A 57,671-nucleotide genomic window follows, 5' to 3' on the forward strand; every position below is an offset into this window, starting at 1 on the left:
TTTGAATTCGTGACTTTCAATAAAAAAGAATAAATAGGATAAAAAATAAGCGTATTTAGCATAAATCATTAAAAAATATAAGATCAAAATTGCTCAAATTTTCCATTCTAAGCATAAATAACTGTACCTATAGGTGCAGTTATTTGTCTATTTTTTAGACTTTTGTCGTGTGTCTCGTCAAATATCGCTGTGCTCAAATAATGCTCTTGTATTGGGCTGAGCTAAATCTGTAAAACAATAAAAGCTTCCCGATGTGATCACTACAACAATGATATGTAATCTCACAGGAGGTGAGCTATGGCAACGAATGCAATAAATGTGAATCAAGTGATTGATCAGGCTAAATTTACACCTTTTCATTTTAAGGTGGTGTTTTGGTGTCTATTGATTATTTTATTTGATGGCTATGACTTAGCCATTAATGGTGTGGCACTTCCTCTACTGATGCAACAATGGTCATTAACGGCTGTGCAGGCAGGGATGTTGGCCAGTACTGCGTTAGCGGGCATGATGTTTGGTGCCATGCTGTTTGGTACCTTGGCCGACAAAATAGGCCGTAAAAAAGTCATTATGATTTGTGTGGTACTGTTTAGTGGCTTTACCTTTGCTGGCGGTTTTGCATCAAATCCGACCGAATTTGGTCTACTACGTTTTTTAGCGGGCTTAGGAATTGGTGGTGTATTGCCTAATTTAGTAGCCTTAACTTCGGAATATGCGCCACAACGTTTACGTGCGACCTTAGTAACAACCATGTTTAGTGGTTATGCTGTGGGTGGTGTGATGGCTGCTTTATTTGGCGCATGGTTTACCCCAAGCTACGGCTGGCAAATCATGTTCTTTATTGCTGGTGTACCGCTGTTGTTTTTACCTTTTGTTTGGAAGTTCTTGCCTGAATCATTAACCTTTTTGGTGAAAGCACAAAAAGATCAGCAAGCATGCCAAATTTTACAGCGTTTAGATGCTGAGGTTGATTTACCAAAACAGGTGAAACTCGTTCTGAGCGAAGCAAAAGTGTCAGAGCCTGCTTTTGTTAGCAGCTTGTTTAAACAAGGGCGTTCAAGCAATACTTTGCTGTTCTGGTTAGCTTTTTTTATGTGTTTATTAACACTGTATGCTTTAGGCAGTTGGTTACCAAAGCTGATGATGGCTGCGGGCTATTCGATGAGCAGTAGCTTAATGTTCTTATTAGCCATGAATATAGGCGCAGTCATTGGTACTGTTGGCGGTGGTATTTTGGCTGATAAGTTTCATATGAAACCCGTGATTATTAGCTTATGTTTGGCAGGCGCAGTTGCATTATCTTTATTAGGATTTAAGTCTCCACAGCCCGTTATTTATTTATTGGTGGCTGTTGCTGGTGCATCTGCAATTGGTTCACAAATCTTGCTGTATAGCTATGTAGCACAGTTTTATCCAGTGACTGTACGCTCAACAGGTATTGGCTGGGCTTCTGCTGTGGGCCGTACAGGTGCGATTGTGGGCCCAATTTTAATTGGTATGCTGTTGGGTATGGAATTGCCTCACCAAATCAACTTTATGGCAGTAGGTTTACCCGTCATTATTGTTGCGATTGCTGTGGCATTCATTAGCACTAAAACGTCGAAGGAAGAAGTGGATGCAGAAGTCAAATTGCAGAAACGTTTGAGCAGTGTGAAAGCCTAGTTGAATTTTGGCTTAAAGTATCTCTAAAAAAGCCTTCATCTTTGATGAAGGCTTTTTCTTTGGCGATGTAAAAATAATCAAATTTGAATTAAAAGTATTTAAATAGTTTAAAAATCACTCAAGAAAATGAATTTAAGTCACTGAAAATGTGATTGATTAGACTAATGTTGAATTTTTATGGTGGTATAAATTATGTGAATATTAGGCAAAACTACTTTAGTAAATGGCTTCAGCTTTGTTCTAAAAAACAAAATTTTAAACTGAAGGGCGCTAGTTAAAGTGCAATGCAAATAAAGATTTACAGGAGGTGAGTAATGTCAAAAGCAGTGAATGTGAATGATATTATTGATCACGCAAAATTTTCCAAATTCCATTTTAAAGTTTTAGCTTGGTGTTTGCTTATTATCTTATTTGATGGCTATGATCTAGCGATTAATGGTGTTGTTTTACCCTTGCTTATGGAAGAGTGGGGCTTAAGTGCAATGCAGGCAGGTATGCTTGCGAGTACAGCACTTGCAGGGATGATGTTTGGTGCCATGCTATTTGGTTCCTTGGCCGATAAAATTGGCCGTAAAAAAGTCATTATGATCTGTATTGTTTTATTCAGTGGTTTAACCTTTGCTGGTGGCTTTGCTTCAAACCCGACAGAATTTGCTATTTTGCGTTTCTTGGCGGGTTTAGGCATTGGTGGTGTAATGCCTAACCTTGTGGCTTTAACCTCTGAATACGCCCCACAGAAGATGCGTAGCACCTTGGTTACAGGTATGTTTAGTGGCTATGCGGTCGGTGGTGTTATGGCTGCTTTATTGGGTGCATGGTTTACCCCAAGTTTTGGCTGGGAAATCATGTTCTTTATTGCTGGCATTCCGCTGTTTTTACTGCCTGTGATTTGGAAATTTTTACCAGAATCTTTAACGTTTATTGTGCAAAAGAACCGTCAAGACGAAGCTCGTACTATTGTGCGTCAATTGGCTCCACAAGTATCTGTGCAAGAAACAACAACTTTTGAATTGCATCAAGTTGATACGCCTGAATCTGCAAGCGTGATGAGTTTGTTCCGTCGTGGCCGTGCAACAAATACAATTTTGTTCTGGATCGCGTTTTTCACTTGCTTACTCACCATGTATGCATTGAGCAGTTGGTTACCAAAATTGATGATGGCGGCAGGCTATTCGATGGATAACAGCCTCATGTTTATGATGGTTATGAACGTTGGTGCAGTTGTTGGAATCGTGGGCGGTGGTATTTTGGCGGACCGTTTCCATTTGAAACCAGTATTGATGTGCTTGGGTCTAATGGGTGCGATTGTGATGAGCTTAATGGGCTTCCAATCGAATATGGTTCTGCTTTACATCTTGGTATTCTTGGCTGGTGCGGCGTCTATTGGTTCGCAAATGTTGCTATACAGCTATGTAGCGCAGTTCTATCCATTGGCAGTACGTTCGACGGGTATTGGCTGGGCATCTGCGATTGGCCGTATGGGTGCGATTATTGGTCCTATCCTCATTGGTGGCTTATTAGGGATGAGCCTTCCTGCACACTTTAACTTTATTGCAGTGGGTTTACCTGTATTGATCTGTGCGATTGCAGTTGCATTGATTATGCAAGATACAGATTCTGACAAGATTGAAGTGGCGCAGCCAGCAAAAGCTTAAGCTGTGATTCTTTAAAAAGAAAAGCCTCCGTAAGGGGGCTTTTCTTTAATTTTTAGTTATATTTGTGAATATAAAATAAAATTGAAAGTAGAACAATGCTTGCAAAATTAGGTCTTCAAAATGTTGAAATTATAGAATCAAATACTCAATTTGATATTTTACATGTAAAGGATTCTCATAATTTAATTAAAGCTGCAGGATATTTAAAGTTTACTCATTCATCGACTGATAAAAGTGAGGGTATTTATTTCAGAGGTGAAAGAAAAATTTATGAGAGCCTTTCACCGACGTTATTCCGATCTCTTAAAAATCAGAATGCTAAACAAAGGAAAACATCACTTTTAAATAATGCCTTAAAAGAATTTAGTAATAAATGTCCAATATTTGCAAAATTTGGGCAATATGCGCATGAGCCATTATTACAGCATTATGGCATTTCTACATCGTGGGTAGATGTAGTTGATAACATTTGGATAGCACTTTGGTTTGCTTGCCATCAAGCTAAATCTGCAGGTGAAAATAGTGAATATTTACATTTTGAAAAAAGAACACCAAAACCTAATGAATATGCATATATTTTGTTAATCGGAGCTGATATAGATAAGAGACACAGTGAAAAACCAGGTTGGTTCCACGGAGAGAATACAGAATTAATCGATCTCAGAATGGCAACTCCTTCTGTTTTTCTAAGGCCTCATGCACAACATGGATTACTTTTTAGATGTAGAGGAATTAATCATCAAAGACCTCATGATTATAGACAGCAGGTCAGAGGGATTATCAGGGTTGATTTAAATGATGCCTTGGATTGGCTAGGACAAGGTAAGATAGTAGGAACACATGCTTTATTTCCTCCAGCTTATTATGATATTGGTTATAGAATTCTTTTAGAGTGTGGAGCTAAATATGATAATGATCTGGGTAGTATTGCTTTAATTGGTTCTTAAAATTCTCAAATTTTCATGGTAATTAGTTATGAAACTTAACTCATTCTCCCCAATCCCTGAAGACGATGACGAACTTCACCTACCAGAATTAGTGTATTGGGCATCTTTAGGTGATGTAGCAGAAGTCGAAAAACGTTTAGCCAATGGTGTAGATGTAAACCAAGCAGATGAAGAAGGCTACAGCGCACTACAAGCAGCCGCAGAAAACGGCTATTTAGATGTGGTTCAGCTCTTGGTCAGCAAAGGTGCGGATGTACAGCATAAAGCGCCTTATACGGCTTTAGAGCTTGCAGAAATGGCAGAGCAGACTGAAATCGTAAACTACCTAAAAAGCCTATAAAAAATCACGATCGCGCAGATACGAAAAAGCCCCATCTTCCTGATAGGGCTTTTCGATATTTCGTAAGTTTAGATATGACTCCTGTCGTATCTCACGTCCTGGTGTACAAACCTTTTATTCTTGTTGTTAAGTTTGGAAACTTCCTGTTTCCTGATAACTATAGATTATGATGAATGAGCACTATTGCCTAGAGGCAGAATTCTGCAAGCGATGTAAGCTGTAGCGTACACGAACGGATGAAGAATCATCACTGAGGCCATGTCACTAAGCTGCATAATGATCATCTGCATTAAACACATTGGCCTGAATCTGAATGAGCTTACGGTTACCTTGTTCGCCATTCATACGCCAGTGTGCAATTTTCACATTATCAACCAGTGCAACATCACCTTTATGCCATTCTAATAACAAAGCATCCTTATACATGGCATTGAAAAACTGTTGCTTTTCTTCATCCGTCCATTCAATTTTGTCGCCTTGTTGGTTGTAAATTTCCCATGTGAGTTGCATGCCATCTGCTGTGGAATCAATTTCAATCTCTCCACGGTTATCAAAGCAGTTTTGTGCGGCTTGATGTGCAAAAGGATTGGTATTGTTGGCAAATGCCCACGGTTGTAAGGCCAGTTTTTTGGTATCTGGATGGTGAATCACTAAAGGTGAGCGCTGTAGGGTCAGTTTGGCTTTTTTGTCCTTACGCATTTCAATGCTAAACGGACTTTTTTGTAATAACAGCCGATCCAATACACTCAGTTTGCGAGCAGAGACATAAGAAAAATGATTCCAAGCACCAAGGTATTTTTCTTGTAAGGTTTTTGGGAGTTTATTCCAAATCAGTTCTAAATTATTAAAGCCAGTTTCGGCCAAATAAGTCGAAGGCTCCTGACAAAAAAGAGCGATATAACGTGAACGCTCTGAAAGTACACCACCTTCAACATGCGGGCCTTGTACTGAATTTTCGACAGGGCCAAGTTGTACCGTATTACGGTCGATATAGCGACGATAATCGCCAGCACCTAAAATGCTTTCACTGTATTTACGCATCCATGACGCTGCCCAACCTGGCATATTGGGATTAAATGCATTCCAAGGTTGAAGTTGAAAATATTGCTCAATCAGCATTTGAAACTGTTCAGGTTGCTCAATTTGATAGCCTCGAAAGACTAAAATGCCGTAATCATGCAGTTGTTGCATCAGTTCATTACGGTGTGAGCCAATATATTGTGCCAAGGCCATACTGGAGTTATTTTCAGTTGTTGCTGAAAATACTTTGGTGTATTCGTTTAAAAAGTGCTGCTGAGGCTGCATAGCTGATTCTCTCATTTCATTTTTTTTATAGTTGCTGCCTGATCCTTTGGCAGTTCTTATACGCGAGCAAATCATAGCGCAAGTTGCGTAAAGAATATGCAAATTATATGTAGAGTTTTACTGAAACGCTTTAACTTTTGTGAAGCAGTTTTATATTTACGACCAAATGCAAGGCGAGAGGATGGCGGTTAAAAATTTAGCTACCCGAAATGAAAAAAGCCTCAACATTGCTGTTGAGGCTTTTCTAATCTATTACTCGGGCTATTGCCTGATTCTTATTACTGTGTCTATTTTTTCTTTTATGTTATGCGCTTAAGCATATTTTTTTATGTTGAGCAGTCCTGCTGTATTGTTTTTGCTTTTATTTTTTCCAAACTTCCTGTTTGGTATGAACTTAATATAATTGTGTTTCCTTAGGTAAAGAAGACGCTAAATTCTGCATCTCGTGTAAGTCATAGCGTACAAAGCCACAAGCTCTTTAAACAAGTCAGCTAAATGGATACAGCATAAAATCAGAGCTAGGGCAAAATGCAAAATATGTATGCCTTGATGAGGAAGATAAAAAAAGCCCCAACATCCTGTCGGGGCTTTTTTTGATTCGTTGCAAAGGTATGTTTCCTTTCATACCATTCAGCATCCTGCTGTTGTGACATTTTTTTATTTTTCTTATCAGACATCCTGTCTGGCTATGAACTTAATATAGTTTGAAAGATGAAACTGAGATAGCTGTTAATTTCTGCAAATGGTGTAGGAAAATGCTTACAGCGATATCGCAAAGAAATGTTCATAATGTTTGGCTGATAACAAGAGCAAAGAATAAGTTTTATGCCGATCATTCAAATTGATATTCGTACCCAGTATAACGACGTGCAAGAACAAGCATTATTAAATACGGTTTTGGATGCCGTACAGCAAAGTTTTCAGCTTCCTCAAACAGATCGTAATATTCGCTTGTGTGTACATGCGCCACATCGTTTTCAAGTGTTTGATGGCTTAGCACAGCCCGCGCTGTTTACACAGATTAGTATTGATTGTTTTGCTGGACGCTCTTTAACGGCAAAGCGCCGTTTGTATCAAAGTTTAGTACAGAATTTAATCACATTCGGTATTCCTGCTGACCATATTTTAATTTTGCTTCGAGAAAGCCCATTACAGAATTGGGGGATTCGTGGTGGTCAAGCAGCATGTGATATTGATTTGGGTTTTCAATTGGATGTGTAAAGTCGTTGAACGTAAAGTTGAATGACACTGCATAGAACGAAAAAAGCCTCAACATCCTGTTGAGGCTTTTTCGGATTCATTCTAGCGGTATAACTCCTGTCGTACCGTACGCTTCCTGCGTCTGTCCTGCTTATCATTATTGTTTTAGGCTTTGGAGACTTCCTGTCTCTCTATGAATCCAATATTAGACTGGCTGCGAATAAGTGAAAAGTGGTCAATTTCCGCAGTTGTTGTAAGCAAAAGCTTACAAGGTGGTTTATGCGCTGACGTATTGCACCAATTTATCAAAAGCTGCTTTCAGTGCTTTGTCATCAAACTCATTGCCTTCAAATGTTTCTGCGCGGTTGCGAGCAAAAATATCACGGATTTCAACCACGGCATTGGTGTCTACCAGTCCAAGCTGCGTTGCTACCTGACGGATTTGATCAATTGAACGTGAACCGTTGCTCCCACCATAGCTGACGTAGGCAGCTGGCTTTGCATTCCATTCTTTGCCTAAATAATCTAGGGCATTTTTGAGAGCTGGGCTGTAGCCGTGGTTGTATTCGGGGCTAATGAAAATAAAGGCATCGCCTTTGGCAATTTGTGCGGACCATTCTTGTTGTTTGGGCTGATCATAAATACCCGTCATAGGCGGGTTGGCACCAGCAAAAAATGGCAGATCCCATGCTTTTAGATCAACAATTTCGGTTTGAACCGTGCTGAATTCATAACTGTTGATTTGTGATTGGATCCATGCTGCAACTTTAATTGCTGTACGGCCTTCACGTACGCTACCCACAATAATTTGAATATTTATAAGTTTCTCAAGTGCTATTTTCTGTTTAAATTAATCTATGGTGATTGGGCTGTATAGTATTGATCTGTAAATAATAAAAAAGCACCCGAAGGTGCTTTTTTATGACTTGCGTCACTTACATAATTTTAATGCCTTGCTGGCCAGCAGGCGTTACTTTAAAAATTTCCACTTCAAAAGTAATGTTTTTACCTGCCAATGGGTGGTTAAAGTCGACTTCTGTAATGTCTTCACCCACTGTTTTTACCACGCCGTATAGGCTTTGTTTGGCTTTGTCTTCAAACTCGATCATGTGACCTTCAGTTGGACGCTGTTCAAATTTTACAGTGTCAAACTTTTGTACATTTTCAGGGTTCCAAGGGCCAAACGCATCCTCTGGTGGCAAGCTTACAGTGCGGCGGTCGCCAGCACGTAAACCAAATAATGCTTTTTCAAAACCAGGTAACAAACTGCCATCGCCCATCACTAAACTTACAGGTTCAGCACGGCTACGGGTGTTATCAATTTCTACGCCATTTTCAATCGCGACAGAAAAGTGAAGATCGACTTTAGCGCCGTCTTCAATACGAATTTCTTCGTTAGGATGAATCAAATCAGTCATTTTTTTGCGCTTCCGCACGTTGAATACGCTGCTTCTCAAGGAAGAAGGTATCAATCAACAATAAGATGGTACCCAGCGTAATGGCACTATCTGCAAGATTAAATGCAGGGAAGTGGCTGTTGTTGTAATACACGTGAATAAAGTCGACCACATAACCCAAAGATACGCGGTCGATTAAATTACCAATTGCGCCACCTAAAATAAGGGCAATCGCAATGGGTAAAATTTTCACGGTTTTTGGCATACGCATCAGCCAAAATACAAAAATAACAGACACTAAACCTGCAAGTGAGGTAAAGAAGTAACGTTGCCATCCACCGGCATCGGACAAGAAACTAAAAGCAGCGCCATAGTTATGTAGTAATGTCCAATTTAAAAAGGGTAGGACTGGAACAGGGTCTGCATAATTCAGACTCGTGCTGGCAATCCATTTGGTCCATTGATCCAAAATAATGGCAACAATGGATAAGCCTACCCACACTAAATTGTGTGGATAGAATTGAAATAAACCCTTTTTTTGTTGTGGATTAGGCATATTTTCTCTCTTCGCCTTGACCTGTAGGAAGGTTAATAATACAACGAGAACAAAGACCTGGATGTTCGTGATGTGTATTCACATCTGGTAGAACATGCCAGCAGCGCGCACATTTTTCACCGTCAGCTGCTGACACGTTTACACGTAAACCTTCAAGGTCAGATTCGTTGCCTTGCGCTGCATCAAATGCATTTACAACCACTTGAGATGTGATGAGGACAAAACGTAGCTCATCGCCAAGACGGTCAAGTACGGTTTTGAGTTCTTCAGATGCCCAAAGCTCTACTTTGGCAGATAAGTTAGAACCTACTGCTTTTGCATTACGTGCTGCTTCAATGTGTTTATTTACTGCAGATTTTACAGCAATGAGTGTTTGCCATTCTGCTTCAGAAACAAGGTTAGCGGCTGATGCAGTTGGAATGTCATACCATTCAGCAGTGAAGACATATTTCTCAGATTGCTCTGGAATTAAAGGCCATGCTTCTTGCGCGGTAAAGCTTAAGATTGGTGACATCCAGCGAACAAATGCTTGTACCAAGTGATACAACGCAGTTTGTGCAGAATGACGTGCTGCAGAGTCTGCTTTAGTGGTGTATTGACGGTCTTTGATGATGTCTAAGTAGAAACCACCCAAGTCGTTAATACAGAAGTTGGTCAACGCATTCGTTACGATATGGAAGTTCATATCTTCGTATGCTTGTTGAATGGTTTTTTGAACATCGCTTGCACGTTGCAAGATGTATTGATCAAGCGCGATCAATTGATCTACAGGCAATGCATCCGTCGATGGTTTAAAACCATTCAAGTTGGCAAGCAAGAAACGTAAAGTGTTACGAATACGACGGTAACCATCAGATGCACGGCTAAAGATTTCTTTACCCGCAGTCATTTCATAACGGTAATCTGCAGATGCGATCCAGAAACGTAGACCATCAGCACCCATATCTTTAATGATGTCTTGTGGTGTGATCACGTTACCGATTGATTTTGACATCTTACGGCCTTTCTCATCGACCACGAAACCGTGCGTCAATAAGCCTTTGTAAGGTGCGCGTTCATTGATTGCAATCGATGTTAACAATGAAGATTGGAACCAACCGCGGTGTTGATCTGAGCCTTCAAGGTATAAGTCTGCTGGATCTTGCAGTTCTTCACGTTCACGAAGCACTGCAAAGTGTGTTGTTCCAGAGTCGAACCATACATCTAAAGTGTCACGTACAGCATTGTACTGCTCTGCATCTGCACCGATAAATTCTGCTGCGTCACGGTTATACCAACCATCAATCCCTTCTTGCTCGATCAGTTTTGCAACTTCTTCAATCAATTCAGGTGTGCGTGGGTGTAATTCGTTAGTATCTTTGTGTACGAAGAATGGAATTGGCACGCCCCATGTACGTTGACGTGAGATACACCAGTCTGGACGACCTTCGATCATCGCTTCAATACGGTTTTTACCCCAATCCGGTACAAAGCCAATGTCATTTTCAATCGCATTGAGTGCTTTGGCACGTAAACCTTGTGCATCCATGCTAATGAACCATTGTGGTGTCGCACGGAAGATAATTGGAGTTTTGTGGCGCCAGCAATGCGGGTAGCTATGCTTAATCACCACATGCGCCCAAAGCTTAGTCGCTTCAGTTAAAGCAGCAATAATTTTTGGATTGGCTTTATAGATGTGCTCACCAGCAAACAGTGGAGATGTTGGTAAATACACACCATTACCGCCAACTGGATTTTCAACTTTTAAGTTGTACTGTAAGCCAACTTTATAGTCGTCTACACCATGGCCGGGTGCTGTATGTACTGCACCTGTACCGCTACCGTCTGTGACGTGCTCGCCCAAGATGACTGGGACTTGGCGTTCAGCAATTAACGGATGTTGTAGTACTAAGTTTTCAAGTTTAGCGCCAACAAATTCAGCAATCACTTCAAATGCTGTAAAGCCATAACGCTGTGTTGCAGACTCAACCAATGATTTTGCAAGAATGAAGTTTTGTGGTGCTTTGTCTTCGCCAGTTGCTTTCACCAATTGGTATTCAAGCTCAGCATGCAGTGCAACCGCTTGGTTGGCAGGCATGGTCCAAGGCGTAGTGGTCCAAATCACGATGTCTGTACGATCCGCGATTTGTACGCCTAAACGTGCCGATAAATCTGCTAAATCAACAACAGTAAAGCCTACGTCAATTGCATCCGATTTTTTATCTTCGTATTCAACTTCAGCTTCAGCCAAAGATGAACCACAGTCCAAACACCAGTTGACAGGTTTAAGACCCGGCTCAATATGACCCGCTTTGGCAATGGCGCCAAGTGAACGCACAATGTCGGCTTCTTGTTTGAAGTTCATGGTGAGGTAAGGGTTGTCCCAATCACCAAACACGCCCATACGCACAAAGTCTTTCTTTTGCAGTTCAACTTGTGTGTATGCATATTCACGGCAGGCTTTACGGAAAGTAGAGGCGTCTACTTTCACGCCAACTTTACCCACTTTTTCTTCTACTTTGAGTTCAATTGGAAGGCCGTGGCAGTCCCAACCTGGTACGTATGGTGCATCAAAGCCATCCATCACACGGCTTTTGATGATGATGTCTTTTAAAACCTTGTTAACGGCATGACCCAAATGAATTTGACCATTTGCGTATGGAGGGCCGTCATGAAGCACATATTTTTTCTTGCCAATACGCGATGCACGAATCTGCTGATAAATGTCATCGGCATACCACTCTTCTAACCATTTCGCTTCACGTACTGCGAGATTTGCTTTCATTGCAAATTCAGTACCTGGGAGGTTTAGCGTGGCTTTGTAATCCACTGCATTTTCAGGAGTTTGCTTATCGCTCATGCAAGTTGTCATCCAATTTCATCCGTCTAGGACGGACACGTTTTATCAATAAAAATTAAGTCGAATTAGAATGGAAATGTTGGGGTATTTTGTCGAAACTCAAGGAGTTTTTCGACATCATCATCAATTCCAGCTTTTAGGGCTTCAAGCGACGGATAGTCCTTTTCACCATGTAAATAGTTGAGGAACGTTACCTGCATTAACAGGCCATACAGATTAGCAGAAACATTCGGAAAATGTACTTCTAAACGCCACTCTGGATGAACATGTTTAATGGCAGGACGTGTACCGACATGACCCGCACCGAATAGGGCAGTGGGTTCATAGCCCGCAATGCCAAGTTGCTCAGGGTTGTCCTGTTGCACTTTGGCACGTAGGGACTCAGTTTCACACAGAACTTCTACACCATAAATGCCATTTAGGCAGGGTTTATGACGGTTGAGCCTTACGTTAATGGTCGGAAAATTAATGGTACGACCAATTTGATCGCCGTATTGCACACGACCGGTGATGCTATAAGGACGACCGAGTAATTTTGCTGCATGGGCTAAGTCACCAGCTTGCAGAGTTTGCCGAACGAGGGTTGAACTAACACGTTCACCATTGACTTCAACATTTTGTAAATCGGTCACATGAAAACCGCGTTGGCGTAAAAATTCACTATTGCCTTGACGGTTTTTACCGAAGTGATGATCTTCACCTAAGACTAAACTTTGCGTATTGAGTTTGTATTTTAAAATGTCGCAAAAAGCGTCAGCGCTGAGGTTGCGGAAGTCATTATCAAATTTTGCCACCACAATATAGTCTACGCCGAGCGCTGTTAAATATTCGACTTTTTCACGTAGCGAAGAAATGCGGGGTGGTGCTTCATAAGATTTAAAGAATTCAAGCGGTTGTGGCTCAAAAATCATCACTGCAGTTTTTAAATTTTGTTGTTCTGCAATCTCTTTAAGTTGGCTGAGCATCGCCTGATGACCCAAATGTACCCCATCAAAATTGCCGATCGTTAAGGCCGTTTGAGGAAATTCTAAGTTGGGCGCTAAAGCATTCAGACGGAGCAGCTGCATGGGCGAATCAAATCGTTGAAAATGTTTGTGGGCTATATATTGCCATATTCTTCAGCATTCGTCTTGTTGTTGTGTTTTTACGCAAAAGAAATCCGCAGTTTAAGTTCGTATATAGAAAAAATTGATTCATTTAATAAATATTAATCAATTTTTCTTATTTGTTGGGTTGGTTAAGATAAGACCAGCTTCTAGATGAGGACAACAATATGCAAAACACGGTGCTTTTACAGACACGGCTTGAGACGATGATCCGTCAGTTCACTCCGAACTGGTTTACGGTGTGTATGGGGACGGGCGTGGTTGCACTGATTGTATCAGAGTTCCCTATCTTTCAAGCATTCACATGGTCATTCGGCGCGATGCTTTGGCATTTGAATATGCTGCTCTTTGTGTTGTTTAGTGCTTTATATGTGTTGCGTTGGCTGTATTACCCTGTCGAAGCCAAACAAATTTTTAAGCATCCCATGATGTGTTTGTTTTTGGGAGCTATCCCGATGGCGCTGGCGACCATTTTAAATGGCTTTTTAAAATATGGTCAGCCAATTTATGGCGAAAGCGCCTTGGTTTGGGCCGAGCTACTTTGGTATGTCGATGTGGTCTTGGCTGTAGCAATTGCTTGGCTGGTCCCTTTTGTGATGTACCAACGACAACAACACGAACTCAAAAGCATGACTGCAGTTTGGCTACTGCCGGTTGTGGCCTGTGAGGTTGCAGCCACAAGTGGAGGCTTATTACTGGGTCATCTTGTTGTGACGGAGCATGCTGTTGGTATCTTGCTAGCCAGTTATGTGCTGTTGGGAATGTCTGTACTGCCAGCTTTTGCGATTTTAACTATCCTCATGCTCCGTTTGGCGCTACATCAGTTACCTGCCAAAGAATTAGCCATTAGTAATTGGTTGGCTTTGGGGCCAATTGGTACAGGTGCTTTTGCTCTGTTGGTACTGGGTGCTCAGGCGCCTAGCGTATTGGCCAGTATTGGACTCGCACATGTAGGGCAGATCCTACATGGTGCAGGTATTGTGGGTAGTTTAATATTATTGGGCTTTGGCTTGTGGTGGTTAGGCTTAGCGATATTGACCACATTACATCACAGGCGTGTGTTGCCTTTTAATTTAGGTTGGTGGGCCTTAACCTTTCCGTTGGGGGTGTATAGCTTTGCGATCTTAAATCTAGCTGCGCAACTACAGATGGCATGGATTTATGGCTTTGCTTATGGTTTGAGTGCGGCTTTGCTTGTGCTGTGGTTATGGGTGGCTGGCAAAACTGCACACTGTTTTTATCACGGGCATTTATTTTTTTCACCGTGTTTAAAAAGCTATTTGGAGGCAAAGCAACAGTGCGCTGAAAAAGCCGTGTAATGGGGGAGGCTTGATTGAGTGCGTATGCAGACCCAAGGTGAGCATGTTCATGGATGACACATGCACTGAGGATTGCTCGATAAACAAAGTGACTCACCATATTGCATAACGGGATACATCACATTGCACAGTTTGCCACTTGACCATACTGATACGATTTATCTGTACGATGCTATTTTGCAAAAAAATTAAACTGTTAGAATATGCCCCTGAGATGGGCATATTCTGTGCACTCAATCAATTAAAACAACACGCAATAAAAATTAAATAGATAAAAATTCTATATGGAAATCAGGATTTTAAAATGTGCGAAAAAACTCAATTTTGGGATCAAGCCAAGGGTTTATTGGAAGAGTGGTACGTTGCTTGTACTGCGAAAGAATTAAAAAAAGATCAACCTTTACAAACCACCATTTACGGTAAAAATTTTGTGGTGTTCCGTCAAAAGAATGGGCAGGCAGCTGTTCTACTCGATCAATGTGTGCATCGCGGTGTTCCTCTTTCCGCAGGCAAAATGACCAATGGTTGTGTAACGTGTCCTTATCATGGCTGGTCCTATCAAGGCGATGGTCAGGTGGCGCATATTCCCAGTGTGAATGGCAAATTTTTTCCAGAGAAACCTCATGCGTTTAAACAGCGGAGTTATGAGGTCTGTGAGCAAGATGGATTGATCTGGGTCTATTTAGGCGATAAAGCGCCTGAAGCACGCCCTGAAGTATTTAAACTGCCTTTTTATGATGCACCAGGTTGGCAAAGTTATTATATGGTGGGCAAATATGATGGTGAGATGGGCACTGTCGCACAAAACATTATGGATGTTACCCACACGATATTTGTGCATGAAGGCTGGTTTCGCTCTGAGTCGGGCAAAGCGGTAGATGCCACGATTGAGGTGAGTCCACGTAAGGTGGTGGTGGAATATCATGACCATGAGGCGGATGTAGGCATGATGCCATGGTTGACCAATCCACATGGTGCACAGCAGGTTCATCGCGATAGCTTTATTGCACCCAATATTACCTTGGTGGAATATCACTGGGGGGAGCCTTCAGGCATGGTCTTTAACAGCCTGATTACGCCTGTTGGACCTTATGAATCACGGGTATATACCTGTGTAAGCTATAAATTTCCAATTCCACGTGTGTTGGCAAAAGCGATTCAACCTGCGGTGAACGTGTACACGTGGGTGGTGAATAACCAAGACATTAAAATTTTGGCGGCATGCCGTAAAGGTTTGGAAAGTATGCCGATGACGCATTCACATAGTGTACGTGGTGATATGGCGCATATCGCATTGGAAAAGATTTTAGAATCCTTACGTCATGATCAGTCTTTAACCCCATCTATTTTGGGCAAGCGTCCTATGCAGTTTCAAATTTAAGATAGCAAAGGGGGAAGTGCATTGCTGACCCCAAGCAAGGTGTTTCACACGAAGGTCTTTATGGTTTTGTGCCAATCTATGTTATATCGGTAGCCATGAATATGAGGAATGGCACATGAAACAAGATTTAGCCCTAATGATGGCCTTAGCCAATGAGTCTAAAGGTTTGTTTGAGTCTGCGGGAATTGATGTTCACTATAGTGGCATTGGTAAAGTCAACGCAGCATTTAAAGCCTATGAAGTAATTCAAAAAACAGGTTGCAAAACCTTGCTGAACTTAGGGACGGCTGGGAGCTCCCATTTTGATGCACATGCATTGGTTGAGGTTACACAGTTTGTGCAACGTGATATGGATGTGTCGCCATTGGGCTTTGCAGTAGGGGTTACGCCACTAGATGATGAGTATCCTGCGGGGATTGAGCTGGTACCTTATTTTGATCATCTTGCACAAGGAATTTGCGGTACTGGCGACAGCTTTGAAACTGGGCTGCCGAAAGTACCGTGTAATTTAGTGGACATGGAAGGCTACGCAATCGCAAAAGTATGTAAAAAACTGGGCGTTCGCTTAATCTCGGTAAAATATATTACCGATGGTGCAAATGACACAGCACATCTGGATTGGGAAGAAAACTTATTGTTAGGCGCGCAAAAATTATTATCGTTATATCAAAGTTTAAAAGTATAAAAAATAAGGTTGGCGGCCATATCGAGTTATGGCCGAATGCCAATCATTGCCACGAAAGACAATAGAGAGAATTAATTACGAGGTAATACACCATAGAGCATCATGTGCACCGTGTGTTGGATCACACGTTGGTTCATGCTACGGTTACGCAAGGTTTTGCCTGTCACCATTTCAATTTGCGTAGCAAAGTCAGCATAGTTCTGTGTAACAGCCCAGATATTCAAAATCAAAATTTCAGGATCAATATCCTTTGAAATTTTGCCTTGTTCTTGCCAGTTACTAATCACTTTAGCTTTACGTTTTACCAGCTTCTTTAAAGGTCCTTTGAGGATATCAAGAATATGTGGCGCACCTTGAATCACTTCAAGCGCAAATAAACGAGACGCTTTAGGTTGCGTACGCGATACTTCAATTTTTTGCATCAAATAATTGGTAATCGCTTCAGCAGGTTCTAAATCTGCTTCTAAAGTTTGCAAAGGCGCTAACCATTTTTGTAACACTGTGGTTAACACTTCGACATAAAGCGCTTCTTTATTTTCATAGTAATAGAAAATATTCGATTTATGCATTTCTGCAATTTGCGCGATTTCATCCAGACTGGCCCCATTGAAACCATATAGGGAAAATACGTCCAGTGCAGCGCTAAGCAACTGGTTACGTTTTTGAGTACTCTTTTTTTGTTCCATTAGCATTTTAACAATGAAAAGGGGGATCGGGGATTGTACGGCAAATCAGCAGCCTTGTGCACAACCAAACTTTGTAATTTTATGAATAATGGCGATTTATTTTATAGATCGATGATTAAATTATCCTGACAGCCCCACTAAAATCAAATAAAAAATAGTATGCATAAATAAAAAAATGATTATTTTTATTCATTAATGTTATGGAAGTTGTTGATTTTAAGTTGGGGCACCTATTCATGCACCTTTTAGGTGCTTTATACCGCATATAAATCGACGATTTAATCGATATATATGCCCCACACTCATCACTTGCTACATGATGAGTATGAGACAAATTAAAAATATTTAAGTCGCGAGCACAGCATTGAGCACCTGTTGTTCAAGTGTGCTAAAAGCCAGATTTTTTTGTCGTGGACGGGGCAGATCGACCTGAAATTGTGAGGCAATATGGCCCTTATCGAGCAGAATAATACGATCTGCAAGTTGTACCGCTTCGCTCACATCATGGGTTACCAAGATGGCCGTAAAGCCTTGCTCGGTCCAGAGTTTTTCAATCAGATTTTGCATGTCTAAGCGGGTTAATGCATCTAAAGCGCCGAGTGGCTCATCTAACAGTAAGATTCGCGGTTGGTGAGATAATGCGCGTGCAAGCGCCGTTCTTTGACGCTGTCCACCTGAAAGTTGGGACGGCCATAATGAGGCTTTTTCTTTCAGGCCGACTTTTTCTAGCATGGCTGAGGCATTGGCATGTCGCTCTTTTTCTAAACCGAGCTGTACGTTTTGTTCAATGCTTCGCCAAGGCAAAAGTCGTGGATCTTGGAACATCACACGAATGTCATCGGAGGTAATACCTTCACGAATATGACGCGCAGATTTAAATTTGATTTCACCGTAGCTTGGTTTTTCTAAATCGGCAATTAAGCGAAGTAGGGTACTTTTACCACAGCCACTACGGCCCACAATGGCAAGGAATTCACCGGGCTGAATATGCAGGTCGAGGTCTTCGAGTACTTTTACACTGCCATAGAACTTATGCAGTTGCTCAATGTGAATTTCGGCACCAAGCACAGCATTGGGGTTAATGTCGTTGGTGTGCGTGTTTGAGCTTGATGTATTTGCATTTGAGGTATCTTGGGCATGGCGGCCAATACTTAAATCAGTCATGTCATGTGTCCTTTTTTATTTTTGATAGCCAGCGTGCCAGCGGAGGAGATAACGCTCTAAAGCCACGGCTAAAACGTCAGCTAATTTACCCAGTAGGGCATACAGTAAAATCCCTACCAACACGATATCGGTTTGTAAAAACTCACGTGCGTTCATGGTCATATAACCAATACCTGCTTGTGCAGAAATGGTTTCGGCTACAATTAACAGCACCCACACCAAACCTAAGGAAAAACGCAGTCCGACCAAAATTGAAGGCATTGCACCCGGCAAAATAATGTCTTTATAGAGCTGCCAGCGTGTGAGGCCATAACTTTTGCCCATTTCAATGAGCTGTGGGTCGACAGAACGAATACCATGATAGGTATTAATATAAATAGGGAAAAATACCCCGATCGCCACTAAAAATAGCTTGGCACTTTCATCAATACCAAACCATAAAATCACCAATGGAATGAGTGCAAGCGCTGGAATGTTACGGATCATTTGAATGGTGGTGTCGAGCAAGTTTGAAGCGACTTTAGATGAGCCATTGAGCAGGCCTAGTAATAAGCCCAAACCACCACCGACCAATAAGCCTAAAAGTGCACGGCCCGCACTGACTTGCACGTGTTTCCATAGTTCACCACTTAAAAGCAAGCTCCAAAATGCACTAACAACGGCGCTTGGTGCAGGTAAAATACGGCTTTGTAATAGGCCAGTGACTGAGGCAACTTGCCAAAGCAAAATCAGAACAATAGGAAGAAGCCAAGGCAGCAAACGCTGCCCGAGCTGTGTTCCACGTGAAACCTTCTTTTCTGCGAAGGCTTCAACCGAAACAGATTTAGACATTTTAAGCTGGCTCCTGAATCGGCTTTTTATTTTCATCTGGGGTGTAATTGTTCGCGACAATTTCGCCAAATGGGCCAGTCAAATTGGGTTGAGTTAGCTTTTGTTGGGTTTCGAGTGGCAGTAGCGGGAACACCAATTCTGCAAAACGAATCGATTCTTCTAAATGCGGGTAGCCCGAGAAAATAAAGGTATTAATACCGAGGTCTGCATATTCTTGAATACGTGCAGCCACTGTTTCAGGATCACCGACTAAAGCTGTACCTGCACCGCCACGGACTAGACCTACACCAGCCCAAAGGTTAGGGGATACTTCGAGTTTAGTACGGTCTCCATTGTGCAGTTCAGCCATACGGCGTTGTCCGATTGAATCCATGCTTTTGAATTTGGCTTGCGCGGCTTGAATGGTTGCATCATCAACATATTGGATGAGCTCTTCAGCCGCTTGCCATGCTTCAGCATTGGTTTCACGAACAATCACGTGTAAACGAATACCGTAGTTCAGTTCACGACCTTTGGCCTCTGCGCGGGCTTTGACCACGGCAATTTTCTCTTTCACTGCAGCAGGTGGTTCACCCCAAGTGAGATAGGTGTCGACTTGTGATGCCGCTAACTCAATTGCATCATCTGAAGAGCCACCAAACCAAAGCGGTGGATACGGTTGTTGTACAGGTGGATATAAAAGTTTGGCATCATCTACGCTTAAGCATTCACCATGGAAGGTATAGCTTTCACCGGTATGTGAGCGGGTTAAAATTTCACGCCAAATGGTGGTGTATTCGTTTGCAGTTTTGTAGCGAGTCGCATGGTCTTCATATACGCCATCACCTTTGAGTTCTTGCTCGTCACCACCTGTAACTAAGTTAAGCAATACACGGCCACCCGATAAACGGTCAAATGTTGCTGCCATACGTGCAGCTAAAGCAGGTGTGGTCACCCCAGGGCGAAGTGCAACAAGGAACTTTAATTTTTTGGTTGCATCAATCAAGCTGGCTGCTGTTAACCATGGATCTTCACATGAACGGCCTGTTGGAATCAGTACGCCTTCGTAGCCAAGGTTGTCTACAGCCACCGCAATTTGTTTCATATAAGCATGATCAACAACACGAGCACCTTTGCTGGTACCGAGGTAGCGACTGTCACCATGTGTCGGGATAAACCAAAAAATTTTCATATCTGTTCCTTAATTTTGAATGTGCTCGGTCATCCAACAGGCTGCATCTGGTTCTGATTTGGTCGATGTCAGTCCTGCGGGAAATAAAATGAAAGTGAAAAAACTTATTTAATAATGGCAGCGTCAATATTGAGTTTGTTTGGAATGAGCTTTTGCGCATAGAAGGCATCTGCAACACGTTGTTGCTCGCTAATTACCGCAGGGCTAATGGGTTGCACGCCAAAACCCATCCGTGAAATCGAACTTTTTAAAATATTAAAATCGAGGCTAGTTGGCTTTTCGAGTAACTTGGCGGCTTCATCTTGATTGCTCGCTACCCACTGTGTAGACAGGTTCAATTCTTTCACCACGGCTTGAATCACTTTTGGATTGGCTTCAGCAAATTTACGGTCAGCCAAATAAAACTGATGGTTGCTCACGAGGTTTTCACCTGTGGCCAAAACGCGCGCGCCAATTTGTTGTTCAGCTGCAGCAAAGAACGGATCCCAAATCACCCAAGCATCGACTGCACCTTTTTCAAAGGCTGCACGTGCATCGGAAGGGGGTAAATAAATGACATTGATGTCATTCAGTGTTAAATGATTGGCTTCTAAAACTTTCAACAATAAATAATGAACATTTGAGCCTTTGTTTAAGGCAACGCGTTTGCCTTTTAAGTCAGCAATGCTGTTGATGGCAGAATCTTTAGGCACCAGCAAGGCTTCTGCTTTGGGTGCAGCAGGTTGGTTGGCCACATAGACTAAATTGGAGTTGGCTACTTGTGCAAAAATTGGCGGGGCTTCACCTGCTTCGCCTAACACAACGCTACCGACATTTAAGCCTTCTAAAAGCTGTGGCCCAGCTGGGAATTCCACCCATTTCACCTGAACGCCTTGCGCTTGTAAGGCTTTTTCTAAATTTCCGCGTTCTTTGACAATCGGCAAAATGCCATATTTTTGAAAGCCGATATTTAAAGTAATGGTCTCTTGGGCTTGATCTTTAGAGCAACCCGTCAGCATCATGACAGCAACAGTCGCAGCAGAAAGAGCGAGTGATTTTGTCCAAAATTGAGAAGGGATGATGCGCATGGCAGGTTGCTCCTGAACCTAAAATAAGAACGACATGGAATGCACATACGCTAATGAATTTTCTTTTTCGGAAAAAATAAAAAAACTTAAAGTTCTAATGAAGAAAAAAGATAAATAAAAAACAGCAAAACTTATGCAAATTTATGCTGAATAAAATGATGAGAGATATGCTGTTTAATGATTTTAATTTATTGAAATTTAATACTTATTTTTTAATATAAGATCTATGCATAAGTTTATCTCTTCATGCGCATAAGACCAAAGCACGGACTGCGCAAATTTAGAGATAAACTTAGTCAAAATTGAGCTAAGCAGGGCGGTCTAAACCAGCTTAAAGGGTTTTGATACAGACCAAGGAGTTACGCTGGTAGTTGTATAAAGCCTGACGTGCATTCGGGAGATCATCGACACTGGCAGATGCAAAGCCTTGCTCGATAAACCAGTGTGCTGTGCGCGTGGTTAAAATAAACAATTGCTCGATTCCCAAAGCTTTGGCTTTTTCTTCTAAATAATGCAGGATTTGACTGCCACGATTCGATTTACGATAGCTCGGATGTACAGCAACACAGGCAATTTCAGCCGAACGCAACTCACCTTCTGCGGTAGGAATTGGGTAAAGCGCTGCACAGGCTAAAATCGTACCATCGCGTTCAATTACGGCAAATTGTTCGATTTCATTTTCTAGGCGCTCACGTGAGCGATAGACCAAAATCCCTTCTTCTTCTAACGGACGAAGTAGATTAATTAAACCACCGACATCTTGAATATTCGCCGTGCGGACTTCTTCATAATGTGCATCAGTAATCATAGTGCCAGAACCATCACGCGTGAAGAGTTCTTCTAGCATGGCACCATCGGTTGCATACGAAATTAAATGCACCCGATGTACGCCTTGTAGCGAGGCTGTTTTTGCACCATGCAAATGTAAGAAAATGTCGGGATTGGCATCTTGGTATTGTAAAAGGTGTTCTTCTAGTTGGTGTGGTAAGACTTCTCGAATTAATTGGCCATGTTCATCCATGAGGCCTGCTGATCGGCCAAGGAAAATCAATTTATCTGCTTTTAAGCTAATTGCAGTTTTGGTTGCCACTTCTTCCGCCAACAAATTAAACACTTCACCTGTAGTGGAATAGCCCGTTGGCCCAAGCAAGATAATATTTTGACTGAGTAAATGGCGCTGAATGGCATCAGTGTCGATACTACGCACTTCACCAGACAACTGAAAATCAACACCATCCCGAATACCATAAGGCTTTGCAGTAACTAAATTGCCCGATACCACATCAATACGTGCGCCGTACATCGGTGAGTTGGCCAATCCCATCGAGAGCAACGCTTCAATTTGTAAACGAATAGAACCTGATGCATTCATCACGGCGCTTAAAGACTCACGTGTGGTCACGCGACGATGATGATGAAATGGCGTTGTGAGTCCGCTGGCTTTGAGGTTCTGATTAATTTGCGGGCGTGCGCCGTAAACCAAAATTAAACGAATACCTAAAGAATGCAGCAGGGCAATGTCATGAATAATGTGTTGAAAATTCGCATGTAAGACGGCTTCACCATCAAACATGATGACAAAGGTTTTGCCACGGTGGGCATTAATATAGGGTGCAGAATGCCGAAACCAATGCACGTATTGTAAAGTTGTGCTTTGAGAAACGTCCATTGAAGTCATGTGCAGGCCTATGCCGAGATTACGGTTTATTGATTCTAATCAAAAAAACCATGGAGAGAAAAGGGAAAGCCTCTGTGCAGACAAAAAAACACCCGTATAAGTTGAATTATACAGGTGCGAAAGGGATATTCACCGAGGCTTAGGAATTAGCCAATGATTCGGATGATTCGGTCGTTACGTTCGTTGATGAGTACATAGTCGCCATTCACTTTGTACCATTGTTGGTAGCGCCCAGTGTTGGGTAATTTACGTGCTTCACGGTCACTCACTTTATAGCGTGTTGACTGAAATGCGCGTGGTAAGGTTTGACCACTACGCCATTCACGGCTTGGGTTTACACGTTGTTGATTCCACTGATTGTTGTTATTCCATTGTTGTGTATGTTTGTTGTCCCAACGTGAATCATGGGGTTGAACATGGCTTGGCGGTGGTGGTGGATTACCACGACGGTCATCAAAACGATGATCAGGCGCTGCCATTACCGATGTTGCGATTAAACCTGAAAGTGCAAGGGTCGCAAAAGAGATCAGTTTTTTCATTTCATTCACCTAAATTGCTGTAATGCTGTTCTGTTTCGATAACTTTAAATTACCGACAAAGTTCAGAGAAAGCGTGAGGGATATAGAGTGGAATTGTGAAATGTATGAAGAAAAATAGCAGATTGCGTGCAGGTGAATGTTCTATCAATTGCTTAAGCTAATGGCAGGCAAAAGTGCTGGCATAAAAAAAGCCCAAACAATGTTGGGCTATGCAGTGTAAGGGGCTAAAGACCTAAAATACGCATAATGCTGTTGGTCTCTGAATTGACTAAAATGTAGTCATTGTTAATTTTGTACCATTGTTGATTACGATCTGGTCTTGGTAAGTTTTGGTCTCGATAATCGACTTTATAACCATTACCACGATAATGTTGTGGAAGCACATAACCCGCTTGCCATTTATGTTGTTGTAAGCGTTTTACACCACGCTCTTCACGCATACGACGCATCTCCATGCGTTCACCATCATTATCTTCACGGAATTCGCGATTTTTTTTCGCTTGCCCGCGGTTGAAGTCACGTGGCTGATCATAACCATCGCGTTGGTCAAAATGAGGACCAGCAATCGAAATGTTGCTTGCTGTCAAAGCACTGAAAGATATTGCTAATGCAGTCAAAATCTTTTTCATGTTAAGTCCTCATCTAAATGATTCATAATGTATGGGATTACTCTACGCAAAAAATGCAGAGAAACTGTGAAGATAGTGCGATAATTCTTTAAATAAAGCAGAGATAATAAGGATATTATGCGTTAAAAATGCAGATCTATAAATGATAAAATCTGTTTATGGTGACGAAAGTAAATTGTGGATTGAATATAGTGGGATGTTTTTATTCAATCCTATTTTGGCAACTGAGTAAATGAAATCGTATGAGCACATGAAGATTTGTCTTTAGTTCCACTGCTCACTTAGGCCAGACAATGAATATACCGCTTCTGCTGAACTTGCATGATCCAGTGCCATAATTAGAGTTGTAGACAATTGTAGTTGTTCAATTGAACGAATAATTTCAGTTTTACGTTGTTGATCGGCCATGATCTATCTCCAGAGTGTTGAGACTACAAAATCAATGCAGTCAGCATAGAGAAGATCTGTTTATTTTAAAAACCGAATAAAATTATAAAAATAATTTAAAAATACGATTGATGGCATAAAGTCATCAATTGAGGATTTGTACAGAATGAATGGATATTAAACTGACCCGTTAGCGTAAATCACACAAGGCACACGGGGTTGCCTTGTGATCGTGCGATCTATGGGTGTAAACCTATGACAGGATTTAAAAGCAAAGCCTAATCCGAAATATAGGCTTAGTAAGCAAATTGAAGGTCAGTGTAGTCGGTCAGCGATTTTTGTAAATGTGCTTGTATAAATTCACGTACATCTTGCTCAGTCATTGGAGCACCTTGCTTGGTAATCACGTGTTCAACAGGCGGTTGGCCTTCTGCAGTAATACGATAAACAAAACTTTTTGCAGTCTCATAGCGGTCATTTTGTTTCACAATACATAGCACGTACTGATAACGATGTTCGAAGTTTAAGTCAGTATGTGAAAATACAAACTGCTCAAATAGCTTCACATTTTGGCCATTTTCTAAGGCTTTGAGATCATCCAAAATACTTGGATCAAACTTCATACCATATTTTTCAGAAATCGCTTTGCCATCAATCAATAGATTGAGCATGCCATCTTCGGTTGGTGTTACAGTAATATTGCTAAAGTCAGACATGTCGGACACTCATTGCTTAAAATGTTTGGCATAAGTATCCGCATATTGTCTGGAATTACAAGCCAATGTGGCATGAATGTACTCAGCATAAAAAATGTATGTGCCGAAAAAAAGGAGGCCAAAGCCTCCTTTTATTTAATGCATTGATACCGTTATGCGTTTAGGCATCTTGTGCATCTATACTGGCACCATTGAGGGATAAGCTATCATCGCCCATCAAATATAAATAGGCCGGCATAATTTGCTCGGGTGTCGGTAAGATTTTTGGATCTTCATCTGGATAGGCTTTTGCGCGCATCGCAGTACGTGTTGCACCGGGATTGATACAGTTGAAGCGAATATTAGGGTGCTGATTTTCTTTGGCAAACAAAGTGCTTACAGCCTCAATGGCAATTTTAGACACAGAATATGCACCCCAGTTTTCACGCGCTTCACGACCTACACCTGAACTGGCAAACACCACAGAGGCATGTTCTGATTTTTGCAATAGCGGTAATAATTCTTGCGTGAGTACGAAAGGCGCACGTAAGTTTACGGCCATCACATCATCCCACACATCGGCAGGATAATGTGCTAAGGGTGTACGCTCGCCCAAAATGCCTGCATTATGCAAAATACCATCTAAACGGCCAAATTGGCGCTCAAGTGTATCAACCAATAACTCATAATCACGCGGAGAAGCACTCGACAATTGAAGCGGTAAAATTGCAGGTTGTGGTGCGCCCAATCCTTCAATTTCATCGTAAATTACTTCAAGTTTGTTCAGTGTACGGCCATGCAAAACCACTGTTGCGCCATGAAGAGCATAAGTGATTGCAGCTGCACGACCGATACCATCGCCCGCACCTGTAATTAGGATAATGCGATCTTTGAGTAGATCGGGGCGAGGTTGATATTCTGAATATTTCATTGTCTATCTCCTCGTTTTATTGTGTTTTTTCAGTCTTTATTTTGGCTAGGTTTGAGCAGGGTAGATGCTATTTGTACCTATGACGTGCTGACGAATGACATCGTGTAATTCTACAACAGTATTCACTATACAATCTGCATGCCAGGCTGTTAAGTCATCTTTATATTGAAGGGGTAAATAGCCATAGGCTGCTAAAATGGTGTGCATACCTGCACTGCGCCCAGCATCAATATCACGTGGATGGTCGCCCACATAAATACAGTCTTTGGCGTCAATTTGGATCTGATCAGCAGCCAAATACATTGGCTCTGGATCTGGTTTGGTTTTACTCACATCTTCAGGGCAGACCAGCACTGAACAGCGCGCTGTCAAATTCAGTGCTTGCAATAAAGACTCGCTCAGCCAGCGGGGTTTATTGGTCACAATACCCCAAGGAATCTGATGCTGTTCAAGTTCGGCTAACAGCGCTTGCATGCCTGTAAATAAGTCGGTATCGACCGCAATATCGGCGCCGTATCGGTCCAAAAAGTCTTGGCGATGCGCCAAAAAGATCGGATCTTCTACATCGAGTTCAGGATAAACCAATTTAACCATCGCACGTGCGCCTTCCGACACTTGCGTACGGATCAGGTCTGCATCGACGACAGGACAGCCTTTTTCGCGACACATGTCTTGCAAAATACGAATAAAGTCGGCTGCAGTGTCGATCAGTGTCCCATCTAAATCAAACAGTACCGCTTTCATTGTGCGCCTTCATTCACGGTATGAACCATGTAGTTGACGTCTACATTGGGTGCGAGCCAGTAGCGTTTGGTCAGCGGGTTGTAATGTAGCCCGGTCATATTTTTGAGCTTTAAATGAGCGCCACGAATGTCATGTGCTAATTCTGAAGGCTTAATAAATTTGTGATAATCGTGAGTCCCTTTGGCCAGCATACGTAGCACATATTCGGCACCAATAATGGCAAATAAATATGATTTAGGGTTACGGTTAATGGTCGAGAAAAACACATGACCACCTGGCTTAACTAACTTTTTACAGGCTGCAATAATGGAAGCTGGATCTGGCACATGTTCGAGCATTTCCATACATGTCACCACATCATATTGGCCAGCGTGTTCTTCGGCCAATTGCTCTACGGGTACTTGACGGTACTCGATATTGTCGACGCCTTCTTGTTCTGCATGTAGGCGTGCAACATTGAGCGGTGCAAGGCCCATATCAATACCCAAGACTTGAGCGCCACGACGTGCCATGCTTTCTGCCAAAATGCCACCGCCACAGCCGACATCAAGAACTTTTTTACCTGCGATGCCACCTGAATGCTCATCAATCCAATTTAAACGGAGTGGATTAATCATGTGTAATGGACGGAATTCAGAGTTCTGGTCCCACCAGATGGCAGCGAATGCTTCAAACTTAGCAATTTCTTGTGGATCAACATTCAACTGCGACATGGGTTCACCTCAGGCAAGGGTTATATTTTAAAATAAAGTCAGAGGCTTATTAGTGTAGCGCTTATTCTAAAAAAAGCGATAAAAGCGCTAAAAAAGTTCACAGAATGGAAACGAAATTTGCATAAATGATTTATAGTGATCGCATAAGCTAATCATAATGAGTTAGAGGACTATAATCTCAATGAAAAAATTCCTTTTCGGCAGTTTGGTCGCTGCTGTTTTTGCCGTTTCTGGTAGCGCGATGGCCGCTGACTTTGTTGCAGGAAAAGACTATACAGTGCTCGCAAACCCTGTACAAGTTGAGGTTCCGGGGAAAATTGAAGTTCGTGAATTCTTTTGGTATGGCTGCCCACACTGTTTTAAACTTGAACCGCACATGCAAACGTGGTTAAAAAACATGCCTAAAGATGTACGTTTTGTACGTACGCCGGCAGCCATGAATCCAGTATGGGAGCAAGGTGCGCGCGCATATTATGTTTCGGAAGCACTTGGGGTACGCCAAAAAACACATTTAATGTTGTTCCATGCGATTCATGAAGGCCAAAAACCAATTTTAGAAAAAGCTGCTTTTGCCAAATACTTTACGCAGTTTGGTATTCCAGAAGCTAAATTTAATAGCACTTACGATTCTTTCCCAATCGCATCTAAAATTGCGCAAGCTCAAGATCTTGCAAAACGTTATCAATTGACAGGTGTACCTGCGGTAACGGTGAATGGTAAATACGTCATTCAAGGTGAAGATGGAAAAGTCACTCAAGTATTAAATTACTTAATTGAAAAAGAACGTTCAGGCAAATAAGCCGACCTTAAATAAAAACCCGCAAGTTGCGGGTTTTTTTTTATGCTTAAAGATAGCGTGTTAGACCGATGGCTGATTGCGATCCCAATGCAAAATACCGCGGAAGAGCAGTTGAACTTGAGTAATCGCACTGAGCTTGAGTTGTTCTTGTTGTGCGCCAAGTTCTGCAGCGGCCACAGAGCGTTGTAAGTCCATCCAACTCATGGCCCAATTAAAAGCCAAGCTCATCAAAATTTGTGACAAGACCTGTAAGTCATGCTGTAGATGAATATGATTCAGCGTTTGGGTACGCCCCAAATCTGCGCTTAAATCGGCAGTTAAATATTGAATTTCACGTTGTATGGCATAACGCAAACGTGCAGAACCGCCCCAGCGTTCTGCAATAAAAAAAATCCATGGCTCAGGGTGCTGTTGAATATGTTGAAACAGTAAGTGGATACAGTTTTGGATACGTGTGTCGGGCTGATGTTGAAAGACTTGCCCCATTTGATATTGCATTTGTTTGAGCTGTAAGGCGGTTTGATCCACCAGTTCTAAACCCAGCTCATCCATATCACTAAAGTGCCGATAAAACGCGGTCGGCACTAAGTTGGCGGCTTTGGCAATTTCACGTAGGCTCATACTGCTAAAGGCACGTCCTTGACCACTTAATGCTAAGGCTGCATCTAAAAGTGCTTGTCGACTTTGTTGTTTACGTTCATCGCGTATCGACATGTTGTGTTCCGAAAATCCTTTGTTTGCAGTCTAGCAAAAATTGTATGCAGCACCTAGAGATGATCTGGCATGGAAAATAGCGCATGGAGAAAGTACGCAAATACGGCTTGAATTCATGCATTTTGTAAAAGGCTGAGTGTGGTGGTCAAACTCGAAGCGGGCTTCTGCTATACTGAAGCGCATTGTAATTTAGTAAAATGAAGGACCCTTTATGCGTATCGACCAGCGAGCATTAGATCAATTACGTGATGTCAAAATTACCCGTAACTACACACGTTATGCCGAAGGTTCGGTATTGGTTGAATTTGGTCATACAAAAGTCTTGTGTACTGCCAGTATTGATCATTCAGTGCCACGTTTCTTAAAAGGTCAAGGTCAAGGTTGGGTAACAGCAGAATATGGTATGTTGCCACGTTCGACACATACACGTTCTGATCGTGAAGCAGCACGTGGTAAACAAAGTGGTCGTACGCAAGAAATTCAACGCTTAATTGGCCGTAGCTTACGTGCCATGGTGGATTTGAAAAAACTGGGTGAAAACACCATTACGATCGACTGTGATGTGATTCAAGCTGATGGTGGTACGCGTACTGCATCAATTACAGGTGCTGCGGTTGCATTGATTGATGCCATGAATGTATTGCTTGAAAAGAAAAAAATTAAGCATGATCCGCTAAAAGGTTTAGTGGCTGCGATTTCAGTGGGTATGTATCAAGACGAAGCTTTGCTTGATCTTTGCTATGAAGAAGACTCAAACTGCCAAACAGATTTAAACGTGGTGATGACGCAAGCAGGCGAATTCATTGAAATTCAAGGCACAGCAGAAGACAAACCATTTACACGTGCGCAGTGTAACGAAATGCTTGAATTGGCTGAAAAAGGCATTCAAGAATTGATTAAAAAGCAACAAGAGGCATTGGGTTGGTAAGACCTGATTGGCCAGACTAAACGCACCTTAGGGGTGCGTTTTTTTTCATCTGCTTGACATCAAAGCATCATGTTTTGGTCATGCCCATGCGTTATTCCTATGAGGGTATTTACAGATAGGAAATGCAAATGCGTGTTTTTTTTGTCGGGCTCATGATGAGTTCAGTCTTGCTTTTAAGTGCATGTAAAGACGATCAGGCGCAAGGTGATGCGCAAGCACCAACCCCTGAACCCAATTGTAAAATGCATTGTGCACCTTAAGAATAACAACAGGAAATAGGTATGAACCGTCGTGATTTTTTAGTTCAGTCGTCTAAAACACTTTTGGGGGCGACTGCTTTAGCGAGCTTGCCACTGAGTATTCAAAAAGCCTTGGCCATAGATGCCAAAGTTGAAACGGGCACGATTCAAGATATTAAGCATGTGATTATTTTGACGCAGGAAAATCGCTCCTTCGATAATTATTTCGGCATGCTCAAAGGCGTACGTGGATTTGGTGATCGATTTGCGATTCCTTTAAGCGAAGGGCGAAAAGTTTGGGCACAGTACGATAAAAATAAAACAGTCTATTTCCCTTATCATTTAGACAGCAGACTAGGCAATGCGCAGCGGGTGAGTGGCACGCCACATTCATGGAAAGATGGTCAAGCGGCTTGGGACTGTGGCCGTATGGGCAATTGGGTGGAGCATAAAAAGCCACAATCGATGGGCTATTTTAAAAAGGCAGAAGTTGAATTTCAGTATGCATTGGCAGATGCGTTTACACTTTGCGATGCTTATCACTGTGCGATGCATGCCGGGACCAACCCCAACCGTCAGTTTATTTGGACAGGAAGCAATGGACCAACAGGGGCTGGAGTCGCCAGCGTAGTCAATGAGTTTGATGAAATTGGTAGCTCGGCAGTTGGCTATGATTGGATGACCTATCCAGAGCGTTTACAGCAAGCAGGGGTGAGCTGGAAAATTTATCAAAATATGCCCGATAATTTTACCGATAATCCCTTGGCAGGCTTTAAGCAATACCGAGCAGCCAATGAACGTTCAGGGCAACCTGTGAGCCATGCATTAGCGGTTTGCCCTGCTTATGATGAAGCTATTGATGCAAAAGAGCCTTTATATAAAGGCATTGCCAATACGATGCCCAATGACGGTGGCTTATTGGGGCAATTTAAGCAGGATTTGTTGCAAAATAAATTACCGCAAGTGAGCTGGATTGTTGCACCCGCCACCTATAGTGAGCATCCTGGTCCATCGAGTCCAGTGCAAGGCGCTTGGTATATTCAGGAGCTTCTGAATGCACTGACCGATCGTCCTGAGCTTTGGAGCCAAACTGCACTTTTGGTCAATTTTGATGAAAATGATGGCTTCTTCGATCATGTGCCATCACCTTCAGCACCTTCGCGTGAGATTAATGCACAAGGCGATATTTTAAAAGTACACGGTAAAACGACTTTATCGGATCAAGCACTTTCCTATGAATATTTTAATCATCCTGCGGTGGCAGGTTCGGTCAGCCAACCACGCCCTGAGTTTGTAAATGGGCAAAATAGCAATTTTTGGCATGGGGTGTATGGCCCAGGCGTTCGTGTACCCATGTATGTGATTTCACCTTGGAGTCGTGGTGGATGGGTCAATTCACAAGTATTTGATCATACTTCGATTATTCAATTTTTAGAGCAACGCTTTGGTGTACACGAGCCGAATATTAGCCCTTATCGACGTGCCGTCTGTGGCGATTTAAGCTCAGCTTTTGATTTTAAAACGCCAAATACGCAAGTATTGCCCACTTTAGACGGCAGTCGAACAAAGGCACAGGCCGATATGATTCGTAGCAATCAAGAAAAACTCAGCCAAGTTCAGGTGCCAAGCCAGCAAGCAAAACCGATGCAGGACACGGGGGTACGCCCATCGCGTGCTTTGCCTTATATTCTGCATTGCAGTGCCAAGTTAAATGAGGCGAGCAATCAAGTGAAGTTACTGTTTTCTAATACGGGCACACAGGCGGGTGTTTTCCATGTGTATAACCAGTTAGATTTAAATGCTGTACCACGTCGTTATATGGTTGAAGCGGGTAAGCAATTGGATGATGACTGGATACTACAAGATGGAAAATATGATCTGTGGGTGCTCGGCCCTAATGGTTTTCATCGTAGTTTTAAGGGCGATATTCGAGATAAAAACCAACAGGCAGTTTTGCCTGAAATTCGGGTGTGCATGGAAGAATGTGCAGCGCGCATATTTTTGAAAGTCCGCCAAGATGGCACACAAAGTGCAGAGCTCACGGTCAAAGCCAATGCGTATTTAGATGGCAAAACATGGACTATAAAAACCACTTCAGGCAGTGAAACTGAATTGGTGCTAGACATGAGTAGCGTGCATGGTTGGTATGACTTTAGTGTCAGCTTGGGTGCCTCATCAAGTTTTGAACGTCGTTTTGCAGGACGTGTTGAAACAGGTGAACATGGCTATTCAGACCCATTTATGGGTGCTGTTTAAGTACAAGATTTCCCATAAAAAAGCGCAGTCGATGCTGCGCTTTTTTATACTGTTTTGCCTAGGCATTAAAACGCATAGATAAATCCACAGCGGTGACATCCTTAGTGAGAACGCCCATAGAGATATAATCGACACCTGTGGTTGCAACTTCACGTAAATTCGCAATAGTAATATTACCTGATGCTTCTAATTTGCAACGTCCTGCCACATGCTTCACAGCATCAATCATTTGTTGTTGGCTAAAGTTATCCAGCATCACAATGTCTGCTTTGGCTTCGAGGGCTTGGTTGAGCTCATCCCAAGTTTCAACTTCAACTTCTACAGCTTTGCCTGGTGCAATGCTATGTGCTTTGGCAATGGCTTGTGCAATACCACCCGCCGCCATAATGTGGTTTTCTTTAATTAAAAAGGCATCGAATAACCCTAAACGATGGTTTTGACCGCCACCCACTGCTACGGCATATTTTTGTGCAATACGTAAGCCGGGTAAGGTTTTACGCGTATCCAAAAGTTTGGTGTGTAAGCCTTCAAGTTGTTGCACATACTGCGCGGTTTTGGTGGCAACAGCAGACAAGGTCTGTACAAAGTTTAAGGCAGGGCGTTCTACGGTTAACAAGCTCCGTGCAGAACCGGCTAATTTTAAAAAGGCTTCATTGGCTTCGACACGATCACCGTCATTTTTGAGCCATGTGATTTGTACATTCGGATCATAAGCTTGAATAAGTGCATTGACCCAAGGCTGGCCTGCAAGAATCATGCTTTCACGGCTAATGATGGTTGCGGTTGCTTGTTCTTCCTCAGGGGTGAGTAGCGCGGTAATGTCACCTTCGCCAATATCTTCATGCAGCGCCTGCTGAATATTGATTTGAATAGTTTGTTCAAGCAAGGTTTGAGATATGCTCATAGAAGTTCCGTCTCTTTTTACCCGAGGAAATTTTGCGCGTTATATTAGCATTGTTCATTAAAAAATGAGCGATATTTCCGAAGGGGGATCATCACCTTGAATTGAGATTTTAGATTGAAAGTTTTAGCATGGCTTCAGGTAGTGTGTTGCATACTGCATGACATCAGATGAATTAGGATTGATTTATGCCAAGAGAGGCAAATTTTCGGGTCTGTGAGGGCCAATTGTTGGGGGCACGCCAAGTGCCATCACCTAATTATAATCAGCGCCCTGAACAGACCGAGATTCAGTTGCTCGTGGTCCATAACATTAGCTTGCCTCCGTCGCAATTTGGCGGTGGCTATATCGAGCAGTTTTTTCAAAATCAATTGGATTGGTCAGTACATCCGTATTTTCAAACTATTGAAGGGATGCAGGTTTCGGCGCATCTTTTGATTTTACGCAGTGGTGAAGTACTGCAATTTGTCAATTTTAATGATCGGGCATGGCATGCAGGTCGTTCGAGTTATTTGGGCAAAAAAGAATGTAACGATTATTCCATAGGTATTGAGCTTGAAGGCAGTGATGATTTGGCATTTACAGCTGATCAGTATCAAGCACTGACCGAAGTCACCGCGTGTTTACAAGAGGCTTATCCTAAGCTTCAACAGCACTTGGCAGGACATTCCGATATTGCACCAGGACGTAAAACCGATCCAGGGCCGTTTTTTGATTGGGCATTGTTTCGAAAACAATTACATCATTTTAAAAACAAATAAATAACCAAACTAGCGCTAATTTAACCAATGAAATGTTGGCCTAAGTTTCATTACAATAGCGCCAATTTAAAAATTAGGTGAAGACGATGGCACTTTGGCGGTCAACCGTTATAGTCAGCGCAATGACCATGTTGTCACGGGTATTGGGTTTAGTCCGAGATATTGTGCTACTCAATGTATTTGGTGCAGGGAAGGACTTTGACACCTTTGTGGTGGCATTTCGTATTCCGAACTTTTTTCGGCGTTTATTTGCCGAAGGGGCATTTTCCCAAGCCTTTATTCCTGTACTGACCGAATATAAAACCAGTCGTACGCATGCCGAAGTACAAATTCTGATTAGTCGGGTATTTGGCTGTTTGGCAACCTTTATGAGTGCGCTGACGTTTGTCGCAATGATTGCCGCACCTGCAATTTTATATATTTATGCACCAGGCTTTCATAATGATCCTGAAAAGTTTGCCTTGGCTACGGAGATGTTCCGTTTAACGATTCCGTATTTACTGTTTATGTCCTTAACGGCTTTTGCCAGCAGTATTTTAAACAGTTATGGCTCATTTTTTTCACCCGCATTTTCGCCTGTATTGCTTAACTTAGCGATGATTGCTGGGGCATGGTGGCTTACGCCGTATATGGCAGAGCCGATTATGGCCTTGGGTTGGGCGGTATTTATTGCAGGTATTTTGCAGTTAGTGATTCAGATTCCAGAGCTCTGGAAGAAAAAATTACTCATTCCACCTAAAGTAGATTTTAAACATGAAGGTGTAGATCGCATCATGAAATTGATGCTACCTGCACTCTTTGGTGTATCAGTCACACAAATTAACCTCTTGCTCAATACTATTTGGGCATCGTTCATGCAAGATGGCTCAGTATCATGGTTATATAGTGCAGAACGTATGACCGAGTTACCTTTGGGCTTAATTGGGGTGGCGATTGGTACAGTCATTTTACCGTCGTTGTCAGCACGTCATGCTGAGCAAGATCAAGCCAAATTCCGTGGCATGATTGATTGGGCGGCCAAAGTGATTATTTTGGTGGGTATTCCTGCCAGTATTGCTTTGTTCATGTTGTCTACGCCAATTATTCAAGCCTTATTCCAACGTGGCGCATTTAGTTTAGAAGACACGCAAATGACCGCTTTGGCACTGCAATGTATGAGTGCTGGGGTAATTTCATTTATGCTGATTAAGGTTTTTGCACCAGGTTTTTATGCACAACAAGACACCAAAACACCTGTACGTGTTGGCTTGATGGCGGTTGCAGCCAATGCGATTTTAAACGTGGTATTTATTGGTTTCTTTAAACTGATTGACTGGCATGCAGAGCACATGGCTTTGGCTTTAGCATCTTCTGGTTCGGCATTGGTCAATGCAGGGATGTTGTATTTCTATCTGCATAAACGCAATATTTTTCGATTTGGTGCGCATTGGAAAAAACTTGCGGTGCAATTTGCAGTGGCCAATATCGTGATGATTGGTGCCCTATGGTATGCCTTAAGCTGGTACAACGGCGAAGTATCACAATGGATACGTGTTGCAGAAGTCATTGGTCTATGCGTTGTTGGGGTTGTTGCATACCTGATTGCTTTAATCGCGATGGGGTTTAGACCTCGTCATTTAAAACCCTAATGCAGTATAGGTGTGGATATAACCTAGATATTGGATCTAAAAAAACAGCACATGAGGTGCTGTTTTTTTTTGTGCCATAGACATGACATTTGAGAATTTAACGTAGCTTTTAGACTTTGCCTCGAGAGAGAAAGCCTACGATGGCTAGAATCACTGCGATTACCAATAAAATCACAGCAAAGTCTTTAGAAAGACCAGCAACACCACCAAATCCTAATAAACTGGCAATGAGTGCAATCACAGCAAATATAATCGCCCAACGGAACATTGTTATTCTCCAAGTGTTTTTCTTTTCATATTCAGTATAGTGTGATGCAGTTCAAGCTAATGTTGATCTTTCGTTGGCAATATGTTGATTAAGTTTTAATCTATTTGTGCGGGTGTATGACCCAATGGGATCCGCAAAGTTTGTGGATGTACTGGTATACTGATTCAGCTTTTTTAGACTGATATGACACGATGATGACGGAAACCTTACGCCCTAAATTTTGGAAGAACTACACGCTTGCAGAGTTAAATTCTGCTGAGTGGGAAGCCTTATGTGATGGTTGTGGTTTATGTTGTCTGATCAAGCTCGAAGATGATGAAACTCAGGAAGTGGCTTATACCAACGTTGCTTGCCAGTTATTGGACTGTAAAACTGGTCAATGCTCGGATTATGTCCATCGAAAAGACTCGGTGCCTGATTGTATTCAACTCACACCCGCACAAGTTGATACCATTCGCTGGTTGCCTTCAAGCTGCGCATATAAGCGAGTGCAAGAAGGTAAAAAATTGCCTTCATGGCATTATTTAATTTCGGGTAGTCGCCAAACGGTGATGACCGTAAAGAAAACAGCCGCGGGTCGTTGCATTAGTGAATTAGATGTCGACCCAGAAGAGATTGAAGAATACATCGTGCGCTGGGTGCGTTAAGCTTCTGGCCACGCGCTGATAAAATCATGTTCTGAGCATACCTGAATACCTTCTTGCTGGAGTAAGGTCGCAGTGAGACCCATACCCGTGATGAGTTGCCCAGTAAACTGTCCATCATAAATCCAATGTCGCCCGCAGGATGGGCTTTTCTCTTTAAGAATTGCCACGCTAACATGGTGTTTCTGAGCCAATCTGAGTGTCTGATAAGCACCGTTTAAAAATGCTTGTGTGACATCTAAACCAGTATTGTCGAGAATGTGCGCACGCGATTGGAGCACATCGAGTGCTGTACCACCATGAATTTCTGCGGGTGCACGCGGACATGCCAAACCACCTAACATTTCAGGGCACGCTATGATAGCTTGGCCTGAGTCTACAAGTTGCTGCAGTAGAGGATAGGTATAGCTTTTTGCATCGTAGCGAACAGTCTGCCCAACGAGGCAAGCACTAATCAAATACATTGCTGAATGGAGCTCATGATGTTGTAAAAATAAAGCATGACTAAAATCAAAGCACAAACAAGAAGGGTATTAGCGTACCTCTAACAGTGCGCTAATATGTTCAAAGCTCATTGGGCGATAAAAATAAAAGCCTTGGCCTTTTTGGCATTCACAGTCTTTGAGTACATTGAGTTGCTCTGTATTTTCAATTCCTTCAACCAAAATATCCATAGAAATACTCGAGCCTAGCTGTGTAATGGCTTTGACGATTGCAAGTGCCGAGGAGTCTTTGGTCATGCGTTCTACAAAGTTGCGATCAATTTTAATACAGTCAATTGGGTAGTCGCTGAGGCGTGTCAGTGATGAATGTCCTGTACCAAAATCGTCTAAAGAAATACTTAAGCCTTCTTTTTTTAGCAGGTGCAAAGCACGAATCACATAATGAGAACCTCGTTCAGACAAGCTCTGCTCGGTAATTTCAACTTCTACTTTATCATGCGGAATTTTGTACTTTTGTAGGCGCTGAAGCATTTTCTCTGCATAGTCGTCTCGTAAAAATTCGACGGGTGCTGCATTAATTGAAATCGGTAAGAGTTCTAAGCCTTGATCCTGCCATTCATTCATATCTTGGAAGATTTTATTTTGCATGGTTTCGCTAATGCGCGAAGCCAAGTCATAATCTTGGAAAGCAGCATAAATATGTGAAGGCAGTTGTAGTACACCGTGTTGATCTTTCCAACGGAGTAGGGCCTCAAAGCCAATCACACGACTATCTTGGAGCTGAACTTTGGGTTGGTAGAAAGGCTCAATTTGATCATTTTTAATGATACTACGTGCCAAAGTGAGCTGGCGTGTGGTGGCTTCAAGTGCTTTAAACATGTCTAGATTAAACATGCGTATGCCACCGCGTCCGCTAATTTTTAAATCATTCAGCGCAATATCGGCACATTTCATTAAGTTTGATGAACTCTGCGCATCACGGGGATAGATCGAACAACCGATACTCATACCACCATTAATGAATTGCCCTGTGTAGCTAATGGGCATATCCAGTTGTAACCAAGCTTGGTGAGCCACATCCATCAACTGTTGCTCATCGACAAGCTCGGGTACCAAGATTGCAAACTCATCACCACCAAGGCGTGACACAATAATATCTTCAGAGAAACAGCTTTTAAAACGTTGGCCGAGGGTATGTAATAAATGATCGCCTGCAACATGGCCGAGCGTATCGTTAACGTGCTTAAAATAGTCGAGGTCAATCAGCATTAGGCCAATTTGATGATCATAATTGAGCGCATATTGCAGGTGCTTTTTAAAAATTCGAGTAAAGGCACGACGGTTAAATAAGCCAGTCAGCTCATCATGTTCTATGATTTGTTGTAAGCGACTTTCGGCTGCTTTTTGTTGGGTCACATCACGTGACACACATAAAATACTTTCAGTTACCCCATTTTCGTCCACAATGGGCGTCAAAATATTGTCCCAAAACTGGTGCGTTTGTCCGTCAAGGGTACTCTTGCCTGCAAATCGGGTATTTTTGCCTTGGCAGGCTTGAGCTAAGGCTGCTGAACCCGCTTTGCGAATGTCTTCAGGTAATAAATTTAACCAAGGCATCCCAAATTTTTTTTCAGTAACCGATACGCCTAAAGCCAAACATCCTGAACGATTCATGTGTGTTAAGTTGCCATCGGGTGCCAAAATTTTAATGCAATCGATACTGGCATTGAGCATTTTATTTTGTGCTGATACTTGATGGCTTAGCGCTTGTTGTTTTTCATAACTGTCATGAATGTCGATAAAACTGACTGAACATTCAAATAATGAGTTGGGTGCTTGTGGAAATTCGATGTGAACGGCACACATGCGATAGCCAAGTTGATGATGTTTAAGGCGACATTCTTTTTTAAAATTTTGTTTGGTTTGTTGTGCTTTTTGCCATAGAACAATGAAATGTTCGAAGTCTTCTGGATGAATATAGTTTAACCATTTTTCTGGTAGATGTTGGTTCAGGTCGACATCGATAAACTGGCAAAGTTTACTGTTGCTAAAAGCAGGACCTTGAGCGGTTTGTAGCCAAAGTGGCAACGGTATATTATTGGCAAATTGTTGTAACATGACATCATCGGCAACATTGGGCTGTGCTTTATTTAAAGTTGTTCTAAGCTCAGTATCATACTGAGCGTGTGGCACGGCTGGTTTGTTCTTCGATGATGATTTCATGGGGTCACCAATGTGGCTATGGCGGCAGAAGCAATCCTTGTTTCTGTACGTGTTATCCTTCCAAGCATAGCTTGAAGCATTGCTTTCAGGAAGTATTTTACAAACAACTAATCATATTTATTTTAAACTTTCCACAAAATTCAGACCATCCAACAATTAGCCGATGAATACCCAAAAAACTTCTATAAACGGCACAGAATATTCCTGCTTAAATTAAAAAAGCTAGTGTTAGAATAGAGCCCGATGTATTTTTAAGCAGCCGTGAATTTAGACAATGTCAGACAGCAATATTCCGCTTCCAGAACGAATTAGACCCCGCGACCTTTCTGAGATTATTGGGCAGGATCACCTGCTGGGAGAGGAAGCGCCATTGCGTCAGATGATTGATCAAGGGCATTTACCCTCTATTATATTTTGGGGGCCACCTGGTGTTGGTAAAACCACAATTGCCTTGCTATTGGCTCAAGCTGTTGATCGGCCTTTTGTGAGTTTATCGGCTTTAAATACGGGTGTTAAAGAGCTACGTGAAGTGATTGCAGACAGCGGTGATTTACTCACGCCTGTGGTGTTTATTGATGAGATTCATCGTTTTAATAAGTCTCAGCAAGATGCATTATTAAATGCAGTTGAAAAAGGCAAAATCACTTTAATTGGTGCGACCACGGAGAATCCATCTTTTGAAGTGAATAGCGCACTGCTATCCCGCTGTCAGGTTTATACCTTAAATGCTTTAGATGAAGCTTCTATACAAAAATTATTAAAGCATGCCATTGAGCAAGATCAATTTTTAAAAGACCGTTATATTCAAATAGAAGAATATGAAGCTTTGATACAATTTGCTGCTGGAGATGCTCGAAAGGCACTCAATTTGTTGGATTTAGTGGCCAGCACGTTTGAAGCAGATCTAGAAAATATTATTACGAATGCAGTCGTAGTGAAAGTTGCACAGCAAAATATTGCCCGTTATGACAAATCTGGTGAGCAACATTATGACTTAGTGTCTGCCATGATTAAATCGATTCGTGGCAGTGACCCAGATGCAGCTTTGTACTGGCTGGCACGTATGCTCAAAGGCGGTGAAGATCCTGTATTTTTAGCACGCCGTATGCTGATTGCAGCATCCGAAGATATTGGTAATTCGAATCCAAATGCCTTATTGCTGGCGGGTGAATGCTTCCGTTCGGTACAAGCGATTGGCATGCCTGAAGCACGCATTATATTGGGTCAATGCGTTGTATATTTAGCCACCAGTGCAAAAAGCAACAGTACCTATTTAGCGATTAACAAAGCCATGGATTTGGCCGAGAAAACTGCGAATTTGCCTGTGCCTTTACATTTACGTAATGCACCTACCAAATTGATGAAAGAACAAGGCTACGGTGCCGACTATTTATACCCACACAATTATCCAGAGCATTTTGTCCGTCAAGATTACCTTCCACCTGAATTAAAAGGCACGAAGTTGTATGAGTCAGCACGTAATAAGCGTGAGGTTGAAGGCGAGCGATTGCAACAACGCCGTTGGCAGGAACAACAACAGCAACAATAAAGTAAACAGTGTGCATGTCTGGACAAAAAAAAGCCCAGTATCTTGGGGGAGAACTGGGCCGAAAAAGAAAGCTTTGGTGTCAGACATCTATGCAGACAAGAACAAATTTGGTCGACAGCACAGATATGATTGGTTTGAGATCACTCTGGCTGTCTAATCTGTTTTGTATGATAAGAGGCTTTGCCTTGTTTGTAAAAACGGGCATTTTTATAAGTTTGATTTGTTTTTTAGATTAAGTTAAAAGTATTTGAATTTATTATTAAAAATATAACTAAAAATTTTACGACTGGTAAAATGTTATTTATGACTCTGCTATTTCTCTTCAAGAAACTGTCTGCGCCATAGTGAAGTACTCAGGCGATAAAAACAAAAAACCGAGCAAGGCTCGGTTTTTTGTTTGAAGTTTCAGAATCAATTAGATGTCTGAAAGGTCGATGCCAATACGTGCAGCAACTTCTTCGTATGCTTCAACAACACCGCCTAGGCCTTGACGGAAACGGTCTTTGTCGAGTTTTTTCTTGGTGTCTTTGTCCCATAGACGGCAACCATCTGGAGAGAATTCATCACCCAGTACGATACGGTCATGGAAAACACCGAATTCAAGTTTGAAATCAACAAGAAGCATGTTGCCTGTAGCAAAAAGTTCTTTCAGTACGTCATTTACTTTGTATGTAAGGTCTTTCATTTGAGCCAATTGCTCAGCAGTCGCCCAACCCAAAGAAATGGCTTGTGATTCATTTACCATTGGATCGCCAAGAGCATCGTCTTTAAAGAAAAGTTCGAATGTTGGTGGAACCAATTCTTTACCTTCTTCAACACCTAAACGACGGCATAAAGAACCAGCTGCATAGTTACGTACTACACATTCCACAGGAATCATGTGTAATTTTTTTACTAAAACTTCAGTTGGAGAAAGAAGTTTCTCAAAGTGAGTTTCAATACCAGCGGCTGCCAATTTTTCCATGATAAAGGCGTTAAAACGGTTGTTCACCTTACCTTTACGATCTAGTTGTTCGATTTTCTCGCCATTGAATGCAGAGGCATCGTCACGGAAGACTAGGATGAGGTGATCTGCACTGTCTGTTTCATAAACAGATTTCGCTTTACCAGTATAGAGCAAGGTTTGTTTTAACATGGAGGGAACCTTTTTCAAAAAAAATGCCTAGAAATGTCTAGGCTGGCCAATTTTGGTAAATCTGAGCTAACAATTCTGCAGCGACTTCTTTATCTGCAAAAGTGTTATCGGCATTGAATACAGCTAGGTTATTGCTAGTACCCACAGAAGAAAGTCTTAACACATACGTTTTTTGGTCGACTTTAACAGTTACTTCATAACGGTTTTTGCTTTGACCAACGATGGTGTGATTGAGGCTACTGAGGGTAGCAAGTGTGTACTGCCAAATTGTAGCAGAATTTCCATCAATTTTGAGTAAAGGATTTTGATTTCCATCACTTAAAAGCTGAGGATGTCCTAGCATAGCTGTGCTATTTGAGTCGTCTGCAGAGGATTGTTCCTGAGCTGCATCTGGGCGTGGTAAAGCAAAACGGTTGCCACGTTTGTTTTCAAGTTTTGGTGCATGCTCAATTGCAAGCGCGTCAACCGTTGGAGCAGGGTACAATGGCGCCACAGGTCGCACCATTGAACCTTCAGGATATTTTAACGGTTCTAAAGTTGTGGTTTCTTTATAATCTAAGGTGCCATTTTTAAAGGCCAAAGAACTACAACCTGCTAAACTGAATACTGAAAGTGCAAGGGTGAGACCTAAACGTAATTGCATAATTTTACTGCTCTTTATTTGATTACGCCCGCTTGATTAAGTGCTTCGTGTAGCGGTGCGCGGTATTGTTCTGCAAGCGGTGTCAACGGCAGGCGGATACCTGTGCTGATTAAGCCCATATCATGAAGTGCCCATTTCACAGGAATTGGGTTAGATTCACAAAATAAAATATTGTGTAGATTTGCAACTGTTGCATTAATTTCAGTAGCTTTAGCATGATCACCGGCAAGAGCTGCTGCACATACGTTGCTCATTGCTTTTGGTGCAACATTGGCAGTAACAGAGATATTGCCTTTTGCGCCATGTTCCATCAGTTGATATGCCGTAGCATCGTCACCTGAATAAACAGTCATGCTTTTGCCTTCAAGGCCTTTGATTAATTCAATACCACGTGGTACATCACCTGTTGCATCTTTAATGCCCACAATTTGTGGAATGTCAGCTAAACGAATAACCGTGTCATTGAGCATATCGACACCAGTACGACCTGGTACGTTATACAAAATCATGGGTAAATCAGCAGCTTCAGCAATGGCTTTGTAGTGTTGGAACAGGCCTTCTTGAGTTGGCTTATTATAATAAGGCGTTACGAGTAGCGCGGCGTCTGCACCAAGTTCTTTTGCTTCTTTGGTCAGTTCAATCGCTTCGTGGGTTGAGTTTGCACCCGTACCAGCAATAATTGGAATACGTTTGTTGGCAACACGAATGATTTCTTTGATCACTTGTGTGTGTTCTGCCATGCTTAAAGTCGATGCTTCGCCTGTCGTACCTACAGCAACAATACTGTTTGTGCCTTCTTGGATATGCCACTCAACGAGCTTTTCGAGTCCCTTCCAATCTACGCTGCCATCTTCGAACATTGGGGTGACGATTGCGACAATTGAGCCTTGGATCGGCTGTGCTTGCTGAGTCATTTTTAAAACAATCCTATTTTTCTATCCAAACGACTAAATTGAGTATGAATTTGGACAGGTTCGTATTTTTGATAGACAGCAAATCAATCCGTTTGCATGGAATTGGGTAATGCTTATGCAAATTATGACTGATCATGCGTCTAAGAACAATATGCTTTAGTCAAAGCGGTAAAAAACTTTATACAAAGCTTAATTAAAACAATCAAGCACTTGCTTTTAACAAATGAGATTGGTTTTTACGCGTATGGCTATACTGTATAGATAAACAACAAAATATAGGCTAAAAAGCGCCAAAATCTATGGTTAAAATAGAATGAGATTAGCTTAAGAGCGTGTCTAGTGTGCTATTCCATCTATTTTGATCAGAATTTAAGATAAAAAAAAGATGAACATAGACTTGAAAGTTATAGAAAATTGCGATGTATTTGTTGCAAATGATCTTTAAAAATTATGTTAATAATCTGTTTTAAATATAATGATTTTTCTGTTACATATCAAACCGTAAAGAATAGTAGTTGATCTATCTGTTGAAATGTCACATTTAATGAATCAGAGTGAAATGTATTTATCGCTTTTAAGACTTTATATCTACCTGCTTAACTAAAAGAAAAATCAACAAATATAAGCCTTATTCGCCTTTGGACTAACACTTATTGTCAGTATGTTCATTTAAGTTGCTCATAGATGATGCATTTTTTTGAACACTGATTGACACAAGGATTCTCCAATGGAAAAGTCAGATAATAAACATGCTATTGTCACGGTAGCGATCTGTTTTCTAATTGCCGTAATCGAAGGCTTAGATATTCAGGCAGCAGGTATTGCAGCTGCTGGTATTCGTGAAAGTTTCGGTCTAGATAGTTCGCAACTGGGGGTGTTTTTTAGTGCAGGGATTTTAGGCTTACTGCCTGGTGCACTAGTTGGTGGTCGAATTGCGGATCGGATTGGTCGTAAAACGGTATTAATTTGGTCGGTTGCCATTTTTGCAGTTTTCACATTATGTACAGTATGGGTGAATAGTTTTAATTCATTACTTGCAGTACGTTTCTTGGCTGGTGCAGGACTTGGTGCTGCTATGCCAATCTTAATTACATTGGCTTCTGAAGCGGTAACACCTGAAAACCGTGGTCGTGCTGTAGGTCTAATGTACTGCGGTATGCCTGTTGGTGCTGCAATTTTATCGTTGGTGGCAAGTACTGAGTTTGGTTCAAACTGGAAAAACATTTTCTATTTAGGTGGCTTGTTACCGATCATCGTGATTCCAATCATGATGCTATTGCTTCCTGAGTCTAAAGAATATTTAAAAGCAAAAGAGCAAACTGCGACTGCAAGCAATGAAGCAGTTCCACAAGGTTCTTTTAAAGACCTATTTAACTCTGAAAACTTATTGCGTACGGTCTTCCTTTGGACGAGCTATTTCTTCACATTGATGGTGGTTTACATCATGTTAAGTTGGTTACCGTCGTTGTTCCAAGAATTAGGCTTTACACGTAAAGAAGGCGCGACTGCACAGTTCTACTTCATGGTGAGTGCAACTGTAGGTACGGTGGTGCTAGGTGTATTGACGGATCGTTGGAAAAAAACCTTCGTAATCTTGTTGATGTACGGCGGTATTTTAGCAGGCCTATTGGCATTAAATGCAGCAGGTTCATTAACGCAAATGTACTTGGCTTCTGCATTGGTTGGTGCATTTGTGATTGGTTGCCAAGGCGTATTGTATGCGTTCGGTGGTATTGTTTACCCAACAACTGTACGTGGTACAGGTATTGGTGTTGCATCGGCAGTGGGTCGTGTAGGAGCAATGCTTGGGCCCGCAATTGCTGGTGCATTGTTAACTGCTGGCTTTGGTGCTGCAGGTGTAATTTCAGCAGCCATTCCATGTATTATTATTTCTGCGATCGTGATGTTATTACTAACACGTCGTCTGGCTTAATCGCCAATAAAAGTAAAAAAGCCCGTCATCGACGGGCTTTTTTATTGTGGGATATAAATGTTTTGATGTTTAAATATTTGCTGAAATTTTAAGTTAGACTGCTGATTTATATGTGATAATAAAATTAAATAAAAAAGAATACGGGGGCCAAATGAGTCAAAATCATTGGATGGCACAATTTAAAGTTGATGGTCAGCTTTTTACACTTTCATTTAAGCAAAATGAATTTAATCTTACGCTCAAGCGTGATGTTAAAAAGATGAATTTCGCTCGAAGCAAAGGTATGAATGCTTGGCTGGCTTTTGCTGATGACCCTGTACAAGATGATGTTAATATGGGGATTAATGCCTTTGAAGTCATGCGTTTGGCGCGTGAGCATATTGTAAATTTTGTCTATAAATATCAACCTTTGTATTTTTGTTTTCATGCCTCCACTGAACGTAAATCCAAAATTTATCCACGTTTTGCGCGGTCTTTACAACAGGATTTGCCGAGATATAACTTGAATTCGCTAGGCGGGTCATTTTATTTTTATCGTCAAGACGAAATACTACAACCGTGAACCGAATGCGCCCAAGCGCAGATTGAATTGAATGAAAATGGATTGAGTGATATGCAAAAGAATTGTGCCTTAATTGTGGTCGATGTTCAGAATGGATTTACACCAGGTGGCAACCTTGCTGTGGCAAATGCAGATCAGATTATTCCTGCAATTAATCAATTGGCGCAATATTTTGAAAATGTAGTATTAACGCAAGATTGGCATCCGGCGAATCATATTTCATTTGCGGCCAATCATGAGGGTGCGAAGCCCTATGACATCATTAAATTGGCCTATGGCCCACAAGTGCTTTGGCCTACACATTGCGTCCAAGGCACACATGATGCTGCTTTACATCCAGACTTGTCTATTCCACATGCCCAATTGGTGATTCGTAAAGGAATGCATAGCAACATTGATAGTTATTCTGCATTTATGGAAGCTGATCATCAAACCTCAACAGGACTTGCTGGTTATTTAAAAGAACGTGGGATTGATAGCGTTTTTATTGTGGGTATTGCTACAGATTTTTGTGTGGCGTGGACAGCAATGGATGCAAGTCGTTTAGGTTTTCGTACCTTTGTGGTGGCAGATGCATGCAAGGGGATTGATCTACAAGGGTCATTGCAGCAGGCATGGCAGGACATGCTATCTAATGGTGTGAAACGGATTTATATGAAAGACATAAAAGCAATAACAGAGGCATAAAGCAGAAATAGAAATATTATGAATATGTAGGCATTTTATACTTTTTAGTCCAAAGGTGAATTGTGACGTGCTAGCGACTTATGGCAGGGTATAAGCATGTACATTGAGATGGGCAGAGTTATGTCAGGATTCTTGCGCTTTACACAATTGATTCAAAAAACGTTCGCATTATGGGTAATATTCTTTGCAGGGATTGCGCTTTTAGCACCTGAAATGTTTGTGTGGCTCAAAGCCTATATTCCATGGTTGCTGGGTATTGTTATGCTGGGGATGGGCATGACAATGACCTTAGATGATTTTAAAGGGGTATTGCAAAGTCCTAAAGCGGTCTTCATAGGAGTCGTTGCACAGTTTTTTGTGATGCCGGGATTGGCATTTGTATTATGTAAATTGATGAATTTGCCTTCTGAGATTGCCATTGGTGTGATTCTGGTTGGGTGTTGTCCAGGTGGGACAGCTTCAAATGTCATCACTTATATGGCCAAAGGCAATACTGCGCTTTCAGTTGCATGTACTTCGGTATCTACTTTACTCGCTCCGTTATTAACACCCGCTATTTTCTATTTATTGGCTAGCCAGTGGATTGAAATTAATGCAGGCTCAATGTTCATCTCTATTTTACAAGTTGTGTTATTCCCAATAGTTTTGGGCTTAATTATTCGTACATTGTTACAGTCTAAGGCTGAATCATATATTCAGGTGATGCCCTTGGTTTCTGTCGTGGCCATTGTGGCTATTGTGGCAGCCATTATGGCGGGCAGTAAAACACAAATTTTAGAATCTGGCTTGCTCATTCTAGGTGTAGTTGCCCTACATAATGGTTTGGGGTATTTACTTGGTTTTTGGGTGAGTCGCTTCTTTAAGCTACCTTATGCAGATGCCAAGGCTGTAGCAATTGAAGTGGGCATGCAAAACTCAGGTTTGGGTGTAGCCTTAGCAGCAACGCATTTTGCAGCATCGCCTTTAACAGCATTACCAAGCGCAATTTTTAGTTTATGGCACAATATTTCTGGTCCTGCACTGGCAACCTATTGGGCGTCAAAAGCACAGTCTGAAGCTATTCCAAAGACAAGCCATGAACCCAATTGATTAGAACAAATGCATATAAAAAAGCCTGAATGTGTTCAGGCTTTTTTTATAGTAAACAGGGCAGTGTTTAAGAGGCTTTAGACTGCTTTGATTTTAAGATTTCAGTACGGAAAGACTGCGCCAATTCAGCGGCATCAGCATCCATTCCATTAATCATAAAGGCATGTCGAGTCAGTACATTGGTTGGGTTTGGCAAACTTACCAATTGGAAATGATCCGAAATTTCTTTAAGTAAGTGGTTAGGTACCTGCACGGCACTTTCTTTGGCAGAGAGTTGCTGTACCAGACGCTCTGCAGCTTGGACTGAGCTGAGTTGCATCGCCTCTACAGCACTTGAAATCGCGCTACGCGTTTGTAAAACAAAACGACGTTCTTCACGGTAGCGTTTATAGAGCACATCTGAAAGCAATTGGAATACTGCGCTAATCATGGTTAAACACTGTAAGCCATTTGGCGTGTCTGCTGAGATGCTAATAATTGCACCCTGATCATCAAATTTATGCACAGTACAAATGTCTGAGCTATTTAATTTATAGTGCTGTACGCAGAGTTCAGTGGCTTTATTTAAAAACAACTGACATAAATTAAAATACGGCCCAGACACTGTTTTATTGACAGTATCGAGCAATTGTTTTGGGTCATAGTATTGAATATTGAGCGCTAGGCTACTGCTGTCAATAACGACGGGTTTATGTTCTTTTTTCGCTTTGTTTTGCGCATTTTGCTGTGCTTGTGCTATTGCAACCGCGGCAGCATGTTTCTCTTGCTCTAGTGCTTGGGTCAAGCTTTGAATTTCGTGTTTTAAGCGTGATTCATTATTAATGCGTGCCAAATATTCGGTACGACTTGGGCGAGCAATACCACGGTAAGCTAACCACAATAAACCATGAATAATGAGTGAAACCAAAATTGCCAGCCACTGGGTGCGTAAAATTTCACCTATGCTCGGCTGAATTAGTGTGATTTCAACTGTACCGACTTTTTTCTCATTTAGTAGTGCATCACGTACAAAGACTTCGCCTTCACGGGTTTTGGTTTGACCACCCGTTGCAAGGACTTGCTTTGCCGAATTTAAAATTCGAATAGACGCCACGCTAGGATTGGTCGCGTAACGATCGGCAAGTAATGCCAATGATACGGTATTGGCGGGTTCCATTTCCGAAATACTGTCGGTGACCAATTGGCTGGTCATCAGTTGACCTTGGCTGGCACGGTTTTCGTTCAGCTGATGTGTGGTCGCCAATACCAGTAAAAAGGTATGAAAAGCGAAACTTACTATTAGTAGGCTAGCAAATAGCCCTTGTCTAGGCGCATTCAACGTAAACTTCCAAGGCAAAACTGTTTATTTTCGATTATGATTCTAACAATAGTTGTAGCTCAGACCCGAGTCAATTCATGCGAGAAATCATCCTTATTTCATTTCTGGGGCCAGACCAGCCTAATCAATTTACACGATTAATGCAGGCCCTGTCCGTTCATTCCTTACAAATCTTAGATGTAGGTCAAGCCGTCATACATAACCAACTGACTTTAGGTATTGTTGTTTCGTCAGATGACCAAACTGCTACAGCATTAGCCATGAAGGAAATTCTGATTTTAGCACATGAAATTGGCTTAACAGTTCGTTTTAAACCAATCTCTGCTGCAGATTATGATCAATGGGTAAGTGAAGGTGGCCGTACACGTTATATCGTGACTGCTTTAGCGCCAGAGTTGACGCCATCGCATTTACAGGCTGTAACAAAAATTGTGTCGAGCCAAGGCTTCAATATTGAAACAGTGACGCGTTTATCTGGTCGTCCGCAGCTTGATGGAGGCAGTATTGGGCCTAAACGTGCCTGCGTACAATTTGGTTTAAGTGGCCAAATGTTAGATGCACAAGCCATGCGTGCAGCCTGCTTGAGCTTATCTGCAGAGCTGAGCGTAGACGTTGCAGTACAAGAAGACAATGCGTACCGTCGTAACCGCCGTTTGGTGTGTTTTGATATGGATTCGACGCTGATTGAGCAAGAAGTCATTGACGAGCTGGCAAAAGAAGCAGGTGTTGGTCAGCAAGTTGCAGAGATTACTGAACGTGCGATGCAAGGTGAATTGGACTTCCAAGAAAGCTTCCGTGCCCGTGTTGCTTTGCTCAAAGGTATGGATGCATCCGTGCTGGCGAGTATTGCTGAGCGCTTAACGGTCACTGAAGGTGCAGAACGCCTAATTTCAACATTGAAATCATTGGGCTACCGCACCGCGATTTTATCGGGTGGCTTCCAGTACTTTGCAGAATATTTACAGGCGAAACTCGGTATTGATGAAGTTCATGCCAATATTTTAGATGTACAAGATGGCGTAGTAACGGGTGAAGTCAAAGGTCATATTGTTGACGGCGCACGTAAAGCATTCTTGTTGACGCAAATTGCTGAAGAAATGGGCATTTCCTTAGAACAAGCGATTGCCGTGGGCGATGGTGCAAATGACTTACCAATGCTCTCGATTGCAGGTCTAGGTGTCGCATTCCGTGCTAAACCATTGGTACGTCAAAATGCCAATCAAGCGATTTCAAGTGTAGGACTTGACGGCGTGTTATATCTTTTAGGTGTACATGATAAAGATTTAAATCGTGCCTAATATGTGACCGTTGTATGAAAAACGCAGTCAAATGACTGCGTTTTTTTATGGATTTCAGTCTAGAGGCGACCAACGGTAAATATAAAATTGTTGATAAAAACAACGATTAACATGATCTGAAAAATAAATTTTTCACTGCAAAAAAGCAGGTTTTTTTTTGTAATGACACGCCAAGCGAGGCATGGTCTTTGTTCTAAGAAAACTCAAAAATAAAAAAATGTAATGACAAAATAATGTTGCGACAATGTGTGTCGCTTAGGCCGAAGACAAGACTTTTTTTATCAAAAAAACTGCGCATAATGCATGCATAGAGTTTGAAGTTGATACATTCCATTGATTGATTACACGGTAATTTTAAATGAAACCTAGCCATAGCAATGGTTTCATTAAATGACGGAGGTTTATATGGTAACAGCGAATTTTGCCACCATTCTAGGCATGAGCTTAGTCGCGGCTGCTGTCATTGCTGTTTTCTTCTCGCCGTATCGTCGCTGGTTAAACTATATGCTGGCTGGGATGCTGGTATGGGGCATGGTTGAAGTCATTCGTTTTGGCACACAAGCTGTATTTGAGCTCACCATGATTTCCAGCTACTTTGTGGCATTAATGACGACGATGACGGTATTTATTCTGATGCTATTGCTTGAAGACCGCCGTGCGGAGCGTGCGTCAGCAAAACGTCAATATATCGAACATACACCTGTCTATGAGGATGATCAGCAGTATTCAAGTCGCTGATAGTCAATTTTTAAGGTGAAAAAAGGCATGTTTCATACATGCCTTTTTTATGTCGAGCACAAATTTAAACTGTAAAGGCATGCTTTTAAAAAACGAAGTTATGTTAGGATGAGGCAGTTAATTTTCCAACAATTACAATAGGCTTAAAGTCATGAAATTATCATCAATTCCTGTCGTAAAATTACCACTGGTTGATGTCAGCACGGATCCGCTGGATTTACTGGTTGCTGGTTTAGCATTGCGTATGAAACAACTTGCGCGTACCAGCCCTAAATTTATTGAGTTGGTTCATGAGCGTCAATTTCGTATCCAAATTGGTACAGACTTAGGTGTAGCACGTCAAATTATTGTAAATAATGGCCACATTGATACCGTTGCAGGTAATGCAGAAAAAGCAGATTTTATTTTGCAATTTGCAGACAGCGAACAAGGTGTAAAAACCTTGATGAAAGGTGACCCGACTGCATTTATGACGGGCATGCAAAATGGCAGTATTAAAATGGAAGGTGACTTTGGGCTTTTGGTTTGGTTTAACCAAGTGGCGAAGTTGATTCCACCGAAGCTACCAAAACCAGTGAAAGAAAAATTCAAAATTGCACGTGCATTTATTAAAGAAAAAACAGGTAAGTAAGATGTACTCCTTTTCCCCTCCTTTTTTAAAGGAGGGGCTAGGGGAGGATTTAAAAAGCCCTCTTTGGAGGGCTTTTTTATCGTTCAGGATTTATTCGATTTCTAAGTTAAACGTCACTGGTCCGTCATTGACCAAATGCACTTTCATGTCGGCGCCAAAAATCCCTGTTTGCACATTTTCAAACTGCGACTTTGCATAGTTTACAAGTTCTTCGTACAGCGCTTTGGCTTCGCTTGGTGGCATGGCAGGGCCAAAGTCTGGGCGTAAGCCTTTTTGCGTTTGAGCCATTAAGGTGAATTGCGAGACCAAGAGTAAGCCACCACCTGCTTGGCTGATATTCCAGCCCATTTTGCCTTGTTCATCATCAAAAAAACGATATTTCAAGATCTTATCAATCAGCTTTTTGCCTTTGACCAAATCATCCTCTTTGCCAATGCCTAAAAAAACTAAAATGCCGTGCTGAATTTCACCTGTAGTTTCGCCATCCACGACTACTTTAGCTTCTAGAACACGTTGTAATAAGGCGCGCATTTGGGACTATTTTCCATCAAATCAAATCAGAACAAATTGTAGCAAAAATGCATTTAAAATGGAGTTTTTGATTAAATTTAAAGCATTAAGTTGTTGAAAAATATTAGATAAAAAATAATAAATCTAACAAATCGATTGAAATTATAAAAATAATCTGTTTTAGCAATTTAAAGAAAATAGGTATCTTCTCTCGTGCAGGAAAGGTATTAATTTTAGTGAGATGAAGACGATGTTTAAGCGTTCTTTACTGGTTGCTATGTTAGCAACTGCAACAGCGGCGACTCAAGCAGCGCCATTAACAAAAGACAATGGTGCACCAGTAGGCGATAACCAAAACTCGATTACTGCGGGTCCAAATGGTTCAGTTCTACTTCAAGACGTACAATTGGTTCAAAAATTACAACGTTTTGGTCGTGAGCGTATTCCTGAGCGTGTAGTGCATGCACGTGGTACAGGTGCTTATGGTGAGTTTGTTGCAACTAAAGATTTATCTGATCTAACAATTGCTTCATTATTCAAAGCGGGTACTAAAACTCCAGTATTCTTACGCTTCTCTACTGTAATTCACGGTAAAGGTTCTCCAGAAACTTTACGTGACCCGCACGGTTTCGCGATCAAGTTCTACACGCAAGAAGGTAACTGGGATTTAGTGGGTAACCAATCTCCAGTATTCTTCATCCGTGATGCAATCAAATTCCCTGACTTCATTCACGCAATGAAGCCAAGCCCAATTGACAACATGCAAGACGCAAACCGCGTATTTGACTTCTTGTCTAGCCAGCCTTGGGCAACCAACATGATCACTCATGTATATGGTAAAGAAGGTGTTCCGACGAGCTACCGCGAACAAGACGGTTTTGGCGTACATGCATTCAAACTTTATAACGATAAAGGCGAATACAAATACGTGAAATTCAACTTCCGTTCTAAACAAGGCGTGAAGGGTCTTAACGTTAAAGAAGCGAGTGAGTTACAAGGTAAAGACTTCAACCACTTAACGAACGATCTTTACAAGAACATCAACGCAGGTAACTTCCCTAAATGGGATCTTTACATCCAAGTTATGGATCCTAAAGACCTAAACAGCTTCGAGTTCGATCCACTAGATCCAACTAAAATCTGGCCGACGAACCTCGTTCCAGAAACTAAAGTCGGTACTTTAACGCTGAACCGTATGCCGAAGAACTTCTTCCAAGAAACAGAACAAGTTGCATTGGCTCCAGGTAACCTCGTACCAGGTATCGAGCCATCTGAAGACCGTCTATTACAAGGTCGTATCTTCTCTTACTCAGATACTCAAATGTACCGTTTAGGTGCGAACCACCAGCAAATTCCTGTAAACCGTCCAGTTGTGAATGTAAACAACAACAACCAAGATGGCTACATGAACGTTGGCGGTACTTCATCTAACGTGAACTATGAACCAAGCCGTATTGAACCAAAACCAGCAACTGCGAAAGCACGTGCAGTTCAAACGCCTTTAACTGGTACTGTTCAACAAGTGGGTACCAAAGAGCAAAACTTCAAGCAAGCGGGTGAGCTTTACCGTTCATACACTGCGAAAGAAAAAGACGATTTAATCATGAACTTGGCTGCGGATCTTGGCAACGTGAAAGATTCAGAAACTAAGCACATCATGTTGTCTTACTTCTACAAAGCAGATGCGGACTACGGTACACGTATGACTAAAGCGGTTAATGGCAACATTGCAACTGTTAAAGCAAAAGCTGCGCAGTTAAAAGACTAAGCAATCGCTTATAGATGAAAGACGTATTTCGATGCGTCAATCAGATCGGTGACTAGGGTAAAGACGAAAGTCACCACCGAAAAGTCCTGTAAAACTCAAACCCTTTCCTGCAACCCTAGGGGAGTTTTACAGGCACTCTTTTTTTGCTTCACATTTCATTTTCAACGTTTTTAGAAACGTGAACACATTCGATTTTTGTTGGAGTTCATCATGAGCATTATGCAACGTACACTTTTAGCCAGTCTTCTCGCGTTTGGTGCCGCATTCGCAAACGTGGCAATCGCGGAAGAAATCTCCCCCGCTAAAACTGCTGCCAATGTTCAGATGAACTCACAACAAGAATTGATCGATCTGTTTTTTGCCGCGGCCAAAACGGGTAATCAAGAGGTGATCAACGAGTTTTTAAAACATGGATTTCCAGTAGACGTGCGTAATGCCTCAGGCTTTACCCCGTTGATGATGGCGACTTATTATGGTCATCAAGACATCGTAACGACAATGCTAAACCATGGTGCTGACCGCTGTGCGCGTGACAATAAAGGTAATACAGCATTAATGGGTGCTTTGTTTAAAATGGAATTTTCCATTGCAAAACAATTGCGTCAGGTCGATTGTGATGCAAATGCCAAGCAGACAGGTCAAAAAACCACAGCTGAATTTGCCAAAGTTATTGGGCAAGAAAAACAGTTGCAAAAAATCATTCAAGCACAAGAAAAATCAGCAGTCCTTGCTCAGAAATAAGCAGGTCTGTAACTGAGCTATTTCATTGGCTGTGTATAAAACTAGCAATATCGCATTTGAAAGTGTGCTTTAATGCAAGAAGTACAGCGAATTTAAATCCGATATGGCTCCAATCATACAATCCTTGCTTGATACAGATTTATATAAATTCACCATGTTACAGGTGGTGTTACATAAATTTCCTCAGACGCACAGCGTTTATCATTTCCGTTGCCGTAATTTGCAAGACACGGTTTATCCGCTCGTAGACATTTTAGATGACCTCAATGAACAGCTGGACCATCTGTGTACGCTTCAGTTTAAAGAAGATGAGTTGCTGTATTTACGCAGCCTACGTTTTCTAAAAAGTGACTTTGTAGATTATCTCGAGTTATTTCAGCTTAAACGCCGTTTTATTAAGGCTGGGATTGATAGCGAAGGCCGTTTGGACATTTGGGTAGAAGGCCCTATGGTTCAGGCTATGATGTTTGAGATTTTTGTACTCGCATTGGTCAATGAATTGTATTTCCGTCGCATTCGTTCTGACGAAGTATTACTCGAAGGGCAGCGCCGTTTAGACGCAAAAGTTGAGCTTCTGAAGCATTATACTGAAGTACAAGGTTCAGATGAGCCACCATTCTTGGTGTCTGATTTTGGTACGCGTCGCCGTTATAGCTTTGCATGGCAAAAGCATGTCATTCAAGCGTTTAATCAAGCGGCTCCTGAAATTTTCCGTGGTACAAGTAATGTGCTGATTGCCAAAGAATTGGGGCTCACTCCGATTGGCACCATGGCACATGAGTTTTTACAAGCTTTCCAAGCTTTAGATGTTCGTCTGCGTAATTTCCAAAAGTCTGCACTTGAAACTTGGGTACAAGAATACCGAGGTGATTTGGGCATTGCTTTGACCGATGTGGTGGGTATGGACGCATTTCTAAAAGACTTCGATCTATACTTTGCCAAATTGTTTGATGGTTTACGCCATGACAGTGGTGACCCCTATGAATGGGGTGATAAAGCCTATGCACACTATAAAAAGTTGAAAATTGACAGCAAAACTAAAATGCTGACATTTAGTGATGGCTTAGATTTAGAAAAAGCGTGGAGCTTACACAATTACTTTAAAGACCGCTTTCAAGTGAGCTTTGGGATTGGCACCAATTTAACCAATGATATGGGGCAAACGCCGTTAAATATTGTGTTGAAATTGGTGGAGTGTAATGGTCAATCAGTCGCAAAAATTTCAGACAGTCCGGGTAAAACCATGACGGATAACGACACCTTCTTGGCATATTTACGTCAGGTGTTTGAAATCCCTGAAAGTGCTTAAGCACAATGTAAAAACCGTCTTGCAACCCAAGACGGTTTTTTTTGGATGTGAATTTTTACCAAGGGTTTATCTAAAATTTTGCTAAGGGTCTTTTAAAAACAGCATATTTTTGAAAATAAGCTGTGCTAAGATCAGTTAAATTTGACCCATAATAGCTACGAAAAAATGAGCACTTTGGATTTTGGCCTGCTGATAGAAGCAGAAGATTTGGTCCCACATTTGGGCAATGACAAACTCAGAATTGTCGATTTGAGCCGAACATCGGTGTATGAGCAACTGCATATTCCTCATGCCATTCACCTGAAACCGAAACTTTTAGTGCGCCAAGAAGAACAAGCCATGGGGCTATTGCCTGAAGCAGAAGGTTTGCAAGCGCTGATTGAGTTCTTAAATATTTCCCCAGAGCATCATGTTGTGGCATACGATGATGAAGGTGGCGCATGGGCAGGACGGTTGATTTGGAACTTACACTGTATTGGGTTTGAAAATACCAGCCTTTTGAACGGTGGCATCCATGCATGGTTGGGTGCAGGCTTACCAACGAGCGCAGAAGTACCACAATTTGAGCCCGTTGAGCAATTTGTGACGATTCAGTCAAATGCCCAAAAAGATGTACAAATTGATTATGCAGAATTAAAACAAAGTGTTGAAAATCAATCAATTCAAGTTTGGGACTGCCGTACAGAAGATGAATATACCGGACTGCGCTTAGCGGCTAGACGTGGCGGGCATATTCCAAGCGCACGCCATTTCGAGTGGAGTACTGCCCTTAACCGTAAAAATCATTTAAAATTGCATCCTTTATCGCGCACCCAGCAGCGTTTAGAACAACTCGGTTTTCAATTAAATGAACCAGTGGTGGTGTATTGCCAGTCACATCATCGCTCAGGATTGGCCTATATTTTAGGGCGGTTATTGGGTTGGAATATTCGAGCGTATGACGGGGCGTGGAGTGAGTGGGGCAACCGCCTCGATAGTCCAATCGCTACAGGGGAGTTGCCATCTTGAGCATTACATCGCGTTTAAAACAACAAATTTTCATTCAAGCTCAGCGTGTGGTGCCACAACATCGTTTGTCACGTGTGGTGGGTAAAGTTGCAGCCAGCGAAAATCCAATCATTAAAAATGCGGTGATTACAGCGTTCAAGGCACAATATGGCATTGATATGTCGATTGCAGAGCAAAGCAATGCTTTGAAATTTAAATCATTTAATGAATTTTTTACCCGTTCTTTAAAAGATGGTGTACGTGAAATTGATCAGGATGCAAGTAGCATTGTTTCACCTGCGGATGGTGCGATTTCACAATTGGGTAAAATTGAAAATGGTGATATTTTTCAAGCCAAAGGCCAAAAATTTACCGTTGAAAATTTGATTGCCGATCCACAATTGGCAGAGCCATTTAAAAATGGTCAA

57 protein-coding genes (1 of these 57 running past the window's edge) are annotated in these 57,671 nt (G+C 41.9%); 28 read left to right on the plus strand and 29 right to left on the minus strand.

Features of this window, described 5'->3' with window-relative positions; genetic code table 11:
• Positions 1-297: 297 nt before the first annotated feature.
• The 4 genes from EXE29_RS05025 to EXE29_RS05040 all read left to right on the plus strand — a co-directional run bounded on the left by EXE29_RS05025 (position 298) and on the right by EXE29_RS05040 (position 4,604).
• On the plus strand, positions 298-1,662 hold the full coding sequence (locus EXE29_RS05025; RefSeq protein WP_106984108.1) for an MFS transporter: 1,365 nt from the start codon (positions 298-300) through the stop codon (positions 1,660-1,662).
• Positions 1,663-1,976: 314 nt separating this feature from the next.
• Positions 1,977-3,317 (plus strand): aromatic acid/H+ symport family MFS transporter, encoded by a 1,341-nt coding sequence (locus tag EXE29_RS05030; protein ID WP_117006525.1) that lies wholly within the window; start codon positions 1,977-1,979, stop codon positions 3,315-3,317.
• Between the two features lie 95 nt (positions 3,318-3,412).
• Entirely contained in the window at positions 3,413-4,264 is an 852-nt protein-coding gene (locus tag EXE29_RS05035; protein WP_120364135.1) for an FRG domain-containing protein, read from the plus strand.
• A gap of 28 nt (positions 4,265-4,292) precedes the next feature.
• A complete protein-coding gene (locus tag EXE29_RS05040; protein WP_120364134.1) occupies positions 4,293-4,604 on the plus strand; it encodes an ankyrin repeat domain-containing protein in 312 nt (103 codons plus the stop codon).
• A gap of 264 nt (positions 4,605-4,868) precedes the next feature.
• On the opposite strand, the gene EXE29_RS05045 is transcribed toward EXE29_RS05040, so the two are convergent.
• A complete protein-coding gene (locus EXE29_RS05045) occupies positions 4,869-5,909 on the minus strand; it encodes a TauD/TfdA family dioxygenase (protein WP_120364133.1) in 1,041 nt (346 codons plus the stop codon).
• A gap of 825 nt (positions 5,910-6,734) precedes the next feature.
• On the opposite strand from EXE29_RS05045, the gene EXE29_RS05050 reads away from it, so the two are divergent.
• The gene (locus EXE29_RS05050) at positions 6,735-7,130 is read left to right on the plus strand and encodes a tautomerase family protein (RefSeq protein ID WP_120364132.1); all 396 of its coding nucleotides are present in this window, start codon (positions 6,735-6,737) and stop codon (positions 7,128-7,130) included.
• 256 nt (positions 7,131-7,386) lie between these two features.
• On the opposite strand, the gene EXE29_RS05055 is transcribed toward EXE29_RS05050, so the two are convergent.
• The 5 genes from EXE29_RS05055 to ribF form a co-directional block, all read right to left on the minus strand.
• The gene (locus tag EXE29_RS05055; RefSeq protein ID WP_120364131.1) at positions 7,387-7,929 is read right to left on the minus strand and encodes an NADPH-dependent FMN reductase; all 543 of its coding nucleotides are present in this window, start codon (positions 7,927-7,929) and stop codon (positions 7,387-7,389) included.
• 115 nt (positions 7,930-8,044) lie between these two features.
• On the minus strand, positions 8,045-8,527 hold the full coding sequence (locus tag EXE29_RS05060) for an FKBP-type peptidyl-prolyl cis-trans isomerase (protein ID WP_120364130.1): 483 nt from the start codon (positions 8,525-8,527) through the stop codon (positions 8,045-8,047).
• Positions 8,520-9,062, minus strand: coding sequence for a signal peptidase II (gene lspA, locus EXE29_RS05065; RefSeq protein ID WP_120364129.1), 543 nt, complete (start codon positions 9,060-9,062; stop codon positions 8,520-8,522). Before lspA ends, EXE29_RS05060 begins: the two co-directional genes overlap by 8 nt.
• Positions 9,055-11,901, minus strand: a complete 2,847-nt coding sequence (ileS, locus tag EXE29_RS05070) for an isoleucine--tRNA ligase (RefSeq protein ID WP_106984117.1) — start codon at positions 11,899-11,901, stop codon at positions 9,055-9,057. The genes lspA and ileS overlap by 8 nt, the downstream gene beginning before the upstream one ends.
• 65 nt (positions 11,902-11,966) lie before the next feature.
• On the minus strand, positions 11,967-12,968 hold the full coding sequence (ribF, locus tag EXE29_RS05075; RefSeq protein WP_120364128.1) for a riboflavin biosynthesis protein RibF: 1,002 nt from the start codon (positions 12,966-12,968) through the stop codon (positions 11,967-11,969).
• A 206-nt stretch (positions 12,969-13,174) separates the two neighbouring features.
• Here ribF and EXE29_RS05080 point away from each other — a divergent pair, with 206 nt between their 5' ends.
• The 3 genes from EXE29_RS05080 (at position 13,175) to EXE29_RS05090 (ending at position 16,392) form a co-directional block, all read left to right on the plus strand.
• A complete protein-coding gene (locus EXE29_RS05080) occupies positions 13,175-14,326 on the plus strand; it encodes a TDT family transporter (protein ID WP_120364127.1) in 1,152 nt (383 codons plus the stop codon).
• A 304-nt stretch (positions 14,327-14,630) separates the two neighbouring features.
• Positions 14,631-15,707, plus strand: a complete 1,077-nt coding sequence (locus EXE29_RS05085; protein WP_117006532.1) for a Rieske 2Fe-2S domain-containing protein — start codon at positions 14,631-14,633, stop codon at positions 15,705-15,707.
• Between the two features lie 115 nt (positions 15,708-15,822).
• A complete protein-coding gene (locus EXE29_RS05090) occupies positions 15,823-16,392 on the plus strand; it encodes a phosphorylase family protein (RefSeq protein WP_106984121.1) in 570 nt (189 codons plus the stop codon).
• 71 nt (positions 16,393-16,463) lie between these two features.
• Here the strand turns inward: EXE29_RS05090 and EXE29_RS05095 are convergent, their stop codons facing one another.
• From EXE29_RS05095 to ubiG, 13 genes are all read right to left on the minus strand, one after another.
• Positions 16,464-17,078: a TetR/AcrR family transcriptional regulator gene (locus EXE29_RS05095; RefSeq protein WP_106984293.1), complete on the minus strand. Its 615-nt coding sequence runs from the start codon at positions 17,076-17,078 to the stop codon at positions 16,464-16,466.
• 345 nt (positions 17,079-17,423) lie between these two features.
• Complete coding sequence (locus EXE29_RS05100; RefSeq protein ID WP_106984122.1) at positions 17,424-18,242, minus strand: ABC transporter ATP-binding protein; 819 nt, start codon at positions 18,240-18,242, stop codon at positions 17,424-17,426.
• A gap of 15 nt (positions 18,243-18,257) precedes the next feature.
• On the minus strand, positions 18,258-19,073 hold the full coding sequence (gene ssuC, locus EXE29_RS05105) for an aliphatic sulfonate ABC transporter permease SsuC (protein ID WP_106984123.1): 816 nt from the start codon (positions 19,071-19,073) through the stop codon (positions 18,258-18,260).
• A 1-nt stretch (position 19,074) separates the two neighbouring features.
• Positions 19,075-20,244 carry an FMNH2-dependent alkanesulfonate monooxygenase gene (gene ssuD, locus EXE29_RS05110; protein ID WP_120364126.1) on the minus strand — a complete coding sequence of 390 codons (1,170 nt, stop codon included), beginning with the start codon at positions 20,242-20,244 and terminating at the stop codon, positions 19,075-19,077.
• Positions 20,245-20,348: 104 nt separating this feature from the next.
• Positions 20,349-21,311 carry a sulfonate ABC transporter substrate-binding protein gene (locus tag EXE29_RS05115; protein WP_120364125.1) on the minus strand — a complete coding sequence of 321 codons (963 nt, stop codon included), beginning with the start codon at positions 21,309-21,311 and terminating at the stop codon, positions 20,349-20,351.
• Positions 21,312-21,642: 331 nt separating this feature from the next.
• Positions 21,643-22,989 (minus strand): amino-acid N-acetyltransferase, encoded by a 1,347-nt coding sequence (gene argA, locus EXE29_RS05120; RefSeq protein ID WP_120364124.1) that lies wholly within the window; start codon positions 22,987-22,989, stop codon positions 21,643-21,645.
• Positions 22,990-23,135: 146 nt separating this feature from the next.
• Positions 23,136-23,528, minus strand: coding sequence for an RcnB family protein (locus EXE29_RS05125; protein WP_120364123.1), 393 nt, complete (start codon positions 23,526-23,528; stop codon positions 23,136-23,138).
• Between the two features lie 224 nt (positions 23,529-23,752).
• Entirely contained in the window at positions 23,753-24,157 is a 405-nt protein-coding gene (locus EXE29_RS05130; RefSeq protein ID WP_120364122.1) for an RcnB family protein, read from the minus strand.
• A 264-nt stretch (positions 24,158-24,421) separates the two neighbouring features.
• Positions 24,422-24,565 (minus strand): hypothetical protein, encoded by a 144-nt coding sequence (locus EXE29_RS17455; protein ID WP_165382481.1) that lies wholly within the window; start codon positions 24,563-24,565, stop codon positions 24,422-24,424.
• 275 nt (positions 24,566-24,840) lie between these two features.
• Positions 24,841-25,260: a hypothetical protein gene (locus EXE29_RS05135; RefSeq protein WP_106984129.1), complete on the minus strand. Its 420-nt coding sequence runs from the start codon at positions 25,258-25,260 to the stop codon at positions 24,841-24,843.
• A gap of 160 nt (positions 25,261-25,420) precedes the next feature.
• Positions 25,421-26,170 carry a YciK family oxidoreductase gene (locus EXE29_RS05140; protein ID WP_106984130.1) on the minus strand — a complete coding sequence of 250 codons (750 nt, stop codon included), beginning with the start codon at positions 26,168-26,170 and terminating at the stop codon, positions 25,421-25,423.
• A 45-nt stretch (positions 26,171-26,215) separates the two neighbouring features.
• On the minus strand, positions 26,216-26,914 hold the full coding sequence (locus EXE29_RS05145; RefSeq protein WP_120364121.1) for an HAD family hydrolase: 699 nt from the start codon (positions 26,912-26,914) through the stop codon (positions 26,216-26,218).
• Positions 26,911-27,627: a bifunctional 2-polyprenyl-6-hydroxyphenol methylase/3-demethylubiquinol 3-O-methyltransferase UbiG gene (gene ubiG / locus EXE29_RS05150; RefSeq protein ID WP_106984132.1), complete on the minus strand. Its 717-nt coding sequence runs from the start codon at positions 27,625-27,627 to the stop codon at positions 26,911-26,913. The genes EXE29_RS05145 and ubiG overlap by 4 nt, the downstream gene beginning before the upstream one ends.
• A 181-nt stretch (positions 27,628-27,808) precedes the next feature.
• Here ubiG and EXE29_RS05155 point away from each other — a divergent pair, with 181 nt between their 5' ends.
• Complete coding sequence (locus EXE29_RS05155; RefSeq protein ID WP_106984133.1) at positions 27,809-28,426, plus strand: thiol:disulfide interchange protein DsbA/DsbL; 618 nt, start codon at positions 27,809-27,811, stop codon at positions 28,424-28,426.
• A 60-nt stretch (positions 28,427-28,486) separates the two neighbouring features.
• Here EXE29_RS05155 and EXE29_RS05160 read toward each other — a convergent pair whose 3' ends face one another.
• Entirely contained in the window at positions 28,487-29,140 is a 654-nt protein-coding gene (locus EXE29_RS05160; RefSeq protein WP_120364120.1) for a TetR family transcriptional regulator, read from the minus strand.
• Between the two features lie 211 nt (positions 29,141-29,351).
• Here EXE29_RS05160 and rph point away from each other — a divergent pair, with 211 nt between their 5' ends.
• From rph to EXE29_RS05170, 3 genes are all read left to right on the plus strand, one after another.
• A complete protein-coding gene (gene rph, locus EXE29_RS05165; RefSeq protein WP_106984135.1) occupies positions 29,352-30,068 on the plus strand; it encodes a ribonuclease PH in 717 nt (238 codons plus the stop codon).
• A gap of 128 nt (positions 30,069-30,196) precedes the next feature.
• Complete coding sequence (locus EXE29_RS17815; protein ID WP_264766849.1) at positions 30,197-30,328, plus strand: hypothetical protein; 132 nt, start codon at positions 30,197-30,199, stop codon at positions 30,326-30,328.
• 21 nt (positions 30,329-30,349) lie between these two features.
• Entirely contained in the window at positions 30,350-32,563 is a 2,214-nt protein-coding gene (locus EXE29_RS05170; protein WP_120364119.1) for a phosphocholine-specific phospholipase C, read from the plus strand.
• 58 nt (positions 32,564-32,621) lie between these two features.
• On the opposite strand, the gene nadC is transcribed toward EXE29_RS05170, so the two are convergent.
• The gene (gene nadC, locus EXE29_RS05175; RefSeq protein WP_106984137.1) at positions 32,622-33,467 is read right to left on the minus strand and encodes a carboxylating nicotinate-nucleotide diphosphorylase; all 846 of its coding nucleotides are present in this window, start codon (positions 33,465-33,467) and stop codon (positions 32,622-32,624) included.
• Positions 33,468-33,652: 185 nt separating this feature from the next.
• On the opposite strand from nadC, the gene ampD reads away from it, so the two are divergent.
• Positions 33,653-34,225, plus strand: a complete 573-nt coding sequence (gene ampD / locus EXE29_RS05180; RefSeq protein WP_106984138.1) for a 1,6-anhydro-N-acetylmuramyl-L-alanine amidase AmpD — start codon at positions 33,653-33,655, stop codon at positions 34,223-34,225.
• A gap of 77 nt (positions 34,226-34,302) precedes the next feature.
• On the plus strand, positions 34,303-35,853 hold the full coding sequence (gene murJ, locus EXE29_RS05185; protein ID WP_171406248.1) for a murein biosynthesis integral membrane protein MurJ: 1,551 nt from the start codon (positions 34,303-34,305) through the stop codon (positions 35,851-35,853).
• A 109-nt stretch (positions 35,854-35,962) separates the two neighbouring features.
• Here murJ and EXE29_RS05190 read toward each other — a convergent pair whose 3' ends face one another.
• Entirely contained in the window at positions 35,963-36,121 is a 159-nt protein-coding gene (locus EXE29_RS05190) for a DUF1328 domain-containing protein (protein ID WP_005006601.1), read from the minus strand.
• A gap of 194 nt (positions 36,122-36,315) precedes the next feature.
• Between EXE29_RS05190 and EXE29_RS05195 the strand changes: the two genes are divergently transcribed.
• A complete protein-coding gene (locus EXE29_RS05195) occupies positions 36,316-36,768 on the plus strand; it encodes a YcgN family cysteine cluster protein (RefSeq protein WP_120364117.1) in 453 nt (150 codons plus the stop codon).
• Here the strand turns inward: EXE29_RS05195 and EXE29_RS05200 are convergent.
• Both EXE29_RS05200 and EXE29_RS05205 read right to left on the minus strand, forming a co-directional pair.
• Complete coding sequence (locus EXE29_RS05200; RefSeq protein WP_120364140.1) at positions 36,765-37,229, minus strand: 2-thiouracil desulfurase family protein; 465 nt, start codon at positions 37,227-37,229, stop codon at positions 36,765-36,767. The two genes, EXE29_RS05195 and EXE29_RS05200, sit on opposite strands and share 4 nt — an antisense overlap.
• Positions 37,230-37,298: 69 nt before the next feature.
• On the minus strand, positions 37,299-39,431 hold the full coding sequence (locus tag EXE29_RS05205; protein ID WP_120364116.1) for a sensor domain-containing protein: 2,133 nt from the start codon (positions 39,429-39,431) through the stop codon (positions 37,299-37,301).
• A gap of 274 nt (positions 39,432-39,705) precedes the next feature.
• On the opposite strand from EXE29_RS05205, the gene EXE29_RS05210 reads away from it, so the two are divergent.
• Positions 39,706-40,980, plus strand: a complete 1,275-nt coding sequence (locus EXE29_RS05210) for a replication-associated recombination protein A (RefSeq protein WP_120364115.1) — start codon at positions 39,706-39,708, stop codon at positions 40,978-40,980.
• Between the two features lie 415 nt (positions 40,981-41,395).
• Here the strand turns inward: EXE29_RS05210 and purC are convergent, their stop codons facing one another.
• From purC to dapA, 3 genes are read right to left on the minus strand one after another with little or no spacing between them, the layout of a single operon-like run.
• Complete coding sequence (purC, locus tag EXE29_RS05215) at positions 41,396-42,115, minus strand: phosphoribosylaminoimidazolesuccinocarboxamide synthase (protein WP_106984142.1); 720 nt, start codon at positions 42,113-42,115, stop codon at positions 41,396-41,398.
• Between the two features lie 37 nt (positions 42,116-42,152).
• Positions 42,153-42,758, minus strand: a complete 606-nt coding sequence (locus EXE29_RS05220) for a lipoprotein-34 precursor (NlpB) (RefSeq protein WP_106984143.1) — start codon at positions 42,756-42,758, stop codon at positions 42,153-42,155.
• Positions 42,759-42,772: 14 nt separating this feature from the next.
• Positions 42,773-43,672, minus strand: a complete 900-nt coding sequence (gene dapA, locus EXE29_RS05225; RefSeq protein WP_106984144.1) for a 4-hydroxy-tetrahydrodipicolinate synthase — start codon at positions 43,670-43,672, stop codon at positions 42,773-42,775.
• Positions 43,673-44,399: 727 nt separating this feature from the next.
• On the opposite strand from dapA, the gene mhpT reads away from it, so the two are divergent.
• The 4 genes from mhpT to EXE29_RS05245 all read left to right on the plus strand — a co-directional run bounded on the left by mhpT (position 44,400) and on the right by EXE29_RS05245 (position 47,943).
• A complete protein-coding gene (mhpT, locus tag EXE29_RS05230; protein WP_120364113.1) occupies positions 44,400-45,605 on the plus strand; it encodes a 3-(3-hydroxy-phenyl)propionate transporter MhpT in 1,206 nt (401 codons plus the stop codon).
• 151 nt (positions 45,606-45,756) lie between these two features.
• Positions 45,757-46,167: a hypothetical protein gene (locus EXE29_RS05235; protein ID WP_106984146.1), complete on the plus strand. Its 411-nt coding sequence runs from the start codon at positions 45,757-45,759 to the stop codon at positions 46,165-46,167.
• A gap of 51 nt (positions 46,168-46,218) precedes the next feature.
• Complete coding sequence (gene pncA / locus EXE29_RS05240) at positions 46,219-46,854, plus strand: bifunctional nicotinamidase/pyrazinamidase (RefSeq protein ID WP_117006546.1); 636 nt, start codon at positions 46,219-46,221, stop codon at positions 46,852-46,854.
• A 120-nt stretch (positions 46,855-46,974) separates the two neighbouring features.
• The gene (locus EXE29_RS05245) at positions 46,975-47,943 is read left to right on the plus strand and encodes a bile acid:sodium symporter family protein (protein WP_120364112.1); all 969 of its coding nucleotides are present in this window, start codon (positions 46,975-46,977) and stop codon (positions 47,941-47,943) included.
• A gap of 67 nt (positions 47,944-48,010) precedes the next feature.
• Here the strand turns inward: EXE29_RS05245 and EXE29_RS05250 are convergent, their stop codons facing one another.
• Complete coding sequence (locus EXE29_RS05250; RefSeq protein WP_117006548.1) at positions 48,011-49,261, minus strand: hypothetical protein; 1,251 nt, start codon at positions 49,259-49,261, stop codon at positions 48,011-48,013.
• Positions 49,262-49,338: 77 nt separating this feature from the next.
• Here EXE29_RS05250 and serB point away from each other — a divergent pair, with 77 nt between their 5' ends.
• The 3 genes from serB (at position 49,339) to EXE29_RS05265 (ending at position 51,928) form a co-directional block, all read left to right on the plus strand.
• Positions 49,339-50,559, plus strand: coding sequence for a phosphoserine phosphatase SerB (gene serB / locus EXE29_RS05255; protein ID WP_117006549.1), 1,221 nt, complete (start codon positions 49,339-49,341; stop codon positions 50,557-50,559).
• A 405-nt stretch (positions 50,560-50,964) separates the two neighbouring features.
• Positions 50,965-51,297 (plus strand): AciT family ciprofloxacin tolerance protein, encoded by a 333-nt coding sequence (gene aciT / locus EXE29_RS05260; RefSeq protein WP_106984151.1) that lies wholly within the window; start codon positions 50,965-50,967, stop codon positions 51,295-51,297.
• 151 nt (positions 51,298-51,448) lie between these two features.
• On the plus strand, positions 51,449-51,928 hold the full coding sequence (locus EXE29_RS05265; RefSeq protein ID WP_120364111.1) for an SCP-2 sterol transfer family protein: 480 nt from the start codon (positions 51,449-51,451) through the stop codon (positions 51,926-51,928).
• A 90-nt stretch (positions 51,929-52,018) separates the two neighbouring features.
• On the opposite strand, the gene dtd is transcribed toward EXE29_RS05265, so the two are convergent.
• The gene (gene dtd, locus EXE29_RS05270) at positions 52,019-52,459 is read right to left on the minus strand and encodes a D-aminoacyl-tRNA deacylase (protein ID WP_106984153.1); all 441 of its coding nucleotides are present in this window, start codon (positions 52,457-52,459) and stop codon (positions 52,019-52,021) included.
• Positions 52,460-52,688: 229 nt separating this feature from the next.
• Between dtd and EXE29_RS05275 the strand changes: the two genes are divergently transcribed.
• The 5 genes from EXE29_RS05275 to asd form a co-directional block, all read left to right on the plus strand.
• The gene (locus tag EXE29_RS05275; RefSeq protein WP_120364110.1) at positions 52,689-54,206 is read left to right on the plus strand and encodes a catalase; all 1,518 of its coding nucleotides are present in this window, start codon (positions 52,689-52,691) and stop codon (positions 54,204-54,206) included.
• Positions 54,207-54,416: 210 nt separating this feature from the next.
• Positions 54,417-54,947: an ankyrin repeat domain-containing protein gene (locus EXE29_RS05280; protein WP_120364109.1), complete on the plus strand. Its 531-nt coding sequence runs from the start codon at positions 54,417-54,419 to the stop codon at positions 54,945-54,947.
• A gap of 103 nt (positions 54,948-55,050) precedes the next feature.
• Positions 55,051-56,256: a nicotinate phosphoribosyltransferase gene (pncB, locus tag EXE29_RS05285; RefSeq protein ID WP_106984156.1), complete on the plus strand. Its 1,206-nt coding sequence runs from the start codon at positions 55,051-55,053 to the stop codon at positions 56,254-56,256.
• Between the two features lie 165 nt (positions 56,257-56,421).
• Positions 56,422-57,264 (plus strand): sulfurtransferase, encoded by an 843-nt coding sequence (locus EXE29_RS05290; protein WP_120364108.1) that lies wholly within the window; start codon positions 56,422-56,424, stop codon positions 57,262-57,264.
• Positions 57,261-57,671 carry the 5' end (the start) of an archaetidylserine decarboxylase gene (asd, locus tag EXE29_RS05295; RefSeq protein WP_120364107.1) on the plus strand. Its footprint extends 441 nt past the window's final position, so the window shows 411 of its 852 coding nt (coding positions 1-411); the start codon lies at positions 57,261-57,263; its stop codon lies off the right edge, out of view. Before EXE29_RS05290 ends, asd begins: the two co-directional genes overlap by 4 nt.

This window comes from Acinetobacter sp. WCHAc060006 (genome assembly GCF_004209135.1).
GTDB lineage: Bacteria > Pseudomonadota > Gammaproteobacteria > Pseudomonadales > Moraxellaceae > Acinetobacter > Acinetobacter cumulans.

What these genes read in the sequence shown, in the direction of transcription:
- EXE29_RS05135 (WP_106984129.1), bottom strand. Translation starts at nt 25,260, where the DNA reads ATGTCTGACTTTAGCAATATTACTGTAACACCAACCGAAGATGGCATG.
- EXE29_RS05265 (WP_120364111.1), top strand. Translation starts at nt 51,449, where the DNA reads ATGAAATTATCATCAATTCCTGTCGTAAAATTACCACTGGTTGATGTC.
- EXE29_RS05275 (WP_120364110.1), top strand. Translation starts at nt 52,689, where the DNA reads ATGTTTAAGCGTTCTTTACTGGTTGCTATGTTAGCAACTGCAACAGCG.
- rph (WP_106984135.1), top strand. Translation starts at nt 29,352, where the DNA reads ATGCGTATCGACCAGCGAGCATTAGATCAATTACGTGATGTCAAAATT.
- EXE29_RS05145 (WP_120364121.1), bottom strand. Translation starts at nt 26,914, where the DNA reads ATGAAAGCGGTACTGTTTGATTTAGATGGGACACTGATCGACACTGCA.
- EXE29_RS17815 (WP_264766849.1), top strand. Translation starts at nt 30,197, where the DNA reads ATGCGTGTTTTTTTTGTCGGGCTCATGATGAGTTCAGTCTTGCTTTTA.
- EXE29_RS05125 (WP_120364123.1), bottom strand. Translation starts at nt 23,528, where the DNA reads ATGAAAAAACTGATCTCTTTTGCGACCCTTGCACTTTCAGGTTTAATC.
- pncB (WP_106984156.1), top strand. Translation starts at nt 55,051, where the DNA reads ATGGCTCCAATCATACAATCCTTGCTTGATACAGATTTATATAAATTC.
- EXE29_RS05095 (WP_106984293.1), bottom strand. Translation starts at nt 17,078, where the DNA reads ATGGAACAAAAAAAGAGTACTCAAAAACGTAACCAGTTGCTTAGCGCT.
- EXE29_RS17455 (WP_165382481.1), bottom strand. Translation starts at nt 24,565, where the DNA reads ATGGCCGATCAACAACGTAAAACTGAAATTATTCGTTCAATTGAACAA.
- EXE29_RS05090 (WP_106984121.1), top strand. Translation starts at nt 15,823, where the DNA reads ATGAAACAAGATTTAGCCCTAATGATGGCCTTAGCCAATGAGTCTAAA.
- EXE29_RS05080 (WP_120364127.1), top strand. Translation starts at nt 13,175, where the DNA reads ATGCAAAACACGGTGCTTTTACAGACACGGCTTGAGACGATGATCCGT.
- EXE29_RS05030 (WP_117006525.1), top strand. Translation starts at nt 1,977, where the DNA reads ATGTCAAAAGCAGTGAATGTGAATGATATTATTGATCACGCAAAATTT.
- EXE29_RS05060 (WP_120364130.1), bottom strand. Translation starts at nt 8,527, where the DNA reads ATGACTGATTTGATTCATCCTAACGAAGAAATTCGTATTGAAGACGGC.
- EXE29_RS05025 (WP_106984108.1), top strand. Translation starts at nt 298, where the DNA reads ATGGCAACGAATGCAATAAATGTGAATCAAGTGATTGATCAGGCTAAA.
- EXE29_RS05210 (WP_120364115.1), top strand. Translation starts at nt 39,706, where the DNA reads ATGTCAGACAGCAATATTCCGCTTCCAGAACGAATTAGACCCCGCGAC.
- EXE29_RS05160 (WP_120364120.1), bottom strand. Translation starts at nt 29,140, where the DNA reads ATGTCGATACGCGATGAACGTAAACAACAAAGTCGACAAGCACTTTTA.
- mhpT (WP_120364113.1), top strand. Translation starts at nt 44,400, where the DNA reads ATGGAAAAGTCAGATAATAAACATGCTATTGTCACGGTAGCGATCTGT.
- nadC (WP_106984137.1), bottom strand. Translation starts at nt 33,467, where the DNA reads ATGAGCATATCTCAAACCTTGCTTGAACAAACTATTCAAATCAATATT.
- serB (WP_117006549.1), top strand. Translation starts at nt 49,339, where the DNA reads ATGCGAGAAATCATCCTTATTTCATTTCTGGGGCCAGACCAGCCTAAT.
- EXE29_RS05280 (WP_120364109.1), top strand. Translation starts at nt 54,417, where the DNA reads ATGAGCATTATGCAACGTACACTTTTAGCCAGTCTTCTCGCGTTTGGT.
- EXE29_RS05235 (WP_106984146.1), top strand. Translation starts at nt 45,757, where the DNA reads ATGAGTCAAAATCATTGGATGGCACAATTTAAAGTTGATGGTCAGCTT.
- EXE29_RS05035 (WP_120364135.1), top strand. Translation starts at nt 3,413, where the DNA reads ATGCTTGCAAAATTAGGTCTTCAAAATGTTGAAATTATAGAATCAAAT.
- EXE29_RS05205 (WP_120364116.1), bottom strand. Translation starts at nt 39,431, where the DNA reads ATGAAATCATCATCGAAGAACAAACCAGCCGTGCCACACGCTCAGTAT.
- ubiG (WP_106984132.1), bottom strand. Translation starts at nt 27,627, where the DNA reads ATGTCGCAGTTGAATGTTGATCCACAAGAAATTGCTAAGTTTGAAGCA.
- EXE29_RS05100 (WP_106984122.1), bottom strand. Translation starts at nt 18,242, where the DNA reads ATGACTGATTTAAGTATTGGCCGCCATGCCCAAGATACCTCAAATGCA.
- dtd (WP_106984153.1), bottom strand. Translation starts at nt 52,459, where the DNA reads ATGCGCGCCTTATTACAACGTGTTCTAGAAGCTAAAGTAGTCGTGGAT.
- dapA (WP_106984144.1), bottom strand. Translation starts at nt 43,672, where the DNA reads ATGACTCAGCAAGCACAGCCGATCCAAGGCTCAATTGTCGCAATCGTC.
- EXE29_RS05085 (WP_117006532.1), top strand. Translation starts at nt 14,631, where the DNA reads ATGTGCGAAAAAACTCAATTTTGGGATCAAGCCAAGGGTTTATTGGAA.
- EXE29_RS05130 (WP_120364122.1), bottom strand. Translation starts at nt 24,157, where the DNA reads ATGAAAAAGATTTTGACTGCATTAGCAATATCTTTCAGTGCTTTGACA.
- pncA (WP_117006546.1), top strand. Translation starts at nt 46,219, where the DNA reads ATGCAAAAGAATTGTGCCTTAATTGTGGTCGATGTTCAGAATGGATTT.
- ileS (WP_106984117.1), bottom strand. Translation starts at nt 11,901, where the DNA reads ATGAGCGATAAGCAAACTCCTGAAAATGCAGTGGATTACAAAGCCACG.
- ssuC (WP_106984123.1), bottom strand. Translation starts at nt 19,073, where the DNA reads ATGTCTAAATCTGTTTCGGTTGAAGCCTTCGCAGAAAAGAAGGTTTCA.
- argA (WP_120364124.1), bottom strand. Translation starts at nt 22,989, where the DNA reads ATGACTTCAATGGACGTTTCTCAAAGCACAACTTTACAATACGTGCAT.
- EXE29_RS05245 (WP_120364112.1), top strand. Translation starts at nt 46,975, where the DNA reads ATGTCAGGATTCTTGCGCTTTACACAATTGATTCAAAAAACGTTCGCA.
- EXE29_RS05155 (WP_106984133.1), top strand. Translation starts at nt 27,809, where the DNA reads ATGAAAAAATTCCTTTTCGGCAGTTTGGTCGCTGCTGTTTTTGCCGTT.
- EXE29_RS05290 (WP_120364108.1), top strand. Translation starts at nt 56,422, where the DNA reads ATGAGCACTTTGGATTTTGGCCTGCTGATAGAAGCAGAAGATTTGGTC.
- purC (WP_106984142.1), bottom strand. Translation starts at nt 42,115, where the DNA reads ATGTTAAAACAAACCTTGCTCTATACTGGTAAAGCGAAATCTGTTTAT.
- EXE29_RS05115 (WP_120364125.1), bottom strand. Translation starts at nt 21,311, where the DNA reads ATGCGCATCATCCCTTCTCAATTTTGGACAAAATCACTCGCTCTTTCT.
- EXE29_RS05190 (WP_005006601.1), bottom strand. Translation starts at nt 36,121, where the DNA reads ATGTTCCGTTGGGCGATTATATTTGCTGTGATTGCACTCATTGCCAGT.
- EXE29_RS05050 (WP_120364132.1), top strand. Translation starts at nt 6,735, where the DNA reads ATGCCGATCATTCAAATTGATATTCGTACCCAGTATAACGACGTGCAA.
- EXE29_RS05040 (WP_120364134.1), top strand. Translation starts at nt 4,293, where the DNA reads ATGAAACTTAACTCATTCTCCCCAATCCCTGAAGACGATGACGAACTT.
- ribF (WP_120364128.1), bottom strand. Translation starts at nt 12,968, where the DNA reads ATGCAGCTGCTCCGTCTGAATGCTTTAGCGCCCAACTTAGAATTTCCT.
- lspA (WP_120364129.1), bottom strand. Translation starts at nt 9,062, where the DNA reads ATGCCTAATCCACAACAAAAAAAGGGTTTATTTCAATTCTATCCACAC.
- aciT (WP_106984151.1), top strand. Translation starts at nt 50,965, where the DNA reads ATGGTAACAGCGAATTTTGCCACCATTCTAGGCATGAGCTTAGTCGCG.
- ssuD (WP_120364126.1), bottom strand. Translation starts at nt 20,244, where the DNA reads ATGAAAATTTTTTGGTTTATCCCGACACATGGTGACAGTCGCTACCTC.
- EXE29_RS05170 (WP_120364119.1), top strand. Translation starts at nt 30,350, where the DNA reads ATGAACCGTCGTGATTTTTTAGTTCAGTCGTCTAAAACACTTTTGGGG.
- EXE29_RS05220 (WP_106984143.1), bottom strand. Translation starts at nt 42,758, where the DNA reads ATGCAATTACGTTTAGGTCTCACCCTTGCACTTTCAGTATTCAGTTTA.
- EXE29_RS05140 (WP_106984130.1), bottom strand. Translation starts at nt 26,170, where the DNA reads ATGAAATATTCAGAATATCAACCTCGCCCCGATCTACTCAAAGATCGC.
- ampD (WP_106984138.1), top strand. Translation starts at nt 33,653, where the DNA reads ATGCCAAGAGAGGCAAATTTTCGGGTCTGTGAGGGCCAATTGTTGGGG.
- EXE29_RS05195 (WP_120364117.1), top strand. Translation starts at nt 36,316, where the DNA reads ATGACGGAAACCTTACGCCCTAAATTTTGGAAGAACTACACGCTTGCA.
- EXE29_RS05045 (WP_120364133.1), bottom strand. Translation starts at nt 5,909, where the DNA reads ATGCAGCCTCAGCAGCACTTTTTAAACGAATACACCAAAGTATTTTCA.
- EXE29_RS05200 (WP_120364140.1), bottom strand. Translation starts at nt 37,229, where the DNA reads ATGTATTTGATTAGTGCTTGCCTCGTTGGGCAGACTGTTCGCTACGAT.